General features: G+C 39.1%; 60 protein-coding genes, 1 other RNA gene, 1 pseudogene and 1 riboswitch (2 of these 63 only partly in view). Of the genes and pseudogenes, 47 read left to right on the top strand and 15 right to left on the bottom strand.

The window, feature by feature from the left end:
- From rnr to ssrA, 3 genes are all read left to right on the top strand, one after another.
- A protein-coding gene (rnr, locus tag AC0C45_RS22690) for a ribonuclease R (RefSeq protein ID WP_237893111.1) crosses the window boundary here: on the top strand, nt 1–2,160 show its 3' portion. Its footprint begins 183 nt before the window's first position; 2,160 of the gene's 2,343 nt are visible here — the last part of the coding sequence; its start codon lies beyond the left edge, outside the window; the stop codon is at nt 2,158–2,160.
- A gap of 151 nt (nt 2,161–2,311) precedes the next feature.
- Nucleotides 2,312–2,779 (top strand): SsrA-binding protein SmpB, encoded by a 468-nt coding sequence (gene smpB, locus AC0C45_RS22685; protein ID WP_034648422.1) that lies wholly within the window; start codon nt 2,312–2,314, stop codon nt 2,777–2,779.
- A 137-nt stretch (nt 2,780–2,916) separates the two neighbouring features.
- Nucleotides 2,917–3,278, top strand: a transfer-messenger RNA (tmRNA) gene (gene ssrA / locus AC0C45_RS22680).
- A gap of 155 nt (nt 3,279–3,433) precedes the next feature.
- Here the strand turns inward: ssrA and modB are convergent.
- The 4 genes from modB to fdhF form a co-directional block, all read right to left on the bottom strand.
- Nucleotides 3,434–4,090: a molybdate ABC transporter permease subunit gene (gene modB, locus AC0C45_RS22675; protein ID WP_013059693.1), complete on the bottom strand. Its 657-nt coding sequence runs from the start codon at nt 4,088–4,090 to the stop codon at nt 3,434–3,436.
- A gap of 7 nt (nt 4,091–4,097) precedes the next feature.
- Entirely contained in the window at nt 4,098–4,895 is a 798-nt protein-coding gene (gene modA, locus AC0C45_RS22670) for a molybdate ABC transporter substrate-binding protein (protein ID WP_237893109.1), read from the bottom strand.
- A gap of 125 nt (nt 4,896–5,020) precedes the next feature.
- Nucleotides 5,021–5,500 carry a helical membrane plugin domain-containing protein gene (locus AC0C45_RS22665; protein ID WP_237893108.1) on the bottom strand — a complete coding sequence of 160 codons (480 nt, stop codon included), beginning with the start codon at nt 5,498–5,500 and terminating at the stop codon, nt 5,021–5,023.
- An 11-nt stretch (nt 5,501–5,511) separates the two neighbouring features.
- The gene (gene fdhF, locus AC0C45_RS22660) at nt 5,512–8,451 is read right to left on the bottom strand and encodes a formate dehydrogenase subunit alpha (RefSeq protein WP_472928851.1); all 2,940 of its coding nucleotides are present in this window, start codon (nt 8,449–8,451) and stop codon (nt 5,512–5,514) included.
- 364 nt (nt 8,452–8,815) lie between these two features.
- Between fdhF and AC0C45_RS22655 the strand changes: the two genes are divergently transcribed.
- The 3 genes from AC0C45_RS22655 to moaA all read left to right on the top strand — a co-directional run bounded on the left by AC0C45_RS22655 (nt 8,816) and on the right by moaA (nt 11,036).
- Nucleotides 8,816–9,160: a Na-translocating system protein MpsC family protein gene (locus AC0C45_RS22655; protein WP_013085380.1), complete on the top strand. Its 345-nt coding sequence runs from the start codon at nt 8,816–8,818 to the stop codon at nt 9,158–9,160.
- Nucleotides 9,161–9,226: 66 nt separating this feature from the next.
- Nucleotides 9,227–9,973 carry a formate dehydrogenase accessory sulfurtransferase FdhD gene (fdhD, locus tag AC0C45_RS22650; protein ID WP_370506938.1) on the top strand — a complete coding sequence of 249 codons (747 nt, stop codon included), beginning with the start codon at nt 9,227–9,229 and terminating at the stop codon, nt 9,971–9,973.
- Nucleotides 9,974–10,019: 46 nt separating this feature from the next.
- Nucleotides 10,020–11,036 (top strand): GTP 3',8-cyclase MoaA, encoded by a 1,017-nt coding sequence (gene moaA / locus AC0C45_RS22645; protein WP_472928849.1) that lies wholly within the window; start codon nt 10,020–10,022, stop codon nt 11,034–11,036.
- A gap of 12 nt (nt 11,037–11,048) precedes the next feature.
- Here the strand turns inward: moaA and mobA are convergent, their stop codons facing one another.
- Nucleotides 11,049–11,618: a molybdenum cofactor guanylyltransferase gene (gene mobA, locus AC0C45_RS22640; protein WP_047931124.1), complete on the bottom strand. Its 570-nt coding sequence runs from the start codon at nt 11,616–11,618 to the stop codon at nt 11,049–11,051.
- A 161-nt stretch (nt 11,619–11,779) separates the two neighbouring features.
- Here mobA and AC0C45_RS22635 point away from each other — a divergent pair, with 161 nt between their 5' ends.
- Genes AC0C45_RS22635 through moaD form a run of 5 tightly spaced genes read left to right on the top strand, consistent with a single transcriptional unit; the run spans nt 11,780 to nt 15,291 of the window.
- On the top strand, nt 11,780–12,796 hold the full coding sequence (locus AC0C45_RS22635; protein ID WP_472928847.1) for a molybdopterin-synthase adenylyltransferase MoeB: 1,017 nt from the start codon (nt 11,780–11,782) through the stop codon (nt 12,794–12,796).
- Between the two features lie 17 nt (nt 12,797–12,813).
- Nucleotides 12,814–14,079, top strand: coding sequence for a molybdopterin molybdotransferase MoeA (locus tag AC0C45_RS22630; RefSeq protein WP_237893103.1), 1,266 nt, complete (start codon nt 12,814–12,816; stop codon nt 14,077–14,079).
- Complete coding sequence (gene mobB / locus AC0C45_RS22625) at nt 14,067–14,594, top strand: molybdopterin-guanine dinucleotide biosynthesis protein B (protein ID WP_128821382.1); 528 nt, start codon at nt 14,067–14,069, stop codon at nt 14,592–14,594. Before AC0C45_RS22630 ends, mobB begins: the two co-directional genes overlap by 13 nt.
- A complete protein-coding gene (locus tag AC0C45_RS22620; protein WP_472928845.1) occupies nt 14,591–15,055 on the top strand; it encodes a molybdenum cofactor biosynthesis protein MoaE in 465 nt (154 codons plus the stop codon). The genes mobB and AC0C45_RS22620 overlap by 4 nt, the downstream gene beginning before the upstream one ends.
- 2 nt (nt 15,056–15,057) lie before the next feature.
- The gene (gene moaD, locus AC0C45_RS22615) at nt 15,058–15,291 is read left to right on the top strand and encodes a molybdopterin converting factor subunit 1 (protein WP_472928843.1); all 234 of its coding nucleotides are present in this window, start codon (nt 15,058–15,060) and stop codon (nt 15,289–15,291) included.
- 33 nt (nt 15,292–15,324) lie between these two features.
- Here moaD and AC0C45_RS22610 read toward each other — a convergent pair whose 3' ends face one another.
- From AC0C45_RS22610 to AC0C45_RS22595, 4 genes are all read right to left on the bottom strand, one after another.
- Nucleotides 15,325–15,966: a nitroreductase family protein gene (locus tag AC0C45_RS22610; RefSeq protein WP_034648443.1), complete on the bottom strand. Its 642-nt coding sequence runs from the start codon at nt 15,964–15,966 to the stop codon at nt 15,325–15,327.
- A gap of 27 nt (nt 15,967–15,993) precedes the next feature.
- A complete protein-coding gene (locus AC0C45_RS22605) occupies nt 15,994–16,431 on the bottom strand; it encodes a MarR family winged helix-turn-helix transcriptional regulator (protein WP_237893100.1) in 438 nt (145 codons plus the stop codon).
- A gap of 67 nt (nt 16,432–16,498) precedes the next feature.
- A complete protein-coding gene (locus tag AC0C45_RS22600) occupies nt 16,499–16,738 on the bottom strand; it encodes a hypothetical protein (RefSeq protein WP_372588402.1) in 240 nt (79 codons plus the stop codon).
- Between the two features lie 162 nt (nt 16,739–16,900).
- Nucleotides 16,901–17,527 carry an undecaprenyl-diphosphatase gene (locus AC0C45_RS22595; protein ID WP_237893098.1) on the bottom strand — a complete coding sequence of 209 codons (627 nt, stop codon included), beginning with the start codon at nt 17,525–17,527 and terminating at the stop codon, nt 16,901–16,903.
- Nucleotides 17,528–17,689: 162 nt separating this feature from the next.
- On the opposite strand from AC0C45_RS22595, the gene AC0C45_RS22590 reads away from it, so the two are divergent.
- The 6 genes from AC0C45_RS22590 to AC0C45_RS22565 all read left to right on the top strand — a co-directional run bounded on the left by AC0C45_RS22590 (nt 17,690) and on the right by AC0C45_RS22565 (nt 23,694).
- A complete protein-coding gene (locus tag AC0C45_RS22590) occupies nt 17,690–18,817 on the top strand; it encodes an MGDG synthase family glycosyltransferase (protein ID WP_237893097.1) in 1,128 nt (375 codons plus the stop codon).
- A 158-nt stretch (nt 18,818–18,975) separates the two neighbouring features.
- Entirely contained in the window at nt 18,976–19,701 is a 726-nt protein-coding gene (locus AC0C45_RS22585) for a response regulator transcription factor (protein WP_013059676.1), read from the top strand.
- Nucleotides 19,679–21,028 (top strand): sensor histidine kinase, encoded by a 1,350-nt coding sequence (locus tag AC0C45_RS22580; RefSeq protein WP_257063909.1) that lies wholly within the window; start codon nt 19,679–19,681, stop codon nt 21,026–21,028. The genes AC0C45_RS22585 and AC0C45_RS22580 overlap by 23 nt, the downstream gene beginning before the upstream one ends.
- Nucleotides 21,029–21,198: 170 nt before the next feature.
- Complete coding sequence (locus AC0C45_RS22575; protein WP_034648450.1) at nt 21,199–21,825, top strand: FMN-dependent NADH-azoreductase; 627 nt, start codon at nt 21,199–21,201, stop codon at nt 21,823–21,825.
- A 407-nt stretch (nt 21,826–22,232) separates the two neighbouring features.
- Nucleotides 22,233–23,126, top strand: a complete 894-nt coding sequence (locus AC0C45_RS22570) for a LysR family transcriptional regulator (protein ID WP_472928839.1) — start codon at nt 22,233–22,235, stop codon at nt 23,124–23,126.
- A 136-nt stretch (nt 23,127–23,262) separates the two neighbouring features.
- Entirely contained in the window at nt 23,263–23,694 is a 432-nt protein-coding gene (locus AC0C45_RS22565) for a carboxymuconolactone decarboxylase family protein (protein ID WP_472928837.1), read from the top strand.
- 37 nt (nt 23,695–23,731) lie between these two features.
- Here AC0C45_RS22565 and AC0C45_RS22560 read toward each other — a convergent pair whose 3' ends face one another.
- Together AC0C45_RS22560 and AC0C45_RS22555 are read right to left on the bottom strand one after the other, a co-directional pair.
- Nucleotides 23,732–24,934 (bottom strand): MFS transporter, encoded by a 1,203-nt coding sequence (locus AC0C45_RS22560; RefSeq protein ID WP_025752638.1) that lies wholly within the window; start codon nt 24,932–24,934, stop codon nt 23,732–23,734.
- 126 nt (nt 24,935–25,060) lie between these two features.
- A pseudogene (locus AC0C45_RS22555) lies at nt 25,061–25,174 on the bottom strand (SDR family oxidoreductase); the annotation flags it as partial.
- Between the two features lie 268 nt (nt 25,175–25,442).
- On the opposite strand from AC0C45_RS22555, the gene AC0C45_RS22550 reads away from it, so the two are divergent.
- Nucleotides 25,443–26,027: a DUF502 domain-containing protein gene (locus AC0C45_RS22550; protein ID WP_013085360.1), complete on the top strand. Its 585-nt coding sequence runs from the start codon at nt 25,443–25,445 to the stop codon at nt 26,025–26,027.
- Between the two features lie 24 nt (nt 26,028–26,051).
- Here AC0C45_RS22550 and AC0C45_RS22545 read toward each other — a convergent pair whose 3' ends face one another.
- Nucleotides 26,052–26,924 carry a TetR/AcrR family transcriptional regulator gene (locus tag AC0C45_RS22545; protein ID WP_034648460.1) on the bottom strand — a complete coding sequence of 291 codons (873 nt, stop codon included), beginning with the start codon at nt 26,922–26,924 and terminating at the stop codon, nt 26,052–26,054.
- Nucleotides 26,925–27,193: 269 nt separating this feature from the next.
- Here AC0C45_RS22545 and AC0C45_RS22540 point away from each other — a divergent pair, with 269 nt between their 5' ends.
- Nucleotides 27,194–30,304, top strand: a complete 3,111-nt coding sequence (locus tag AC0C45_RS22540) for an efflux RND transporter permease subunit (protein ID WP_034648463.1) — start codon at nt 27,194–27,196, stop codon at nt 30,302–30,304.
- Nucleotides 30,305–30,340: 36 nt separating this feature from the next.
- Nucleotides 30,341–30,478 (top strand): hypothetical protein, encoded by a 138-nt coding sequence (locus tag AC0C45_RS22535; protein ID WP_237893094.1) that lies wholly within the window; start codon nt 30,341–30,343, stop codon nt 30,476–30,478.
- A 34-nt stretch (nt 30,479–30,512) separates the two neighbouring features.
- Here AC0C45_RS22535 and AC0C45_RS22530 read toward each other — a convergent pair whose 3' ends face one another.
- Both AC0C45_RS22530 and AC0C45_RS22525 read right to left on the bottom strand, forming a co-directional pair.
- Nucleotides 30,513–30,686, bottom strand: a complete 174-nt coding sequence (locus tag AC0C45_RS22530; protein WP_013085357.1) for a YozQ family protein — start codon at nt 30,684–30,686, stop codon at nt 30,513–30,515.
- Between the two features lie 111 nt (nt 30,687–30,797).
- Nucleotides 30,798–31,784 carry an ABC transporter substrate-binding protein gene (locus tag AC0C45_RS22525; protein ID WP_034648466.1) on the bottom strand — a complete coding sequence of 329 codons (987 nt, stop codon included), beginning with the start codon at nt 31,782–31,784 and terminating at the stop codon, nt 30,798–30,800.
- Between the two features lie 179 nt (nt 31,785–31,963).
- Here AC0C45_RS22525 and AC0C45_RS22520 point away from each other — a divergent pair, with 179 nt between their 5' ends.
- From AC0C45_RS22520 to AC0C45_RS22495, 6 genes are all read left to right on the top strand, one after another.
- Nucleotides 31,964–32,968, top strand: coding sequence for a FecCD family ABC transporter permease (locus AC0C45_RS22520; RefSeq protein ID WP_237893093.1), 1,005 nt, complete (start codon nt 31,964–31,966; stop codon nt 32,966–32,968).
- Nucleotides 32,965–34,014, top strand: a complete 1,050-nt coding sequence (locus tag AC0C45_RS22515) for a FecCD family ABC transporter permease (RefSeq protein WP_029319259.1) — start codon at nt 32,965–32,967, stop codon at nt 34,012–34,014. Before AC0C45_RS22520 ends, AC0C45_RS22515 begins: the two co-directional genes overlap by 4 nt.
- Nucleotides 34,015–34,040: 26 nt before the next feature.
- Nucleotides 34,041–34,868 (top strand): ABC transporter ATP-binding protein, encoded by an 828-nt coding sequence (locus AC0C45_RS22510; RefSeq protein ID WP_013059664.1) that lies wholly within the window; start codon nt 34,041–34,043, stop codon nt 34,866–34,868.
- On the top strand, nt 34,858–35,625 hold the full coding sequence (locus tag AC0C45_RS22505) for an IucA/IucC family C-terminal-domain containing protein (protein WP_047931113.1): 768 nt from the start codon (nt 34,858–34,860) through the stop codon (nt 35,623–35,625). Before AC0C45_RS22510 ends, AC0C45_RS22505 begins: the two co-directional genes overlap by 11 nt.
- Entirely contained in the window at nt 35,618–35,875 is a 258-nt protein-coding gene (locus AC0C45_RS22500; protein ID WP_013059662.1) for a YusU family protein, read from the top strand. The genes AC0C45_RS22505 and AC0C45_RS22500 overlap by 8 nt, the downstream gene beginning before the upstream one ends.
- Before the next feature lie 177 nt (nt 35,876–36,052).
- Complete coding sequence (locus AC0C45_RS22495; RefSeq protein WP_016765834.1) at nt 36,053–36,970, top strand: proline dehydrogenase family protein; 918 nt, start codon at nt 36,053–36,055, stop codon at nt 36,968–36,970.
- 79 nt (nt 36,971–37,049) lie between these two features.
- Here AC0C45_RS22495 and AC0C45_RS22490 read toward each other — a convergent pair whose 3' ends face one another.
- Entirely contained in the window at nt 37,050–37,199 is a 150-nt protein-coding gene (locus AC0C45_RS22490) for a YuzL family protein (protein WP_013059660.1), read from the bottom strand.
- A 184-nt stretch (nt 37,200–37,383) separates the two neighbouring features.
- On the opposite strand from AC0C45_RS22490, the gene AC0C45_RS22485 reads away from it, so the two are divergent.
- The 21 genes from AC0C45_RS22485 to AC0C45_RS22385 all read left to right on the top strand — a co-directional run.
- The gene (locus tag AC0C45_RS22485; protein ID WP_171777804.1) at nt 37,384–39,765 is read left to right on the top strand and encodes a 3-hydroxyacyl-CoA dehydrogenase/enoyl-CoA hydratase family protein; all 2,382 of its coding nucleotides are present in this window, start codon (nt 37,384–37,386) and stop codon (nt 39,763–39,765) included.
- 12 nt (nt 39,766–39,777) lie between these two features.
- Complete coding sequence (locus AC0C45_RS22480; protein WP_013085348.1) at nt 39,778–40,956, top strand: acetyl-CoA C-acetyltransferase; 1,179 nt, start codon at nt 39,778–39,780, stop codon at nt 40,954–40,956.
- A gap of 23 nt (nt 40,957–40,979) precedes the next feature.
- On the top strand, nt 40,980–42,764 hold the full coding sequence (locus tag AC0C45_RS22475; protein ID WP_237893091.1) for an acyl-CoA dehydrogenase family protein: 1,785 nt from the start codon (nt 40,980–40,982) through the stop codon (nt 42,762–42,764).
- Nucleotides 42,765–42,879: 115 nt separating this feature from the next.
- Nucleotides 42,880–43,236, top strand: coding sequence for an arsenate reductase family protein (locus AC0C45_RS22470; RefSeq protein WP_013059656.1), 357 nt, complete (start codon nt 42,880–42,882; stop codon nt 43,234–43,236).
- Nucleotides 43,237–43,371: 135 nt separating this feature from the next.
- Complete coding sequence (gcvH, locus tag AC0C45_RS22465; RefSeq protein ID WP_034648479.1) at nt 43,372–43,755, top strand: glycine cleavage system protein GcvH; 384 nt, start codon at nt 43,372–43,374, stop codon at nt 43,753–43,755.
- Between the two features lie 79 nt (nt 43,756–43,834).
- A complete protein-coding gene (locus AC0C45_RS22460; protein WP_013059654.1) occupies nt 43,835–44,080 on the top strand; it encodes a YusG family protein in 246 nt (81 codons plus the stop codon).
- A gap of 181 nt (nt 44,081–44,261) precedes the next feature.
- Complete coding sequence (locus AC0C45_RS22455; RefSeq protein WP_034648482.1) at nt 44,262–44,612, top strand: toprim domain-containing protein; 351 nt, start codon at nt 44,262–44,264, stop codon at nt 44,610–44,612.
- Between the two features lie 14 nt (nt 44,613–44,626).
- Nucleotides 44,627–44,926 carry a thioredoxin family protein gene (locus AC0C45_RS22450; RefSeq protein WP_013059652.1) on the top strand — a complete coding sequence of 100 codons (300 nt, stop codon included), beginning with the start codon at nt 44,627–44,629 and terminating at the stop codon, nt 44,924–44,926.
- Nucleotides 44,927–45,106: 180 nt separating this feature from the next.
- Nucleotides 45,107–45,214: riboswitch (SAM riboswitch) on the top strand.
- A 131-nt stretch (nt 45,215–45,345) separates the two neighbouring features.
- Nucleotides 45,346–46,371 (top strand): methionine ABC transporter ATP-binding protein, encoded by a 1,026-nt coding sequence (locus tag AC0C45_RS22445; protein ID WP_016765830.1) that lies wholly within the window; start codon nt 45,346–45,348, stop codon nt 46,369–46,371.
- Entirely contained in the window at nt 46,364–47,032 is a 669-nt protein-coding gene (locus AC0C45_RS22440) for a methionine ABC transporter permease (RefSeq protein WP_016765829.1), read from the top strand. Before AC0C45_RS22445 ends, AC0C45_RS22440 begins: the two co-directional genes overlap by 8 nt.
- A gap of 17 nt (nt 47,033–47,049) precedes the next feature.
- A complete protein-coding gene (locus tag AC0C45_RS22435; RefSeq protein WP_047931109.1) occupies nt 47,050–47,886 on the top strand; it encodes a MetQ/NlpA family ABC transporter substrate-binding protein in 837 nt (278 codons plus the stop codon).
- Nucleotides 47,887–48,008: 122 nt separating this feature from the next.
- Nucleotides 48,009–48,374, top strand: a complete 366-nt coding sequence (locus AC0C45_RS22430; RefSeq protein ID WP_013059648.1) for a carboxymuconolactone decarboxylase family protein — start codon at nt 48,009–48,011, stop codon at nt 48,372–48,374.
- A 239-nt stretch (nt 48,375–48,613) separates the two neighbouring features.
- Entirely contained in the window at nt 48,614–49,399 is a 786-nt protein-coding gene (sufC, locus tag AC0C45_RS22425) for a Fe-S cluster assembly ATPase SufC (RefSeq protein WP_013059647.1), read from the top strand.
- Nucleotides 49,400–49,416: 17 nt separating this feature from the next.
- Complete coding sequence (gene sufD, locus AC0C45_RS22420; protein ID WP_047931107.1) at nt 49,417–50,724, top strand: Fe-S cluster assembly protein SufD; 1,308 nt, start codon at nt 49,417–49,419, stop codon at nt 50,722–50,724.
- Entirely contained in the window at nt 50,724–51,944 is a 1,221-nt protein-coding gene (locus AC0C45_RS22415; RefSeq protein ID WP_047931106.1) for a cysteine desulfurase, read from the top strand. The genes sufD and AC0C45_RS22415 overlap by 1 nt, the downstream gene beginning before the upstream one ends.
- A complete protein-coding gene (gene sufU, locus AC0C45_RS22410) occupies nt 51,934–52,368 on the top strand; it encodes a Fe-S cluster assembly sulfur transfer protein SufU (RefSeq protein WP_013085338.1) in 435 nt (144 codons plus the stop codon). Before AC0C45_RS22415 ends, sufU begins: the two co-directional genes overlap by 11 nt.
- A 45-nt stretch (nt 52,369–52,413) precedes the next feature.
- Nucleotides 52,414–53,811: a Fe-S cluster assembly protein SufB gene (sufB, locus tag AC0C45_RS22405; protein ID WP_016765826.1), complete on the top strand. Its 1,398-nt coding sequence runs from the start codon at nt 52,414–52,416 to the stop codon at nt 53,809–53,811.
- Nucleotides 53,812–53,913: 102 nt separating this feature from the next.
- Nucleotides 53,914–54,768, top strand: coding sequence for a DUF72 domain-containing protein (locus AC0C45_RS22400; protein ID WP_013059642.1), 855 nt, complete (start codon nt 53,914–53,916; stop codon nt 54,766–54,768).
- A 131-nt stretch (nt 54,769–54,899) separates the two neighbouring features.
- On the top strand, nt 54,900–55,202 hold the full coding sequence (locus AC0C45_RS22395; protein ID WP_047931105.1) for a YunC family protein: 303 nt from the start codon (nt 54,900–54,902) through the stop codon (nt 55,200–55,202).
- Nucleotides 55,203–55,291: 89 nt separating this feature from the next.
- Nucleotides 55,292–56,044: a sporulation protein YunB gene (gene yunB / locus AC0C45_RS22390; protein WP_013085335.1), complete on the top strand. Its 753-nt coding sequence runs from the start codon at nt 55,292–55,294 to the stop codon at nt 56,042–56,044.
- Nucleotides 56,045–56,292: 248 nt separating this feature from the next.
- Nucleotides 56,293–57,517 carry the 5' portion of a sodium-dependent transporter gene (locus AC0C45_RS22385; RefSeq protein ID WP_047931103.1) on the top strand. It continues 290 nt past the right edge of the window, so 1,225 of the gene's 1,515 nt are visible here — the first part of the coding sequence; the start codon lies at nt 56,293–56,295; its stop codon lies off the right edge, out of view.

Genomic DNA, 57,517 nt, shown 5'->3' with positions numbered 1-57,517 from the left:
AACGATCGCTACGGGCTGCCGGAACAAATGAATTTTGTCAAAGGCAAAGTAAGCGGACATGCAAAAGGGTTTGCGTTCGTAGTTCCTGAAGAAAAAGATGCGGGTGATGTATTTATTCCCCCTACTGAAACAAACAATGCTATGCACGGAGATATTGTGCTTGCAAGAGTTTCATCAGAATCATCAGGTGCTCGTCGTGAAGGAACCATTGTAAAAATCTTAGAACGAGGTACTCAGCAAATTGTAGGTACGTATACGCAAAGCAAAAATTTTGGCTTTGTGATTGCGGATGACAAAAAAGTTGCAGGTGATATTTTTATTCCCAAATCAGCAAGAAACGGTGCAGTTGAAGGGCATAAAGTAGTAGTAGAACTGACGACCTATCCGGAAGGCCGCATGAATGCAGAAGGAAAAGTGGTTCAAATTCTTGGACATAAAAACGACCCGGGGATTGATATCATTTCTGTTATCCATAAGCACGGTCTTCCTCAAGAATTTCCTGCTGATGCTTTAACACAAGCAATTGATACACCTGAAACGATTGACGAAAAAGATATCGGCAACCGCCGCGATCTTCGTGATCAAGTTATTGTAACCATTGACGGAGCAGATGCAAAAGATTTGGATGACGCCGTAACGGTTACAGAGCTTGAAAATGGAAACTACAAATTAGGCGTCCATATTGCAGATGTAAGTCACTACGTTAAAGAAGGTTCTCCGATTGATGTAGAAGCAGCAGAGCGCGGAACAAGCGTCTATTTAGTAGACCGAGTTATTCCGATGATTCCTCACCGTTTATCTAATGGAATTTGCTCATTAAATCCAAAAGTTAACCGTTTTACGCTTTCGTGTGAGATGGAAATCGATCCACAGGGTGAAGTAGTGAAACATGAGATTTTTGAAAGTGTCATCAAAACGACAGAACGAATGACGTATTCAGACGTTAACAAAATCTTAGTGGATAAAGATGAAGAAGTGTTAGAACGCTACGAGCCAATTGTTCCGATGTTTGAGCGTATGGAAAAGCTGGCAGCTATTCTTCGTAAAAAGAGAATGGATCGCGGGGCCATTGATTTTGATTTCAAAGAAGCAAAAGTATTAGTAGACGATGATGGCCATCCTCACGATGTTATTTTGCGTGAACGTTCGGTTGCTGAAAAGCTAATCGAAGAATTTATGCTAGCGGCGAATGAAACAGTAGCAGAACATTTTCACTGGATGAACGTACCGTTCATTTATCGTATTCATGAAGATCCAGATGCAGAGAAGCTTACTCGTTTCTTAGAGTTCATTACAAACTTTGGTTACACGGTGAAAGGAACAGGAAACGATATTCATCCGCGTGCGCTACAGGATATTTTAGAAGAAGTAAAAGGCACGCCTGAAGAGATGGTTATTTCAACTGTTATGCTTCGTTCGATGAAACAAGCGAAATATGAAGCAGAAAGTTTAGGCCACTTTGGTTTATCTGCTGAGTTCTATACGCATTTTACGTCTCCAATCCGTCGTTATCCGGATTTAATCGTTCATCGTCTCATTCGCACGTATTTAATTGAAGGAAAAACAGATCAGCAAACGCAAGAAAAATGGCGCGAGCTTCTGCCTGATGTTGCTGAGCATTCTTCTAATATGGAACGTCGTTCAGTTGACGCTGAGCGGGAAACGGACGATATGAAAAAAGCTGAGTTTATGGCTGATAAAGTTGGGGAAGTATTTAATGGTATTATTAGCTCTGTTACTAACTTTGGAATGTTCGTGGAGCTAGAAAATACGATTGAAGGTTTAGTTCACGTCAGTGACTTAACAGATGACTATTATCGTTACGACGAACGTCACTATGCGATGATTGGAGAAAAAACGGGCAATGTCTTCCGAATTGGAGACGAAATTGAAGTGAAAGTCGCCGATGTGAATAAAGACGAGCGTTCGGTTGACTTTATTATTGTAGGAATGAAAGAAAGTCGCAAACGCTTATCTAAAGACCGTCCTAAAGTGATTAAAGCAAAACAAAAGTCACGCAAAGATGATAAAGGAAAAGTTCGCGAGGGCAGCCGAAGCAAAAATGAAGAGTGGTCTACTCAAAAGCCAAAGAAGAAAAAGAAAAAGAGATTCTTCGAGGGTGCCCCAAACGTTAAGCGCAAAAAGAAAAAGCGTAAATAATCGAAATCGACAGCAGTGAAGCAGAAGGGTATTCCTTCTGCTTCAAAACAGCTCCATTAAACGTTTTAGTTGTTGTTTAGATTTCCATACAGTAAAATGATACATAATATCATACATATACGTAAGTACGGCAGAAGGGAAGGAACGTTTTATGCCAAAAGGTGAAGGGAAATTAATTGCACAAAACAAAAAAGCCCGCCACGACTTTTTTATTGAAGAAACATATGAGACGGGTATTGTTCTACAAGGAACGGAAATTAAATCAATTCGTAATGGGCGTGTAAATTTAAAGGACTCTTTTGCTCGTGTGCAAAACGGAGAAGTATTTCTACACAATATGCACGTTAGTCCTTACGAACAAGGAAATCGATACAATCATGAGCCGTTGCGTACACGAAAGCTATTGCTGCATAAGCGTGAAATCAGCAAGCTAATTGGCTATTCAAAAGAAACGGGTTATTCATTAGTTCCTTTAAAAGTGTATTTAAAAAATGGATACGCAAAGGTTTTACTAGGGCTTGGTAAGGGTAAAAAGAAATATGACAAGCGTGAAGACTTAAAGCAAAAAGAAGCGAAGCGCGATATCGAACGAGCATTTCGTGATCGTCAAAAGATGTAACATTACAAAATCTTACAATTGCAAAATGCTCATTTTGTGATATAATAAGTATTGTTATCAGTTAGATTTCATTTTGCACACTGAAGTCGCTATCTGATGTAAGATTTTTTCTTACACATTCCGGCTCCCTTTTATATGGGGACGTTACGGATTCGACAGGGGTAGTTCGAGCTTAGGTTGCGAGTCGAGGAGATGGCCTCGTTAAAACATCAACGCCAATAATAACTGGCAAATCTAACAATAACTTCGCTTTAGCTGCATAATAGTAGCTTAGCGGTTCCTCCCTCCATCGCCCATGTGGTAGGGTAAGGGACTCACTTTAAGTGGGCTACGCCGGAGTTCGCCGTCTGAGGACGAAGGAAGAGAATAATCAGACTAGCGACTGGGACGCCTGTTGGTAGGCAGAACAGCTCGCGAATGATCAATATGCCAACTACACTCGTAGACGCTTAAGTGGCGATATTTCTGGACGTGGGTTCGACTCCCACCGTCTCCACCAATACATATTGTATGGTGGCTTACCTTACTTATAACAGGAGTTAATCAAATGTATGCTCTTCATTTGATTAGCTCCTTTTTAATTTATGATTTATGTAAAATTGAAAAAAGCAGGAAAGAAATAAAAGGATGCCTCTTACATAAAGAGGCATCCTTTTATTTTTGTTTAAGCTGAACAAAAAGCAGCATAAGAAAGGAAAGAAAGACGATTGAAATAACCCATAGCCAAGCGAGATTCATGTTTCCAGAGTCAATCGCTACGTAGATAGCAGTAGGCACAGTTTGAGTTTCACCTGGAATATTGCCGGCAAACATCAAAGTGGCTCCAAACTCTCCGAGTGCTCTTGCCAGACTTAGCACTCCTCCTGTTACGATGGCTTTAGAAGCTAAAGGGATAGAAATAAAGAAAAAGACTTTCCATTCGCTTGCACCATCTACTCGAGCTGCGTCTTCAATTTCGTAATCAACGCCTTGAAAGCCTGTTTTGGCAGATTGATACATAAGCGGAAACGCAACGACAACGGAGGCAATAACAGCTGCCCACCATGTGAAAATAACGGGTTGTTGAAAGACCCATTCAATTGCCCGGCCGAGCAGGCTGTGTTTCCCGAATATGACAATCAATAAAAATCCAACAACGGACGGAGGGAGCACCAACGGGAGCATTAACGCCGTTTCAATCATCACTTTTCCCTTAAAGTGTTTCCTAGATAACAGTTTTCCTATAACAGTGCCTAAAATAATAACGACAAATCCTGCTACTAATGCAATTTTAAGCGATAGCTGAAGAGGAGATAAAAATTCTTGAATCATAGCGGCCTCAATTTGCAGTGAAACCGTATTTCTTTAAAGTGTCAAGAGCCGTCTTACTTTGTAAAAATTGATAAAAAGCTTTTGCTTCTTGTGGATGTTTCGAATCCTTAATAACGCCTACAGGATATACAATTGGTTTGTGAGTGCTATTATCTGCAGTAGCGACAATCTTCACCTTTTTTGAAATCAAGGCATCGGTTTTATAAACCACCCCAGCTTCAACGTTTCCTGTCTCTACATAGGAAAGCACCTGGCGTACGTCTTTCGCATAGACGGTTTTTGGCTCAATGTTTTTCCAGAGGTTCATGTGTTCAAAAGTCTCCTTCGCATACTGTCCGGCAGGAACGGATTCTGGTATTCCAAGTGCAATTTTTTGAACAGTCGGCTTTGATAGATCTTCAAAATTTGTGATAGCAGACGTATTATTCTTTGGCACGATAAGCACAAGGCCATTGCCAACCAAGTCAGCACCATTCTCTTTGGAGATAGCTCCTGCTTTTACTAGTGCATCAAACTTGTCTTCCGCTGCTGAAAAAAATAAATCAACAGGTGCGCCGTTTGTAACTTGCTGTTGCAGCGAGCCTGAAGCTCCAAAATTAAATTTCAAGTCTATATTTGGATGCTTTTTTTCATATTGCTTTTGAATATCAGTGAGCGCATCTTTTAAGCTGGCCGCAGCGGATATCGTTAAGCTGATGTTTTTGTGCTGAGCTGCGGATTGATCGGTATTTGTTTCGTTCGAACAAGCAGCAGTAAACATAATTAAAAATAATAGTGCGAATAAGGGTTTAAAGTATTGTTGCATCGTGTCACCTCAGTTAGTTGTAGTAAAGCAATTTAGTATAACTATATCACGTTCATTTTAAATTTGACTTCCTAAAAAGAAAACAGCGACTTGAAAGGGGGAAAACTTTCAAGTCGCTGCTTCATTTATTCTTCCAACGCTTTGCCCATTCCTTTTAAAAAGTGAAGCCCAAATCCAATTGCACGATTGACGTCTGGATCGTTTAGCGCTTTTATAAGAGCTAATGCACTTACTTTTTTTCCGGTTTTTACATATTCATTCGCTTCGTTCATACCAGCTGTTGCGCTATTTACAAGTTTAGCAGTTACCTCTGGATCTGCCTTCATCAAACCGCTGCTTGCACTCATAAGAGTATTAATTAAATTGGTTACCGGTTCTCTGGAAATTTGATGAAGCGCAATTTTTGAGATTTTTTCTTTCGCTTGAATCATTGAATCAGCAGCTTCAAGAACACCCATGTCGTTAAGTTCGCCAACAATACCGATAATACGGTTCAACGCTTCTTCATTATCTGCCAGCAGAGAAGTTAAATCTTCTAATTTTTGTTGTTTTTCTTCTTCCTCGCTTAGAAGAGGTTTCTTAATTTCTGTAATAGGTTGTGCCATCTTTTCTCCTCCTATTTACTTGTTAAATGGACGTAGCCAGGACGGTTCCATTTACGCTGAACCTCGACCCCATTTTGAGGATGACGTTTTTTGTTACGCGGATTTGTAGACGGTAAAGGCGTTGCTCCACCTTTACTTAATACTTCCATCCGTACTTTTGTTTGTTTGTAAGCCGGCGTATTTGTTCGTTGGTCGACTGCAGGTCCGGTCAAGAAGTTAATAGCCGAATCTTTATGAACAGAGTGCATTGGAAGATACAGCTCATTTGCTTTTACTCGCTCTGTAATTAATGCCTGTACTTTTACTGCTCCAAACGGTGAGATTAATCTGACAAGCGAACCTTCTTCAATTTCACGCTCCTTGGCAAGCTGAGGTGAAATTTCTACAAATACTTCCGGTACTTTTGATTGGATGCCGCTCGATTTATTGGTCATATTCCCTTCATGAAAATGTTCTAACATTCTTCCATTATTAATGTGTAGATCATATTCTTCTGGGAATTCGGCAGGAAGTACCCAATGTGATAAAGCAAAGCGCGCTTTTTTATCTGGGAAATTAAACCCATCGACGTAAAGTAACGGCGTGCTTTTTCCCTCTAAGCTCCCCCATAAGAAGCTATTCCAGCCTTCAAGGTTTTCGTAACTGGCTTGGCTGAATAGAGGTGATAGACTAGCCATTTCTGCAAAGACATCACCAGGATGTGTATACGTCCAGTTCGCACCTAAGCGGTTGGCAATCTCTTGAACAATCCACCAATCCGGCTTTGAATCACCGAGCGTTGGTAATGCTTGATACAATCTTTGGACACGTCGCTCCGTATTGGTAAATGTTCCGTCTTTTTCAAGAGAAGGAACAGCAGGAAGTACAACATCAGCATATTGAGCCGTTCTCGAAAGGAAAATGTCTTGGACGACAAAAAAATCTAAATTTGATAATATTTCGTGTACATGGTTAGCATTTGAATCAACAAGAGCCATATCTTCACCGACAAGGTACATGGCCTTCATTTTTCCTTCACCAATTGAATGCAGCATTTGAATATTATCAAGCCCTGGCTTATCTTTAATTTTTACACCGTATGCTTTTTCAAATTTCGCTCGGGCGACTGAGTCTGTGACGTGCTGATAGCCTGGAAGCCAAGCAGGAAGAGTTCCCATATCACATGCTCCTTGGACGTTATTGTGGCCTCGGAGCGGATAAGCGCCTGCTCCAGGGCGTCGATAGTTTCCAGTAGCAAGCAACAGGTTTGAGATAGCCGCTGATGTATCAGAGCCTCCCGTATTTTGCGTTACGCCCATGCCCCACAGCACACAGGTTCCATCGGCGTCTCGAATCATTTCAGCTATTTGAATGAGCGTTGCTGCTGGAATACCCGTAATTTGTTCAGCATATTCAAGCGTGTACTTTTCAAGCAAAGAGTGAAAGTCTTCAAAATAGTTGACGTTTTCTTGGATGAATTTTTCATTGTGCCATCCTTGGTCAATCATGTATTTTGTTACAGCCATTAGCCATACTTGGTCCGTACCTTGTTTTGGACTGATGAAAATGTCAGAGCGTTCAGCCATTTCGTTTTTGCGCAAATCTGCGACGATTAGTTTTTGGTCATGAAGCTTGTGCGCGCGTTTGATGCGAGTTGCTAATACAGGATGACCTTCAGCAGGGTTAGCTCCAACGATGATAACCAGTCCAGCTTTTGCGATGTCTTTTATCGTGCCAGCATCGCCTCCCATTCCCACTGTTCGAAATAATCCATCAGTTGCAGGAGACTGACAGTAGCGAGAGCAGTTGTCTACGTCATTTGTTTCAAACATTTGGCGAGCCAGCTTTTGAATAACATAGTTTTCTTCGTTTGTAATCTTAGAAGAAGAAATAAAACCAACTGATCCATGTCCATACTGCTGATTAATAGAGCTTAACCTGCTTGCTACTAAGTCGAGGGCTTCTTCCCATGACGACTCTACAAATGCACCATTTTTTCGGATTAAAGGCTTAGTAATACGTTTTTCAGAGTTGACAAAATCCCAGCCGAATTTTCCTTTCACACAGGTTGAAATGGCATTTGCGGGAGCATCAGAGCTAGGCTGAACTTTAAGGATTTCACGGCCTTTTGTCCATACTTCAAATGAACATCCAACTCCGCAAAATGTACAGACAGTTTTTGTTTTTTTCGTGCGTGTTTCGCGCATAGCGGCTTCCACTTCTGAAACAGCAAAAATTCCGCTGTATCCAGGTTCTACTTCTTTAACTAAATCAATCATTGGATTTAAAACGTCTTTTGGAAGCCCAGTCATAAATCCAGCTTCTCCAAGCATGGATTTTTCCATCAAGGCATTACAAGGGCATACGGTTACACATTGACCGCAGCTCACACAAGAAGATTCATTGATTGCTACACCGTCATCCCAGAGAACGCGGGGACGTTTTGCTTCCCAGTCGATAGAGAGTGTTTCATTAACTTGAAGATTTTGACAAACCTCTACGCATTGGCCACAAGCGATGCATTGATTAGGGTCATAACGGTAGAACGGATGAGACATATCGACTTCATTCTCTGAGGCCTTTGGCGTATAGGGGTATTTTTGATGTTCAATCTCCATCATTTCGGCTGTGTTATGTAATTTACAATTTCCGTTGTTATTGTCGCAAACGGTGCAGTATAGCAAATGATTCTCTAATAAACGATCCATTGCTTCCGTCTGTGCCGCTTTTGCGGGTGCTGATTGTAATTCTATCTTCATGCCGTTTTCAGCTTTTGTAGAACAAGAACGAACTAACTCGCCATTCATTTCAACAATACATGTGTCACAAGTTTGAATAGGATCCACTTCAGGAACATAACAAATCTGAGGGTGCTCAATGCTTTGCTGATTAATAATTTCAAGTATGGTAGAGCCTGAAGCTGCTTTGTATTCGTTGCCATTTATATGAACAGTGATAATTTCACGACTCATTTGTTTTCCTCCTTTATATAAAAACAAAAAACCACCATGAATACACACGCCTAATTAAATAAGGGAAGTGCAATCATGGTGGAATAGTTTACTAGCAGGTCTTACTAATATGCCAATCCGGCCCATTTATATCGTTAAGAAAAAGTGATAGAGTAATAACAATTCATTATTATTATTCCATCTCGATTATTTATAATTATATCGCTACGTTTTTAAATGCACAACTTTTTTAAATACCCAACTCTCTTCAAAAGTTTTGCTGCAAAGATTTTAGGCTTTTATTTTTTGAAGTGTTGATTTATGATAAAAAAACTGTAGGAATAAAATGCACAATTTAATTTTAATCGGTGGGAGAGCGTTGATTATGTCAAAAACTATTCATGAATTTAATGATATTATTCGGAAGCTTCGAAAAGATTTATTTGGAAAAGGACCGGAAAGAATACATACGGTTTTTGTTGAAAATATGGCTGTCTCAACACTGTATGGAAATTTAACTCCGACAGAAACATTTATTGCAAGCACTGCTGAAGGATGTGACATGGTTCATCTAGCTCGAACAAAAATGATCCAAGATGTATATGCATCGAATCCGCCGGAAGGGTTAGAAGAATTGGTAGGAGCAAAGTTGGTTAATTTATTTTCAGATATGAAAATAAAAGAAAATATAGCGGTTTCCGTATTCGTTTTTGATAAAAACATTATTTAAAAAAGGAGACATCACATGAACTCGACCGTTAAGAAGCGTACAGTTCTTAGATTTAAAAATGGTCAAATGGAAAGCGTGGAAGATAAAATTGTAACGGAGTTTCCTGTGACTGTGAAAATTAATGAAGAAGAGTTTGTCACGATGGTATGTAGCCCACAATACATTGAAGATATGGTAATTGGCTATTTAGCATCTGAAGGGGTTATCCGAGCATACACAGACATTAAAAACATATGGGTTCAAGAAAAAGAAGGGTATGTTCATGTTACAATAGATAAATTAAACCCGTATTTTCAAAACCTTCAAAATAAACGATATATCACGTCTTGCTGCGGGGCGAGCAGACAAGGGTTTGTCTTTATAAATGATGCACTGACTGCTAAAAAAATGAACGATATATCGGTAGAACTTTCAATTAAGGATTGTTTTCAATTGATGAATAAGCTGCAGCAATCTGCTGCTACGTTTCAAGAAACGGGTGGCGTTCATAACGCTGCTATTTGTGATAAAAATGGCTTTATGCTTAGCAGAATGGACATTGGTAGGCATAATGCTCTAGATAAACTATACGGGTATTGCTTAAAACACCATATTTCAATTAGAGATAAAGTAGTCGTTTTCAGCGGCCGTATTTCTTCAGAAATTTTGTTGAAAGTAGCGAAGATCGGGTGTGAAGTGGTTCTTTCAAAATCCGCCCCGACTGAACTTGCTTTAAATCTAGCAGAAGAATTGGGAATTACAACGGTAGGGTTTATTCGAAATGATTCGTTGAATATTTATACATGCCCGGAAAGAATTTTAAGAGAGAGTTAATCTGCTGTGGAGAAGCTGACAGCTAGAGAGAGGAGAGATGAGGCAGATGTCATACGCTATAGTTGATACTTTAAAGCGTCCTTTACGAGACTTGCGTTTGTCAGTAACAGATCGCTGTAACTTTCGCTGTCGATATTGTATGCCTGAAGAAATTTTTGGGGCAGACTATCCATTTTTACCTGCCGAAAACATTCTTTCGTTTGATGAATTAGAGAGACTCACTAGATTATTCGCATCGCTAGGAGTAAAAAAAGTGCGTATAACGGGAGGAGAGCCGCTGCTAAGAAAAGGCTTGCCAGATCTAATCAATCGTCTGAAGCAAATTAAGGGTATAGATGATATTGCCATAACAACAAACGGCTCACTGTTAAAGAAGCATGCAGAAGCCTTATCAAAAGCGGGATTATCAAGAGTAACCGTTAGCTTAGACTCGCTTGATGAAGTGAGATTTCAAGAGTTGAATGGAAACCGAGGAAGCGTAAAACGAGTATTAGAAGGAATAGAAGCAGCAGCTCTTGCGGGGATTTCAGTCAAAATAAACATGGTTGTCCAAAAAGGCAAGAATGAGCAGGATATTCTTCCGATGGCCCACTATTTTAAAGACAAAAAACATACGCTGCGTTTTATTGAATATATGGATGTTGGAAATTCAAACGGCTGGAAAATGGATGAGGTTATAACAAAGAAACAAATTCTTGATATAGTTGGACAAGAAATGCCTCTTGAAGAAATTACACCTCATTATACGGGAGAAGTAGCCACCAGGTATCGATACGTCGGAACAGAAGAGGAAATTGGTATCATTTCATCTGTCACAGATTCATTCTGTTCCACTTGTTCACGCGCAAGAGTATCGGCTGAAGGAAAGCTCTATACCTGTTTGTTCGCGTCAAAAGGATATGACCTCCGCACACTGATACGGTCAGAAGCCTCTGATCATACTGTTTGTGACACCATTTCTGATATCTGGAGTCATCGGAAAGATCGTTACTCAGACGAACGAGCTAATGGAAGACAGGTCCAAGGCGCTGAAAAAGTGGAAATGTCTCATATTGGTGGATAATTCAAAGAAGCTTTATACATGCCAATCACTGCGGTGATTCACATTTATAAAAGTGGGATCTTCTGCTGAAAAAGGCACGCGAAGGACGTTTGTCTGATTCAACAATTGCGTAAGCCTTCTTTCACCCTGTGTAACGAGTTGTTCAATAAGAGGAAGCGTTCTACGGTGATAGAGTGCTAGAAGCGGGTGAATGTGATCAGGCTGAACAGGAAGAACAATGTCAGGTGAGTCCGTTTGGGTCAGTGTGATCATGTGATGAACAAACTCAGCATTAATAAAAGGAATATCGCAAGAAAGAATAAAGAACCATTCAGCGCAGCAATCGATCGCAGTTAAAGCGTGATGAATTGCATACAAAGGACCTTGATACGGGCATTTTTCAACTGCAAATGCAACATCCTTTCTTTGAAAATAAGGGAGTAAATCTTGGTTGGTAGACACAAGTATAGGTGTGACGTGATTTTCTTTTAATGCATCTATACTATATTCGTAAAATGATTTCTTCTTATAGGTTTCAAACATTTTGGGTTGACCGTAGCGAGAAGATTTTCCTCCTGCTAATACAATGCCTGCAATGGACATTTATTAAATACCTCCATCAAAATATATTTGTATATTTATGCAAAAAAGCCTCCGTAAAGCAGCGTAGCTTTATGTGTATAATAGCATGTTTTTAAAGAAATATCTTTGACAAAGGAATAGACAGTGAAGTCAGAGATTGAATGAGAAAGGGAGAGAAAAGAGTGACAGAACGTTATTCACGTCAGCAGCTTTTCCAGCCTGTTGGAAACAAAGGGCAGCAGCAAATTAGAAGTAAGCATGTTTTAGTTGTAGGTGCAGGGGCTCTAGGCAGCGCTAGCGCAGAAGCCCTCGTGCGTGCTGGAATTGGAAAATTGACTCTTGTAGATCGTGATTATGTAGAATGGAGTAATCTACAGCGTCAGCAGCTTTATACAGAACAAGATGCGCAAAACAAACTACCTAAAGCTGTAGCAGCAAAAAATCGTTTGCGTCAAATAAACACGGAAGTGAAGATTGAAGCGCTGGTGATGGATGCTCAGCCTGCTAATTTAGAAAGTATCGTCCAAACAGCCGATGTGATCATCGATGCGACAGACAACTTCGACATCCGTTTTATTTTAAATGATTTGTCACATAAGTATGAAGTTCCTTGGATATACGGCTCATGTGTAGGGAGTTATGGCGCCACTTATACTGTTATCCCAAATGTAACCCCTTGTCTGCACTGCATATTGAAAAAAGTGCCTGTCGGAGGAGCAACCTGTGAGACAGCAGGAATTATTAGTCCCGCTGTTCAAATTGTGGCAGCCTATCAAATAACCGAAGCATTAAAAATTTTAGTCGAAGATGTTGAAGCTTTGCGCCACACATTTCTAACCTTTGACGTCTGGAATAATCAGCATGCTGAATTTAAGACGGGCAAAATGAAAAGTGATAAATGTTCTTCTTGCGGATCAACCCAAACATATCCGTACTTAGCGTATGAAAATCAGCTTAAAACAGAAGTTCTGTGCGGCAGAGAGACGGTTCAAATCAGACCCTCGCCGCGCCATTTGTACAACTTCGATGAATTGGAAAAACGGTTAAAAAAACAGGGGAAAGTGGACCGCAATCCATATCTTCTGTCATGTCAGCTTCCAGAGCAGCGCTTTGTAATTTTTCAAGATGGCCGTGTATTTATTCATGGAACGAATGATATTCAATTTGCGAGAAGCTTATATTATCGTTTACTAGGATGAGTAAAGGAGTGAAAAGAATGAGAGAAAAGCGAACTCCTATCCCTGTTGGAGAATGCGTTGGACGAGTGATGCAGTATGCAAAAAACAGAAAGCAAGAAATCATTGCGCTTGAAGAAGCTCACGGCAGATTTTTAGCTGAAGATTTAATAGCAGATCAGGATATTCCTGCTTTTGATCGTTCTCCATATGATGGTTTTGCCGTTCGGTCGCAAGATACGAAAGAAGCATCATCACTTCATCCAGTAGAACTGGCTGTTCGAGGAGAAATAGGAGCGGGTTCTGTTTTTGAACATACAGTCAACGCGATGCAGGCTGTGCGTATTATGACAGGAGCTCCTATTCCTAAAGGCTGCGATGCGGTTGCGATGCTTGAAGTAACAAAAGAATATACGAAAGACAATCAGCCGATCGTTCAAATCAAGCGTTCGTTTAACAGCGGAGATAACATTTCTTTTCAAGGAGAAGAAACAACAAAAGACACTGTGTTAGCTTCAAAAGGAACGTATATTACTCCCGGAGTAGCAGCTCTTTTAGCCACATTTGGCTATAGTAATGTAGCTGTCTTCAAAAAACCTGTAGTTGGATTACTTGCAACTGGAAGTGAACTAGTGGAAGTGAATGATCCTGTTGAACGGGGCAAAATTCGTAATAGCAATGCTCATATGCTGCGTGCGCAAATTGAAAAAGCTGGAGGCGAAGTGAACTATTTTGGTATTATGCCTGATGATTTAAGTCAGTGCTACAATGCGGTAAAAGCTGCACTATCAGAAGTGGACATGCTGATTACAACGGGCGGCGTTTCAGTAGGAGACTATGATTATCTACCAGATGTGTATAAACAATTACAAGCCGAAGTTCTTTTTAATAAAATAGCAATGAGACCAGGCAGTGTAACAACGGTTGCTCGTATGGAAGAAAAGCTTTTATTTGGCCTCTCGGGAAATCCTACAGCGTGCTATGTCGGTTTTGAACTTCTGGCTCGTCCGGTAATCAGTACATATGCGGGTAAAAGAACCCCTCATCTTCGGAAAGAAAAAGCTTTGTTAGGAAAGGACTTCTTAAAGCCAAATCCTTTTATGCGATTTGTATCTGGCAGGCTTTCATACAGGGAAGGACAGCTGATTGCTTCTCCATTAAGCTTTACAAAATCTAGTGCTGTTTCTTCTTTAGCTCATGCGGATACATTAATTATATTTCCTGGAGGGACGAGAGGATACAAAGAAGGAATGCTGGTTGACGTCTTATTGCTAGATGATGTGCGGGGAAGTGAATGGCCTTGGTAGCTTGTTGTACCGTTTTACAAGTAGTTGGATTTCAAAACAGCGGAAAAACTACTTTAGTGGAAAAGCTCATTAAAAGAGCGAAACAATTCAATCTATGTGTAGGTTCTATTAAGCACCATGGACACGGCGGACCTCCAGATAGCAGCAGTGAGCTAAAAGACAGTCATCGCCACCAGCAAGCAGGTGCCGATGTGGCAGGTGTAGAGGGAGGTGGAATCCTTCAGCTTACGGCAGATAGTAAAGACTGGACCCTAAAAAAGCTGATTGATTTTTATCAATTTTTCTCGCCAGATGTCATTTTTGTTGAAGGATATAAAAAAGAATCCTATCCAAAAGCAGTCTTGATTCGAAGTGAAGAAGATCTTGTTCTGCTTTCCTCTCTAACTAATATTATATGCGTGATCAGTCACGTTCCGCTTAAAAAAGAATTGCAGCGAGCATATCCAATATTTCACTTACAAGAAGACGAGCTTTATCTTAATTTTTTATTGAAAGAAGTGGGGGAAAGAAGATGAACCAGCACTTATTTGAAGTAGTAAATCAGCCAATTGCCGTAGATGAAATAATTAAAAAAGTTTCTAGAAGAGACGCGGGAGCTATTACGACATTTATTGGAACGGTAAGAGAATTTACAAAAGGCAAGCAGACGCTCTCTCTTGAATATCAAGCCTATGTGCCAATGGCCGTGAAAATGCTTAGCCAAATTGGTGACGAAATTCAGGAAAAGTGGCCCGATGCTTTGACAGCTATTACTCATCGAATCGGGATGCTTGATATAACAGAAGTCGCAGTAGTTATTGCCGTTTCTTCTCCGCATCGCAAAACAGCTTATGAAGCAAACGAGTATGCTATTGAACGTATTAAGCAAATTGTGCCAATTTGGAAAAAGGAATTTTGGGAAGACGGAACAAAATGGATTGGAGATCAGTTAGAAACAAAAGAATATCCTGAAGGAAAGCCAATGAAGGAGATGTAAAAATGATTAACGTCTTATTTTTCGCTGCTATACGTGAAGAGGCTGGAGTGGAACAAGTAACAGTTGATAAGCAAGATATAACAGTGAAGGAATTAAAGGAATATGTGCAAAAAACGTATAAGCTGTCCTCTCTGAAGCAAACGATGACCGCAGTCAACGAAGAGTTTGTAACAGATGAAGAAACCATTAGAACGGGAGATACCGTCGCATTTATTCCGCCCGTTAGTGGAGGATAAAAAAAGGTGCTGAATATACAGCACCTTTTTTTATTATCTAAATTGAGCTACTTTTTCGATTGGTAAACGTACAGACGGGTAACCGCTATTTGCTGCTTTGCCGATTGAAAGTAACATAACCGGCGCATAGCGCTCTTTGTCTAAACCGAATGCTTCGGCAATTTGATCTTTTTCATAACCGCCAATAGCGTTTGTATCATAACCGTGAGCACGTGCAGCAAGCATTAACTGCATAGATACTAAACCGCTGTCAATTAATACTGTTTCTTTATTTAATTCTTCAGAAGCAGCTGCGTAGTGCGCTTTGATTTTAGGAATTTGCATATCTCTAATTTCTTGTGGCATATAGCCTAGTTCAACAGCTTTATCGTAAATTTCATCTAAATTTTCTTCACTTTTTAAATCGCCGAAAATCGCAATAACAGCTGCTGATGTTTCTACTTGTGATTGATTAAATTTAGCAAGCGGAGCTAATGTTGCCTTTCCTTCAGGGCTATCAATTACTAGAAAGCGCCAAGGCTGTGCATTAACAGAAGATGGAGCTAGCGTCGCTTCGGTTAAAATTTCTTTCATTTCTTCACGGCTGATTTTGACAGATGGGTCGTAATAACGAATAGATCTGCGCCCTGTAATAATATCTTGGAAATCATTGTTTAGTGTTTTTGTTTGCGTCATGATGAACTCTCCTTTATGTTAAAAATGTTATGACCGTTCAATGGCCGAAATGTTTACTTTTAAACGCTCAAGCATTTTGGAAAGCAGCAGCTGTTCTTCTTCGCTGAAATCTTTAAATGCTTCATCAATAAAGCGAGCTTTTTCGTTTCGAAATGCACCGATTTTTTCATGTCCGCTTTTCGTAAGCTTTACAAATGTTACGCGGTTGTCATCAGGGTTTTTACGGCGTGATACAACATCTCTTTCTTCGAGCTGCTTTAAATGCCTTGTAATTGCAGCATTGTCAATGTTTACTTGCTGTTGAAGCGCCTTTTGACTCATTTCACCTGTTTCATAAAGCTGATGTAAAATATCAAGACGTGATTGGCTAACACCGGTACAATGCTCAAACTTTTGATTAATTTGTTTATTAACTTCTTGCAGAGTATACAGAACATTTGCTTTTTCAGAACATGAATGTGACAAGAAAGTCGCTCCTTTTTCTATGATATTTATTGATGGATTAATATTTGATACATCAATGTTTGATACATCAAATAATATAAAATAAATAAAAGTGAAAGTCAAGAAAGTGAACGTTGTTTTTTAAAAATAATAAAGAAAGAGGCTGAGACGTAACGAAATGAATCCCATTCAAAGGTGAACAATCTGGATATGTAATCTGGACTGCTTGCTCAACCGCAGTTGATTTCCGTGCAAGGCTTCGCTTTCCGCGAGCGGCCGCTGAGCCTCCTCGTCGCTTGAGCTCCTGCGGGGTTCTCACCTGTTCCACTGTTCCCGCAGGAGTCTTCGCCTTGCCCTCCAATCAACTGCTGGAAGGAACGAAACGGATAAAATCTACGTTCACCATAACAAAAAAAACGAACCGCTAATCAAACTGTTTGATTAGTGGTTCGTTTTTCATTTCAGCTAAACTATTTTTGCCTCAGCCTCTTTAAGCTGAATGATTTTTTTTGCTAATTTGTTCATGCGTATAGGGAGATAGAAACGGAATACGCTTGATAATCAAATCGTGAATCCAGAATAATCGCTGAATAAGAGGAGTTGTTTTAGCTGAAACGTATATAATAAAGCATCCGATAGCTCCCGCAATCACCATCCCTCCAAGTACATCTGCTGGATAGTGAACGCCTACGTAAATACGTGAAAGGCCCGAAATGACAGCCCATATAAAAATGATGCTTCTCCATTTGTTTTTTCGTAACCACATAATCCAAGCAGCAGAAAAGACTAAAATCGAATGATCACTCACAAAAGATGAATTAGCCGGGTGCGGAATCAGCTTATGAACGTGATGAGTTACAAACGGACGCGGGTGGTAATACACCAGGTGAATGACTTCGTTGATACATAGAGAAAGTACAATTGTAAACAACATGTATAAAGCTGTATAACGGTGATAAATTGTTCTTTCTGTTTTTCCGCTAAACCACAGCAAAAGCAAACAAGCCATTATAAAATAAGGAACGCTATTCGTGATGATAATCATTACAGAATCCATTGCGCTGGATTTACCAGCAAACGAGTTAATACATTGAAATACTTCGTAATTGAGGTTCATTTGTTTTCTCCTTATGCAGTACTTTTCACTCTTAGTTTAGATTGACACTCTAAAAAAACGATGAATTTCACATTAAAAATCAATTAAAATCTGAAATTTAAGGGCATTTAATGATATAAAAAGGAGAGGAAGAAACTGCTTTTAGAATAGGAGATGAAACAGTTGAAAAAGGTTTTATTTTTACCTCTTCTAAAAATGCCTTCTGGCCATCATCAAGTGGCAGAGGCGTTAATGGATATATTGGAAAGAAGAACAACAAATATTTGTTATAAAAAAATAGATTTATTAAGCTATACAAACGAACTATTAGAAAAAGTGGTCACAGGCGCATATTTGAAATGGATTCGTTATGCTCCAGAAACGTACAATATGGCATACAAACATCTCTTTTATGAACCGCCTGTTCATTCATTCAAATGGTATCATCACGTATTCGCAAAAAAAATGGAGCACTTAGTTAAAGAAGAAAATCCGGATTTAATTATATGCACACATGGGTTTCCTTCTTATTTGCTCAGTCAATTAAAAGCAAAAGGCAAGTGCGATGTACCTATTATAAATGTCTACACAGATTTCTTTATTAATAATTTATGGGGAAAAGAAGAGATTGATTTTCACTTTCTCCCTAGTGAAGAAGTAAAAAAAGGACTTCGTGCTCAAAGTGAAATTCCACTTCAAAATATGATGGTCACAGGAATACCGGTACATGAAGAAATAACAAAAACAAGAACATTTAAGCATCCTGGTAATCGAAATATTTTAATTGCTGGAGGCAGCAGCGGTTTAGGCAATATTATGGATTTCTACAATGATTTAAAAGATGCGAGCCATTTTCATTACTTTGTCTTATGCGGCAAAAATCAAAAGCTATATGAAGAAATCAAGGGATGGGAATTACAGCACGTTACACCGATTCCGTACATTTCATCACGCACAGAAATGAATGAACTGTATGAACAAGTGGATGCTATTGTAACAAAGCCAGGTGGTATCACGGTCAGTGAAGCTCTTCGCAAGAATTTACCGATTTTTGTTCATTCTGCTTTACCAGGTCAAGAAGAAGTGAATTTACGCTATTTAACAGAACGAAACTTAGTTCAAGAACTAAAGGCGGATCAATCGTTAGAAAGTCAGCTGCAGGCAGTGCTGCAGGATGCTGATAAAATGAGCACATTATATAACGCGATTGCTGCTTACCATAAAGAAATCGAAGCACAAACGCCTGAAGAACTTTTAGCAGTAGTCAATTGGATTTTAGGCGAAAAGCAAACGATTGGTCTTCATGCGTAAAACATTCATGTTTACAAACAATAAGGATAAGCTAAAAGACAAGTATGTTGAAAAAGTAGGGTTTAGATAAAAAAACAAACATCTTTTGAAAAAGATGTTGTTTTTTTATCTAAAGAAGCTATTCTTTCACTTAAGACATGTGGTGAGAGGTGTATAACATGAAAGAGAAAATTTTAATTGTGGAAGATGAAGCGCAAATTGCGAAAGTGTTAAAGATTGAATTGGAATTTGAAGATTATGAAGTAGATGTTGAGTACGACGGGAAAGCGGGGTTAGAGACGGCAACATCCGCTCAATATGACCTCATTTTGCTAGACGTGATGCTTCCAAGTCTGAGTGGTATTGAGGTGTTAAGAAGACTTCGGAAAGCGGAAGTATTTACGCCAGTTATTTTATTAACTGCCAGAAATACGACGCTGGATAAGGTAATGGGCTTAGACCAAGGGGCTAATGATTATGTTACAAAACCGTTTGAAATTGAAGAACTGTTAGCACGGGTTCGCTCTTGTATTCGCTATCGTTCGCTCGTAGAAGCATCAGGAACGAAAGAAGCTGAAGCGGAGCTCTTAACGATCAGTGATTTGACCATTAATCTTGAAACAAGGGAAGTCCTAAGAAACAATGAATCCATTACGTTGACACCGAAAGAGTATGATTTAGTCGTGTATTTGCTTACCAATAAAAATAAAATTGTCACGAGAGAAGGAATTCTCACAAACGTTTGGGGCTATGAATATGAAGGAGAAACGAACGTAATTGATGTGTATATTCGCCACTTAAGAAAAAAAGTAGATGAAGGTTTTTCTACTTCTCTCATTCATACGGTGCGGGGCGTAGGATATATGATGAAAGAGGAGAAACATGAAGATCACGACGAAGATTAATTTACTGACAACAGCATGGCTAGTGGTTATTTTATTAATCATGAACATCGTTGTTTTTTTCTCCTTTACTAAATCTACCGTGAATATGGAACAGGACATTTTATTCGAAAAAGCACGCGAGATTATTCAAAAAGGTCAGCAAGATCATTCCGTGGAGCTCTCGCCGGAGTTACTAAAATTTTATTTGACCAACCATTCATTTATCCGAACAGTCTCAGAAAATTCTACGGTCATTAACCAGGTATCAAATGACCCTCATCTGGTGAAAATTAAGCCCGAATTTTCAAAGAAAAAAAAGGTGAAACTTCGCAAAATCAGAGAAAAGCAAGTATTGGTTATTCGCATGCCTGTCAAAGTCAATAATCAAGTCGTTGAAACGCTTGAGATTGGTGAGCTCCTGACTGGTTTTGAAACCCGTAAAGATATTTTGCTATCAATTTTGATTTTTTGTTCGCTTGTGTCCATTTTACTGTCTCTTTTAGGAGGAAGATGGTTATCACGCGTCATTATGCATCCTATTAAAAATATGGTCACAACGATGAAAGAGATCGAAGAGAGCGGTGTTCCTAAAAAAGTCCTTATTCAAACCGAAACGAGAGATGAACTGCAGGGGATGACCGTTACCTTTAATCATATGATTGACCGCTTGCGAGAAAATATTGAAAAGCAAAATCAGTTTGTTTCCGATGCTTCTCATGAATTAAAAACCCCTCTAACCGTTATTCGCAGTTATTCTAATTTATTAAGAAGAAGAGGGATTAAAAATGAAGAAATTACGCTCGATGCGATCAACACTATCTATGCCGAAGCAACCAAAATGCAAAAAATGATTGAAACGCTGCTTGATCTGGCAAGTGTGGAAAAAGAACAAACGCTTGATCTGAAGCAAACAGATCTTGTTCTTATTTTTGAACAAATCGTTAAGCAGCTGCAGCAGGTATACAAAAGAGAATTAGTTCTTCATTATGATCAAACGCCCATTATGATTGAAGTGGATGAACTAAAAATGAAGCAAGTATTGATTATTTTGCTTGATAATGCAATTAAATACAGTACGGATAAAATTGAAGTGACCGTTGAAAAAAAGCAGGAAGATGTCATTATCAAAGTAAAAGACTATGGAATTGGCATTCCAAAAGAAGATCTTGCACATATTTTTGAACGTTTCTATCGAGTCGATAAAGCCAGAAGCAGAGCTACGGGAGGAACGGGGCTTGGACTGTCGATTGCACAAACTATTGTCCGTCAGCATAAAGGCGAGATTTTTATTAAAAGTGAAGAAGAAAAAGGAACTGAAGTTGTGATTCACCTTCCCGTTGAAAAATGAGGAGATTGGGGGAAAAGTGGTCTAGTGGAAGGAAGATCTGAACGATAAATCGTTCGGATCTTTTTATTTTTCTCAGACTAAAGTATGAAGGTATTTCATTATAAAGTCGTTCGAAACGCATGAAAAAAGCGAATAAAATAAGAGTATCAACAATCAGTGGAGGTTTTAGTATGAGTTATACTCTTTTTATAAAAGCAAATGACAGATCGGCAAGTGAAGCGGTTAGCGTGAAATTATATGATGCATTTTTAGAAAGCTATCAACAATCGCACCAAGATGAAGAAATAATAGAGCTAAATTTGTTTCAAGAAGAACTTCCTTATTTAGGTGCCGACATGATAAACGGTCGGTTTAAATTAGCAAGAGGGCTAGAAGTGACGGCAGCGGAAAACAAAGCAGCAGAAACTGCTAATTACTACTTAGAACAATTTGTGAGAGCAGATAAAATTGTTATTGCCTTTCCGCTTTGGAATTTTACTGTGCCGGCCGTGCTTCATACGTACTTTGATTATTTAAATCAAGCAGGCAAAACGTTTAAGTATACGCCAGAAGGTCCGGTGGGATTACTAGGCGATAAAAAAGTGATGTTATTAAATGCACGAGGCGGAGTGTATTCAGAAGGTCCAGCAGCTGAGGTCGAAATGGCCGTTAAATATGTAGGCAGCGTACTTCAATTCTTTGGAATCACAGATGTGAACTCTGTTATTATTGAGGGACATAATCAGTTTCCAGATCGTGGGCAAGAAATTATTGAAAGTGGCCTAGAACAAGCAGCACAATCAGCCAAAACATTTTAAATCATATTCGTAAAAGAGGACGGGACAACAGTATTTTAGGTGAAGGTATATCCGAACGATGAATCGTTCGGATTTTTTGATGTTATAGTAAGCGTAGGTTTCATGCATGTAGTAGCTTCTAGGTGTTGATTGGAGGGCAAGGCGAAGACTCCTACGGGAAAATCGGAACAGGTGAGGCCCTGCAGGAGCGCAAGTGAAGAGGAGGCTCGGCGACCGCCCACGGAAAGCAACAGTGGTGTCACAAGCGGTCATACTAGCGCCTTTATCCCATTTGTCCTTCTTTAGATTGAATTGATTTATTATGTCTCCATCTCTTCTTTATATTTTTGCTGTATATCTTAAAACTTAATAGGTAAAATGAATAAATAATATAAAAAATATTCGCTTTATCTATAGGAGGAGCAGAGATGGATATTCGTCAGCTTAATTATTTTTTAGAAGTTGCTAAATTAAGGAGCTTTACTAAAGCATCTCAAAGTCTCCATATTTCACAGCCGACCTTGAGCAAAATGGTGAAAAACTTAGAAGAAGAATTGGAAGTAGAATTAATTGATCGGTCCGCAAGACAGATTGATTTAACGGACGCCGGGGAAGTGGTGTATAAGCAAGGACAAAAAGTCATGGCATCCATTGATGAGCTATCGACTTATTTATATGATGTGATGAATCTGAAGAGAGGGATGATTAAAATTGGAATTCCTCCATTGATTGGAGTTCTGTTCTTTCCAAAGATTATCAAAGGGTTTCAGCAGCTCTATCCAGATATTACGATTAAACTTATTGAATACGGAGCCAATCGTGTTCAAAAAGCAGTAGAAAAAGGAGAGTTAGACTTAGGTGTAGCGGTGCTTCCGGTAAATGAACATCTTTTTGATAGTAATCCTTTTATCTCTGAAAAAATGCTTTTATATGTTCACAATTCCCATCCTTTAGCCTCTAAAACTCATGTGGAAATTAATGAATTGGCCCAAGAGAAATTTATTTTATTTAATGAAGATTTTACGCTTCACGACCGGCTTATTCATGCATGTCAACAAGCAGGATTTGAACCTAACGTAGCTTACGAGAGCTCTCAATGGGATTTTATTGGTGAAATGATTGCCGAAAACTTAGGAGTATCTATCTTTCCACAGTCCATTGCGGCAAAAGTAGATTCCTCTATTGTAAAAGCAGTTCCTATTACTAACCCTTCAATTTCATGGGATTTAGGATTGATTTTAAAAAAAGATAAATATATTTCATATGCCTCTAAGCAATTTCTTCACTATATGAATGAACAGCATTCTGCTTTATATAGATAAAATGCATATGTTGTATTGAAGATATGTATTTTACGAAAGAGAGAATGTGCGTTAAAGTAGATAGTGTAGAAAACATACAAGAAAACAAACATTGATTCCGCGCGGTGTCAGTAAAAAATACGGAGGTTGATTTTACATGGCACAAGATAGTTATCTAAAAGGTTTAGATAAATTAATGGAATATACATTAACGAGTAACGATGATATTTCAACTCATTTAAAAATTACAGAAGACTTAAAAGACCTAGCTCCTGACGTTGGGAAATATATTATTGAATTTGCCTATGGAGACATTTATTCACGACCGGGTCTAACCAATAAGCAACGAGCATTAGTTACCATTTCATCATTGGTCACTCAGGGTACAGAGCCTCAGCTTGAGCTGCATTTAAATACAGGTTTAACAGCTGGACTAGAGCCGAAGGAGATTGTGGAGAGCATTATTCAGTTAATCCCATACACAGGCTTTCCTCGCGTGTTAAATGCTTTAAGCGTAGCCAAGAAAGTATTCGCTCAGCGTGACGTGGAAGTAGAGGCAGATGAAAAAGAGCTGGTAGAAAATAAATAATAAGCACAACAAAGACGCTCTAAAAGAGCGTCTTTGTTTATGCGAGCTGCTTTTGTTTGGTTTCTTTTCCTAGAAAAACAACCGAACCAACACCGATTAAAATAGCTCCACAAAAGATTGAGAACGTAACGGTTAAAGACGTACCTTGCGTTGACATATATCCAACTAACAGAGGCCCTAAAATTCCTCCAATTCGTCCAAAAGAAGCAGCCATTCCAGCTCCTGTGCCTCGGATAGATGTCGGATATTGCTCAGGTGTATACGCGTATAAAGCACCCCAAGCACCTAAGTTGAAGAAAGACAACAGCATACCTGCTGTTAGCAGCAGCCAAAGTGACTCGGCATTTCCAAAGATATATGCGCTAGCAGCCGTACCTAACAAATATGTGACCAATACGAATTTTCGGCCCATGCGTTCAATAAACCAAGCAGCCGTATAATAGCCAGGCAGTTGAGCTAATGTCATAATCAATACGTATTCAAAGCTTTTGATCAAGCTAAATCCTTTAATGACCATGACGCTAGGTAGCCATAAAAACATGCCGTAATATGAAAATACAACGCAAAACCACAGAACCCAGAGCATAATGGTAGATTGACGATAAGGCTTAGACCACACGCTTCTTACATTGTCCGCAATCGACGGTTTCTTTTCCTTTGTCGCCTCTACAAACTGAGGAGAATCGGGCAGTTTAATGCGCAAATAAATGGCATAAAACGCTGGAATAGCCGTTAGGATAAGCGCTAGCTGCCACCCGTAAGCTGGGATTACAAAATAAGAAATAAGCGCTGCCAGCAGCCAGCCGAAGGCCCAAAAACTTTCTAATAATACTACCACTTTACCGCGTTTTTCCGGCGCCACCGTCTCAGAAACAAGTGTAGAAGCAACCGGAAGCTCTCCTCCTAAACCCATTCCAATTAAAAATCGAAATACTAAAAAAGCAGCAAGGGTAGTAGTAAGAGCTGAAAGGCCGCTTGCCACTGAAAAAAGAACAAGAGTTACAATAAAAACGGTTTTTCGCCCAATTCGATCAGCCAGTAACCCAAACACCAAAGCTCCAACCGCCATTCCGATCGAGTTAACGCTGCCTATCCAACTCATTTCAGTAGGGGAAAGTCCCCATTCAGCGTGAAGAGCTGCAATGATAAAAGACAAAATGCCAACATCCATTGCATCGAAGAGCCACCCGAGCCCTGCGATGCCAAGCAGCTGACGTTCTGATAATTGTTTTGTTTTCATGTCTTCCTCCTAGAAGCAAAGAATTTTGCTTTAAGTTTACACCTGTCTTGACATAATGTCACGTCTATTTTAAAGAAAAAATTCAAACGGAAAAGCTCTATACCTAGTGGTATAGAGCTGGTTTTATTACCACATTTTACTGTAAAGCATTTTTTTAGACCATGTATAAGTCCTATGACCGCCGTCTATCGCAATGCAATGACCTGCTACATATGAGCTGTCATCGGATGCTAAAAATAATACCGCACCTTCTTTCGCGGAGCGTTCAGCGGTTGCTTTTCCTATGCCAGAGCTTGACCCTGTAATAACAGAAACTTTTGATTTTAGACGTTCCAATTGTATCCCTCCGCAAAAATAAGTGTAATAGGTATGTATGTTCATGTCCTCCTCTATTATTTTGATAAAACGTTGCCAGGTTATACATATGTGAATAAAAATAAAGAGACGCAGATAAGGCAAATCCATTGTATAATGAACAGCAGTATGTCAGAAAAAATGAGGTGTTTACATGAAAGCAATCATAAAAAGCTTTATTAATGGACTCTTAACGATTGTCCCTATTATCCTTGTTATTTATATTTTGGTAAGAGTGTTTAATTTTTTAGACAGCATTTTAGGAAACGTATTGAAGCCCTATATGAAGCAGGATTATATACCGGGGGTTGGGATCTTAGCGACTCTTCTTTTAATTACGTTCTTAGGATGGTTATCCACTCGTTTTTTTGCAGGGAAAATCATTAACTTAATTGACCGGTTGTTAGAAAGAATACCGCTTGTTAAAACGCTATATACCGTTATTAAAGATACGTTTCAATCTTTTCTTGGAGAGAAAAAGTCCTTTTCAAAAGTCGCTTTAGTGACGATGCCCGGCACGTCAATGAAAGTTATAGGGTTTGTGACCTCTGAAGAAGTAGAAGAGGTGATTCACTCGTTAAAAGACCACGTAGCCGTCTATGTTCCACAAACTTTTCAAGTAGCTGGTTTTACTTTTTTGATTCCAAAAGAAGAAATTGAATGGTTAGATATTAAGCCGGAAGAAGCCATGAAGTTCGTGTTATCTGGGGGAGTATCTAGTTCAAAAACAGAAAAATAACAGAAGGCTTGTTGAAGCCTTCTGTTATTTTTGTTGGAGTAAGGCTGTTAAAAGATTAAGCGGTTCTTCCAACGGTTTAAGTTCCGTTAAATTTCCAACCATGCCTTTTACAATAGCAGCGGTAGGCTTATCTTTTTTTAGCTCCGTTTGTAAAATGTGAAAGCTGTCTGCGTGCTCATCAGAAATATGATCGCTGGTGTCTAGCAGATGTTTAATTTCCTCAAGAACTTGTTTTACCTGCTCATTTTTACTTAGAAAAGTCGTTCGTTCCTTTCCGTATATATCTTCACCAAAAGAAGCGGGAATAAGGGGACGAGGTTTTCTAGCCAATAAATCTTCTACTAATACATCAACTCGGTCCATTATGTACTGTGCTACTTCTTTAAAGGTAAGCTCGTATTGATTGAAGATAATAATTTCTAAAAAGGAATGATGAATACCTTCAATCATTTTCGTTAAATCCGAGATATAAGGAGTTACGTCTTCTCCGTATACGCTAACGAGGCTTTTGCGATGAAAGTAAAACGTTTCTCGCTGCATTTTATGAACAAAGGTCTCCACTTCTTTGTTAAATGGAATAGATTTTTCACGAATTTGCATGATAATAAAATCTCTATGCTCCGTAATAAATTCATAGAAATAGATAAGCTGATTCATATAGCGGCTGCGGGCATCGTTTACTTCCTCGTCGAGAGCATAAACAGAGCTAAAGAGCTTTTCATAGTAAAAGTTTAGAATTGATAATAAAAGTGCATCCTTAGATTTGAAGTGCAGGTAAAATGCACCTTTTGAAATGTTGCATTCATCTACAATTTCTTGCACAGAGGTAGCATTAAATCCTTTTTTGGCAAAAAGCTTAATCGAAGCTTCAATTATTCTCTTTTCTTTTTCTTTCATGTATTCTACCTCCTTTATTGAACAATTTAGCCATTCATTTCGTTAGATAATAGTATCATACACTAAAAAAGATAAAGGTATATATCAAAGTTAAAACCGGGAGTCAGTTCCTTTAAAAAACGATTTATCGTAAATATGTCTTTATTATGAACATGTTAGGAGAGAGCCTGCTTAGGGTTGACACTGACCAGTTAGTCATTTATATTTTAAGTTGTTGTGACCGATCAGTCAATTTTATTAGTATACATATATTTGAAGGAGGATATGCATTGGGGAAGTTTATTAAATTTTCATTGAAAAATAAATTTGCAGTATGGCTGTTAACGCTCTTTGTCATTATTGCAGGGCTGTATTCAGGGTTTAATATGAAACTAGAGACCATTCCTGATATTTCAACGCCTGTTGTAACAGTCAGTGCAACTTATCCGGGAGCCACTCCGGAACAAGTGGCAGATAAGGTGAGTAAGCCGATTGAACAAAAGCTTCAGGGACTGAGCGGTGTTGACACAGTTAGCTCGTCTTCTTATGAAAATATGGCTACTATTCAAGTTGAATATAGCTTTAGTAAAAATATGGAGAAGGCAGAAGACGAAGTTAGGCGAGCTCTTTCAAACGTGGATCTGCCAGATGATGTAGAGGAACCAAATGTTTCAAGGCAAAGCATCAGTGATTTTCCGATTATTTCATTAAGTGTTTCAGATGATAAAAAATCATTAGAAGGCTTAACGAAGTATGTAAAAAATACCGTTGTTCCCCAAGTTGAAAAAGTGCAGGGAATTTCTTCGGTCAGCGTGTCAGGAGAACAAGTTGAAGAAGCAGAACTTGTATTCAAACAAGACAAGCTCAAGCAGCTGGGACTCGATGAAGATACGGTGAAAAAGCTGATCCAAGCATCCGATGCAAAAGTGCCGGCTGGTACGTATACGATGGATGGATCTCAAAAATCTGTTGTGGTAGACGGAAAGATGACAACAGAAAAAGATTTGGAAAACTTAGAGATCCCAGCTGTGCCTAGTCAAGGAGCTGCTCAAGGTCAGCAACAAGAAATGAGCCAGCAGCAGACACAAGGAGCCGTACAGCAGGTGCCGTCCGCAGCTTCGATTCCAACTGTGAAATTAAAAGAAATTGCGGATGTTAAAGTGATGGGGAAAGCAGAATCCATTTCTCGCACGAACGGAAAACCTTCAATTGCTGTACAAGTTGTCAAAGCGAAGGATGCGAACACAGTAAATGTTGTAAATGATATTAAAGAAAAAATGAATAGCCTAGAAAAGAAAAATAAAGACCTTCACGTTGACAATATTTTTGATCAAGGTAAACCGATTGAAGATTCTGTTCATACGATGCTAAATAAAGCTATTATCGGTGCGGTCTTTGCGGTTATTATTATTCTTTTATTTTTACGTGATATTCGTTCAACGATTATTGCCGTTATTTCAATTCCGCTTTCGCTATTAATCGCCATTTTGGCGCTCAAATCAATGGATATCTCTTTAAATATTATGACGCTTGGAGCGATGACTGTAGCCATCGGAAGGGTTGTAGATGATTCCATTGTCGTTATTGAAAATATTTACCGCCGCATGGCTTATCAGGAAGAAAAGCTTAAAGGAAAAGATTTAATTGTTGCGGCGACGAAAGAAATGTTTGTTCCAATTTTCTCTTCTACAGTCGTAACCGTGGCCGTATTCTTACCGTTAGGTCTCGTAGAAGGACCGGTAGGAGAGCTATTCTTACCGTTTGCGTTAACGGTTGTTTTTGCACTGTTAGCATCACTGCTAGTAGCGGTAACACTCGTGCCAATGCTTGCTCATTCGTTATTTAAAACAAATGTAAAAGTAAAAGAAGAAAAGCCAAGCAAACTAGCGCATGGATATAAGCGAATTTTGAACTGGACGCTAAACCATAAGCTTATTTCCTTTGGATTAGCCGTCCTACTGTTAGTAGGAAGTTTATTCTTAGTTCCTTCTATTGGCGTGAGCTTCTTGTCATCCGATCAAGAAAAAACGCTGACGCTTACGTATACACCGAAAGCAGGACAGTCTCAAAGCGACGTAGAAAAAGCAGCAAATCGTGCAGAAGCGTACTTGATGAAGCGAGATGGTGTCAAAACGGTTCAGTATTCGTTCGGTGAAGGCAACTCGTTTAATCCGGGAAGCAAAAATAACGTTTTAACATTTGTGCAATATGACGAGGATACACAAAACTTTGATAAAGAGCAGGATAAAGTATTAAAAGCTCTTAATAAACAAGCGAATCAAGGTGAATGGGGCTCAATGAATACAGCGTCTAGCGGCAGCAATAATTCATTAAACGTCCTTATTTACGGAGATAGCTTAGATGAAATCAAACCTTATGCTGATAAAGTTCAGCATGTTCTAGAAAAGCATAAAGAACTGAAAAATGTCGATTCTACGCTTTCAGATACGTTTGATGAATATACGCTAGTACCGAACCAAAAGAAAGCCGCTGAACTCGGCTTGTCTGCTAGTCAAATCGGCATGCAAATTTCGAACCTTGGACAGCGTGAAGTATTAACGACTATCCAAAAAGATGGAAACGAAATTAACGTATACCTTCCAAAAGAAAAAGAGGATTTCTCTACTTTTGCCGAACTTTCAAGCACAAAAGTGACCTCTCAAACTGGTCAGGAAGTTACATTAAATGAAGTTGTCGATATTAAAAAAGGTAAAACATCGAATACGGTAACTCGTCGTGATAATAAAATTTATGCAGAGGTAAGTGCCGATATTAAGAGTGACGATGTAGGCGGCGTTTCTTCTAACGTCCAAAAAGAAGTGAAGAAAATTGATTTGCCAAGTGATATGGATATTAACTTTGGCGGAGCATCAGAGCAAATTAATGACTCATTTAGTCAATTAGGAATTGCTATGCTCGCAGCCATCGGTATCGTGTACTTCGTACTAGTACTGACATTTGGTGGAGGGCTAGCACCGTTTGCTATCTTATTCTCACTTCCATTTACACTTATTGGTGCACTAGTGGCGCTGTTAATCTCTGGAGAAACAATCAGCATTTCTTCGATGATTGGAGCTCTTATGCTGATTGGAATTGTGGTAACAAATGCAATTGTGCTGATTGACCGCGTGATTCATAAAGAGCAAGAGGGTCTGTCGACGCGTGAAGCGTTACTAGAGGCTGGAATGACACGTCTTCGCCCGATCTTAATGACAGCTATTGCAACGATTGGTGCACTGCTTCCATTAGCGTTTGGATTTGAAGGTGGAGGCCTTATTTCAAAAGGGCTAGGGGTTACGGTAATCGGAGGACTAACAAGTTCTACGCTGCTTACGCTCATTATCGTTCCAATTGTCTATGAGTTTTTTATGAAGTTTAAGCGCAAAAAAGTAAAAAAGTAGAAGCAAAACAAATTTCCGCTTTTGAGGTGAATAGCGATGAAGTCAATTGATAAACTAATGAAACAGCTGATTCAACAAGGAATTAAAGCAAAGAAAGTAACGATTGATAAATCAAAGCGCCAGCAGTGGATGTCCATCTCATTGCCTAAAACGGCATGGCAGCATTCAAAATAAAAAAGAGCTGACTTAGAGTCAGCTCTTTTTTTTATTAACGATCTGTATCTTCAAATGATCCTTCTTGATAGGCGTCGCTTACTTGCTCATGTGTTTCTGCTAGGCCTTGTGAGAGTGCATCTTGTCGGTTATAATCTTCTGTTTCGAACTGACGGTCAGCCATTTCATTTGTATCAGGCTGCTTTTTAGGCTGTTTTTTTGAATTCATTTTCACCACTCCTATTTAATAAAGTGAGACCACGGTTAGTGTGCGATGAAAGGAAATACATTATACATGCAAAAAGAGCTTCGATTCGTCGAAGCTCTTTCTTTCATAGTATTATTGTTTTTTATCTAAGAAGATTTTTTCAATATCATCAAGTACGATATTAGCTGCTAACACACCGCCTGCTGTATTCCAAGTAGCATCATCTACTTTATGAACATGGTCTTCTTGAGCTACTTTTAACTTTTTGAAAAGCGGATCGTTTATCCATTCTTTTTCAAGCTTTGTTGCTTCGCCGTCTCCCGTTTCATAAGAGAAGTAGAATAGCTGATCGCCGTCCATTGCCGGAATGCGTTCTTTTGTTGCATTCATTTCAGCAAAATCATTTTTGTCTTGAGATTCAGGGCGAGCAAAGCCAAGCTGATCTAAAATAACGCCTGAGAACGAATCTTTATGATAGATACGAACGTCTCCAGCTGTAAAGCGTACAACTGAGATTTTTTGTTTTAACTGATCACCAAGACGTTTCTTTAAATCTGCTACGCGATTGTCATAGTCAGCTAATACTTCTTTACCTTTTTCCTCTTTATTCACAGCTTTTGCATATAGCTTAAAGTTTGATTTCCAGTCTCCGCGCAGCTCTTCAGAAAATACAGTCGGAGCAATTTGACTCAGCTGATCGTATACTTTTTCTTGGCGCATCTTATTTCCGATAATCAAGTCAGGTTTTAAAGCTGCGATTGCTTCTAAGCTTGGCTCGCTTTCTGTACCTACACTTTTAACGCCTTTCATCTGACCTTTAATATGGTCATACCACGGATTTCCTAACCATGATTGAACAGCACCCACAGGCTTTACACCCATTGCAAGAAGAGCTTCAGTACCTTCGTTTGTTAAAACGACTACTCGTTTAGGTGTTCCTTTAATCTCTGTTTTATCCATTGCGTGTTTTACTGTATAAGTTTCGCCAGAACCCTCAGTTTTTTCTTTTTTATTATCGTCAGCGCTGTTTGAATTACCGCAGGCTGCCAGCACAAGCAGTGTCATAATGGTAAGAATGGATAACAAATATGACAACTTGCCTTTAGAATATGTATTCACATCTCTTCCTCCTCTTAAGTGATAATGATTTTCATTAACAATTAAGATAATATTCTAACTTTTAAGCGGTGTCAATTAAAAATTGAAAATGATTCTCAAAATCATTGACACTTTTTTCAATGTTTCCTAAACTAAAGGTTAGATATATATAGGAATCATCTTAGAGGAGAGCAATGAAAATGATGCTACGCAGTGTTCAAATGAAAGTAATGGGGCTCATCATTGGAATCATGCTGCTTTTAATCTGTATTGGATTAAGTATCGTACTCGGATACACAGATACAAGTATCAAGACAGCATTTGAAGCTTTTCAAGCGTTTAACGGTTCGAATGAGCACATAGTTATTCAAAATATTCGATTGCCGCGCGCTATAATTGGTGCTGTGGTAGGTATTTGTTTAGGAATTGCAGGAGCAATGATGCAGGCGTTAACGAAAAACCCACTTGCTTCACCAGATATTATTGGTGTGAACGCTGGGGCCAGCTTTTTTATTGTTGTTGCAGTGATGATTTTTTCGGTCAATTCACTTCAAGCTTTTACATGGATTGCATTTGTAGGAGCGGCATTAACCGTAGTGGTTGTCTATTTTCTTGGGTCCATCGGAAAAGAAGGATTAACGCCCATTAAATTGACGCTCGCAGGAGCGGCTATTGCAGCCTTTTTCTCTTCTTTAACACAAGGGCTGCTGGCTGTCGATGAATCTTCACTTGATCAAGTTCTCTTTTGGCTGGCTGGGTCTGTTCAAGGGCGCAAGGTGGAAATGCTGTATGGCATACTGCCTTATGTAGTGCTAGCAATTATTGTCACGTTTTTTATTGCTTCAAAAATTAATATTTTAACGATTGGTGAAGATGTAGCTAAAGGATTAGGTCAAAGAACGGCTCTTGTGAAAATTATAAGCGGGATCATTATTGCCATTTTAGCTGGTGGAGCCGTTGCAGTAGCCGGTCCGATTAGCTTTGTTGGAATCATTGTTCCTCATGTTGTAAGAGCAATTGTAGGACAAGATTATCGCTGGGTATTTCCCTATAGTGGGGTTGCCGGCGGGATTTTAATTTTATTAGCTGATGTTGCGGCCAGGTATGTCATTATGCCTCAAGAAATCCCTGTTGGAGTCATGACTGCTGTTATTGGTACACCTTTCTTTATCTATATGGCAAGGAAAGGGGCCAAGGCGTCATGAAAACATACTTATCTCTTCGCTTAAAGCGGATTTCATTTTTAGTTAACATAAAAGCAGCTTTGATTATCACTGGTTTTTCAGCTGCACTTATTGCTCTTTTTTTATTAAGTGCAGGTACGGGTGACTTATTTATCAATCCCTTTCGTGTGATTAACATTTTAGCGGGTCATGGACTGGAGTTTGAACGGTTAGTTGTTACCTCCTTTAGACTTCCGCGCATTATCGTTGCCATTTGTGCCGGTATTTGTTTAGCCATTGCAGGTGCTATCTTGCAGGGGCTTGTGCGAAATCCGCTTGCTTCACCAGACTTGATTGGATTAACAGGGGGAGCGTCAGTCGGTGTAGTGTTATTTTTGACACTATTTAGTGATAAAAGCAACTCGTTAACCGTAAGTATTAATTGGATGCCTGTTAGCGCATTTTTAGGTGCATTGGCAGTGGCGCTTTTACTTTATGTGTTTGCCTGGAAAAATGGCGTCTCTCCTATTACACTAGTATTAATAGGAATTGGATTAACAGCGTTAACGAAAGCTATGACCACGCTGTTTATGATTATGGGTCCTATCTATCGCGCCAGCCAGGCAAATATTTGGATTACAGGAACGGTGTATGGCTCAAACTGGGCCAGTGTTTCCGTACTAGTTCCTGTTACAATAGGGCTGGTTATAATCACGATTTTAATGATTCGAAATTTAAATGTTCAAGAATTAGGTGAAGAAATTGCGACTAACGTTGGAAGTCGCGTTCAAAAAAATCGATTGGCACTATTACTGATGAGTACAGCTTTAACAGGAAGCGCCGTTGCATTTGCCGGCGGAATTAGCTTTGTAGGATTGCTTGCTCCACATATTGCCCGAAAGCTGGTAGGTTCTTCATTCGGAGCTTTAATACCGCTATCGGCACTAATCGGAGCGATTTTAATCACAGCAGCAGATTTAATTGGCCGAACATTTTTCTTGCCAATCGAAGTGCCAGCAGGTGTATTTACAGCTGCAATTGGCGCACCGTACTTCATTTATTTACTATACAAACAAAGAAACGTATAGCATTCTTTGTAGAAGGAGCGATTCGCATGCATTCGTTAGAAACAAAATCGCTAACATTATCATATGGAGAAGCGATGATTATAGATGAGCTTGACGTTACCATCCCAAAGGGTGAGATTACGGTTTTTATCGGCAGTAATGGATGCGGAAAATCTACGCTGCTGCGTTCACTAGCAAGATTATTAAAGCCACATGCCGGCTCTATTTTGCTAGAAGGCTCTAAAATTTCCTCTCTTCCTACCAAGGAAATTGCAAAGCAGCTAGCAATTCTTCCGCAAGGTCCTGTTGCACCTGAAGGGCTGACAGTGCTTCAGCTTGTTAAACAAGGGCGCTATCCGTATCAAAATTGGTTCCGTCAGTGGTCTCAAGAAGATGAAGAAAAAGTACAAAATGCACTCGAAGCAACAGGGTTAGCAGACTTGGCTGATCGTCAAGTTGATTCGCTTTCTGGAGGACAGCGTCAGCGCGCATGGATTGCTATGACATTAGCACAAGATACGGATATTATTTTACTTGATGAACCGACAACGTATTTAGATATGACGCATCAAATTGAGATCTTGGACTTGTTGTTTGAACTGAATGAAAAAGAAAATCGTACCATCGTAATGGTGCTGCATGATTTAAACTTAGCCTGCCGCTATGCTCATCATATTGTGGCGCTTCAAGATAAAAAAATCTATGCACAGGGAAGACCAGAAGAAGTCATTAACTGCGATTTAGTACAGCGAGTCTTTAATATGAACTGTGAAGTGACGGTGGATCCGTTATTTGGAACGCCTCTTTGTATTCCTCATGGGCGCGGACGATGTATTGTGAATAAGCTGCGCGTTGAAACGCAGCATGCTCAATAAGAAAGAGCAAAGCGAGTTAGCAGAAAAATTCCGCTGTACGTTTAAAGATAACTCGCTGTATAGGTTGTCTCCCTCCAGCTGCATGGACGAAAGCACGCTGAGGATTCAGCTGCTATGGATTCAACAGACGATGGAGGCTGATAACTTGAGAGCAGCTGCCTCTATGTTAGCGAAGCGGTATAGCTTTGTTGTGGTGGCGGCTTTGTATTCATTTATTGTGTTTCAAAAAAAGATAAACGCATCGACTAAAAATGTTTCGTTGCATACAGAAGACGCTGAAACGATCTGGCTCCCAAAAGTGTTCATCTCAGAAATTGAGACGAAAGAAGTAACAGAGGACAATCGGAAAATTCTTCTTGATGAACTTCTTGATGAATTGTTTGCTCATCACATTGAGCGGATATGGTCATCACTGCGTAAAGTGACAAAAATTTCAAAGCTGACGCTGTGGGAAAACGTAGCTGTTTATATCCACTGGCTTTATGATTTGCTTTTAGCAAATGAAGAAATAGAAAATGTACAAGTACAAAAGAATTTACGATATGTGTTGGAAGAAGCTGAGGGTCATCACTTTGGTTCATACCATCATAATCCGTTTGCTAGGTACAGTTCACCTCTTCAAGTAGAGAAGCAAATGCAGGAGATAAGGGTTCGGCAAACGTGCTGTTTATCTTACCAAACAGGAGCTAAGAAGACTTATTGTCAAACTTGTCCGGTTATTTGTAAACCAAAGAAAGGAGTGATTGTGCATGAGTAAAACCTTTCAAGAGCAATTCGACGGTTTAATTGAAAAGTATACGGAACTAATGGTTGGTCAAAGTGACGAACAGCTGCAGGAAAAAGTAAAAATGTGGGCACTTTACAACCATATCTCAAAATCCATGCCTCCTTTAACAAAGCATTGGAATCAATTATATCCGGAAGCAAAAGCGGAAATGGTGGAGATTGTAAAGGAAATCAAAGAGCTGAATGAAGCGCATCGAGCGTCACAGCGAAAACCAGAATAAAAACATTCATCACGAAGCTGATGGATGTTTTTTTATCCAAAAGCTCTCGGTCGCTTTTTGATTTTGTATGCATAGGTTAATAAAGGGTGCCTATCTATCTAGTTTGGAAAATGGTAAAATTAATGATAATTAAATAAATTTTGTGAGGCGTATGACAAGTGAAAGCGGGGGGTTGCTTTGGAACAAACGATAAGAAACTTTTTTTTATTGTTATCAAAAAGCAAAAAGTTAACAAAGCTGGCTAAACGCTATGGCTTACGTTTTGGAGCAGCACGTTTTGTTGCAGGGGAAACCATCGATGAAGCTGTTAGTGTGATAAAAAAGCTAAATGAACAGGGATTAAAAGTAACGATTGATTATCTTGGCGAGTTTGTGGAAAGTGAAGCTGAAGTTGATCATGCCGCAGCTCAATGCATAAAGGCCATTCACCTTATACACAAAGAAAGGTTAGATTCAGAAATTTCTTTGAAATTAACGTCTATGGGACTGGATATTTCAGAGGATTTGGCACTTCATCATATGCGGCGTATTCTTGAAGAAGCGGAAAAATATAGCGTATTTGTGACGATTGATATGGAGGACTATAAGCGATGCAGCAAGACGATTAAGCTATTTAAACAATTAAAAAATGAGTATGAACACGTAGGGACGGTGCTTCAAGCATACTTATATCGAACAGAAAGTGACATCCGTGAATTAGATGCTTATGCTCCTAAATTAAGGTTAGTGAAAGGGGCGTACAAAGAAGCAGCAGACGTGGCGTTTCCTGATAAAGAAGACGTAGACGAAAACTTCAAAAACATAATTGGGCTCCACTTATTAAACGGTCACTACACAGCAGTTGCTACTCACGATGAACGAATCATTCAGTATGCAAAAGAGTTTGTTAAAAAGCATGGAATTTCAATGAATCAGTTTGAATTTCAGATGCTATACGGCATTCGGTCAGAAAGGCAAGTTCAGCTCGTAGCAGAACAATATAAAATGAGAGTGTACGTTCCTTATGGAACGGACTGGTATGGGTACTTTATGAGGCGCCTTGCAGAAAGACCTGCAAATGTCGCATTTGTCTTAAAAGGAATTGTAAAAAAATAATAATGAAATGGTCGTGATGACAAAGTAAGAAATAATCAAAAATCGAACATGATTCGATTACTCATGTTCGATTTTGAGGTTAATGTCCTTGAGTGTTATGCTTTGTGTACTGTTGGTTTTGAGATGTCTTTTTGCCGCGTCCGTGCGGTTCATTGACCGGTCCAGCATTTCCTTTAACGCTTGCTGCGCTTACGCCTGCTGACGATGGATCCTTCTTTAATTTGCTCACAAAATCACCTCCTGTGTATTAAGATAACCAAACACCTCAAAAATAGTTAGAGATAATATTGTGAATATATTGCGAAAATTTAAAAAATGTTTTATAGTAAAAACAGAGATTAACAGTGACTCTCTTTTTTTACGCATAAAATGAATGATCATTCATTCAATATATTAAAGGGGATGTGGGGATAATTATGAACATAAAAAAAGCCGCCGTTTTAGGTTCAGGAGTTATGGGCTCTGGAATTGCAGCTCATTTAGCAAATGTAGGAATTCCAACGCTTTTGCTAGACGTGGTTCCAACTTCATTAACAGCAGACGAGGAAAAAAAACAGCTAACGCTTGAAGATAGGCAAGTGAGAAATCGGTTGAGTACAACTGCTCTAGCTAAATTAACGAAGCAAAAACCGGCACCTTTAACGTCGAAGTCATCACTATCGTTAATTACGCCAGGAAATCTTGAAGATCATTTACAGCAGTTAAGCGAGTGTGATTGGATTATTGAAGTAGTAGTGGAACGTCTTGATATTAAACAGCAGCTGTTTGAAAGAATTGACAGTGTACGAAAAAAAGGCAGTATCGTAAGTTCAAATACTTCAGGAATATCGATCCACGAAATGGCTAAAGGACGCTCAGAAGATTTTAAAGCGCATTTTTTAGGAACGCACTTTTTTAATCCACCACGTTATTTAAAGTTATTAGAAATCATTCCAACTCATGACACAAAATCAGAAATTGTTGAATATATGAAAACGTTTGGTGAAGATGTATTAGGTAAAGGAGTAGTTATTGCAAAAGATACGCCTAACTTTATCGCCAACCGTATCGGTACGTACGGTTTACTTGTGACTGTTCAAGAAATGTTAAAAGGCAATTACAGCGTGGGAGAGGTTGACTCTGTGACGGGTCCCTTAATTGGAAGACCAAAAAGTGCAACGTTTCGAACGTTAGACGTAGTGGGACTAGACACATTTATTCATGTGGCCAACAATGTGTTTGACAAAGTGGAAGGCAAAGAAAAAGAAGTATTCGATGTGCCTTTATTTATGAAACAAATGCAGGAAAATGGCTGGCTAGGAAGCAAGTCAGGGCAAGGCTTCTTTTTAAAGAAAGGAAAGGAAATTCTAGAACTTGATCCTAGTACACTTCAATACGTCGAGAGAAAGAAGTTAAAAACAGCTTCTACGGAATTAAGCAAGCAGGCAAAAGGGCTGCAAAACAAAATGAAAGCGCTTATATACTCCGGTGATCGTGCTGGTCAGCTTCTTTGGAACATCATCAGTCCCGTTCTTGTGTATGCAGCTCAGTTAAAAGATGAAATTGCCGACGATATCGTGGCCATTGATCAGGCTATGAAGTGGGGGTTTGGCTGGAAACTGGGTCCGTTTGAGACGTGGGATGCAATTGGTTTAGAAAAATCAATGGAGAAGATGGAGCAGGAGGGCTTAGCAATTCCGCAGTGGGTAAAACAAATGCAGGAAAACGGATTTACAAGCTTTTATAAAGAAATGGAAGGTCAAACGCTTTACTACGAAGATGAGGAGTATAAAGCGGTAAAAGAAAATAAAAAGGTGATTCACCTGTCGTCTTTACGCTCTCAAAATAATGTCATTTTAGAAAACAGCGGAGCGAGTTTAATTGATTTAGGAGATGATGTGGCGTGCCTGCAGTTCACTTCTCCTAACAATGCAATTGGGCTAGATATTATCAGCTTATTAAATCAGTCTCTTGAAGAAGTGAATAAGAACTATAAAGGGCTGGTCATAGGAAATCAAGGAAAAAATTTCTGCGTTGGCGCTAACTTAGCTATGATTTTAATGGAAGCACAAGATGACAATTATTTTGAAATTGAATTCGTTATTAAACAATTTCAACAGGCAATGATGAAGGTGAAATACAATGAGAAGCCGGTTGTTGCAGCTCCGTTTGCAATGGCTCTTGGAGGCGGAGCAGAAATTTGCTTGCCGTCAGCTAAAATTCAAGCTTCTGCTGAAACTTACATGGGCCTTGTAGAAGTAGGAGTCGGACTCATTCCTGGTGGAGGAGGTAACAAGGAGCTTTATATCAAACAGTTAAGTGGTTTACCTAACGGTGTAACGCTCGATCTTCAGCAGATTGCGAATAAAACATTTGAAACAATTGCTACTGCAAAAGTATCCACTTCTGCTGCAGAAGCTAAACAGCTAAATTTCTTAAATCGCCATGATGGCATCAGCGTAAACGGAGATCACCTGCTGAATGACGCGAAGAACTCAGTCCTTGCTTTACATGACACGGGCTATAAACCGCCTGTAAGAACTAAGATCCCTGTCGTTGGAGAAACAGGGTATGCAACGTTGCTGCTAGGAGCTCAATCCATGAAGTATTCAGGATATATATCAGAACATGATTATAAAATTGCTAGTAAGTTAGCATTTGTGTTAGCCGGAGGACGTGTAGCGTTTGGTTCGGAAGTTGATGAAGAGTATTTGCTGGACTTAGAGAGAGAAGCATTTTTAAGCCTTGTTGGAGAAGCGAAGTCTCAAGAACGTATGCAGCACATGTTAGTTAAAGGAAAACCACTGCGCAATTAAGGGGGAGAAAAAATGAGAGAAGCAGTTATTGTAGCAGGTGCTAGGACACCGGTTGGAAAAGCCAAAAAAGGTTCACTGGCAAGTGTTAGACCTGATGATTTGGGAGCCATTGCGGTTAAAGAAACTCTTCGCCGAGCAGGCGGATACGAAGGACCAATTGATGATTTAATTATTGGTTGTGCGATGCCTGAAGCGGAACAAGGTTTGAATATGGCTCGAAATATTGGCGCTCTTGCGGGTTTGCCTTATACGGTGCCAGCAATAACGATTAATCGTTATTGTTCATCAGGTTTGCAAAGTATTGCCTATGGTGCAGAACGAATTATGCTAGGGCAAGCCAAAGCAGTGTTAGCTGGAGGAGCAGAATCAATGAGTTTTGTTCCGATGTTTGGAAATGTAGCGCGTCCGAATGTTCAGCTGGTTGAAAATGCGCCGGAGTATTATATGGGCATGGGACATACAGCAGAACAAGTGGCGATGAAATATGGAATTTCACGTGAAGACCAGGATGCGTTTGCTGTACGCAGCCATCAAAAAGCAGCAAAAGCACTTCAAGAAGGGAAGTTTAACGACGAAATTGTTCCGGTGGAAGTGACGCTTCGAAAAGTGGATGAAAACAATAAGCTCCGTGAACAAAAGCTGATGTTCTCTCAAGATGAAGGAGTTCGTCCTGGCACAACTGCGGATGTATTAGGGAAACTTCGTCCAGCTTTTTCGGTTAAAGGATCGGTAACAGCTGGAAACTCTTCGCAGACAAGTGACGGAGCTGCATCCGTTTTTCTAATGGATAAAGAACAAGCTGAAGCAGAAGGGTTAAAGCCTTTGCTTAAGTTTCGCTCATTTGCAGTTGGAGGAGTTCCGCCTGAAGTAATGGGGATTGGCCCGGTAGCTGCCATCCCTAAAGCTCTTAAACTAGCAGGGCTGGAACTTTCTGATATCGGGTTGTTTGAATTGAATGAAGCATTTGCTTCTCAAGCACTCGGCGTTATTCGTGAATTAAATATTAATGAAGATAAAGTAAATGTAAACGGAGGCGCTATTGCCTTAGGTCATCCATTAGGCTGTACCGGAGCTAAGCTGACTCTTAGCTTAATGCACGAAATGCAGCGTCGGAATGAGCAGTTTGGAATTGTCACCATGTGTATTGGCGGAGGAATGGGAGCTGCTGGTGTATTTGAGTTGTTAGCATAATCATTTCAAAGGGGGATATAAACATGTCAAATAAAACAAAACAAATGATTAAAGGTGGAAGCTTTTTAATTGAAGAAGGCGATGCAAGCCGCGTCTACACGCCGGAGGATTATACATCTGAACAAAAGATGATTGCCAAGACGACAGATGAATTTGTAGAAAATGAAGTCCTTCCACAAGTGGAATATTTAGAAAAGCATGAGTTTGAACGCTCTGTAAAGTTATTAAAACAAGCTGGTGAATTAGGTTTACTTGGTGCAGATGTACCGGAAGAATACGGTGGCCTCGGTTTAGATAAGATTACCTCAGCTTTAATTGCTGAAAAAATGTCTCGAGCAGGCGGATTTTCCATCACTCATGGTGCTCACGTAGGAATTGGGTCATTGCCAATCGTCTTATTTGGAACAGAAGAGCAAAAGCAAGCATATTTACCTGCTTTAGCAGTTGGGGAAAAAATAGCAGCATATGCGTTAACAGAACCTGGTTCTGGTTCCGATGCCCTGGGTGCTCGAACAACAGCTCGCCTTAACGCAGAAGGTACACACTATGTGTTAAATGGAGAAAAGCAGTGGATTACGAATGCCGGATTTGCTGATGTGTTCGTGGTGTATGCGAAAATCGACGGCGATAAATTTTCTGCTTTTATCGTGGAGCGCGAATTCCCAGGCGTTTCGGTTGGACCGGAAGAGAAGAAAATGGGAATCAAAAGTTCATCAACAAGAACGTTGATTCTTGAAGATGCGCTTGTTCCAAAAGAAAACGTGTTGGGTGAAATTGGAAAAGGACATGTGATTGCGTTTAACATTTTAAATATTGGGCGCTATAAGCTTGGAGTTGGAGCAGTTGGAGCAGGAAAACGTGCATTAGAAATTACGTCTCAATATGTTAACCAGCGTCAGCAGTTTAAAACGCCAATTGCTAAATTTTCATTAACCCAAGAAAAGTTAGCAACAATGGCTTCTAAGTTGTACGCAACTGAAAGCTCCGTCTATCGTACGGTAGGACTTTTCGAAGACCATATGGGCCAGCTTTCAGAAGAACAGCAAAAAGACGGAAAACAAATTGCCGCTTCCATTGCTGAATATGCTATTGAATGCTCATTAAACAAAGTGTTTGCCACGGAATCTCTTGACTACATCGTAGATGAAGGGGTGCAGCTTCACGGAGGCTATGGTTTTATGAGTGAGTATGAAATCGAGCGCTTGTATCGCGATTCCCGCATTAACCGTATTTTTGAAGGAACAAATGAGATTAACCGTCTTTTAGTACCAGGCACATATTTACGCAAAGCGCTAAAAGGAGAGCTTCCGCTGCTTCAAAAAGCACAAACGCTTCAAGAAGAATTGATGATGCTTATGCCGCAGGAAGTAGGAAATGAGCCGTTAGATCAAGAAAAAATGCTTGTGCAAAACGGGAAGAAAATTGCGCTCTTGCTTTTGGGATTAGCTGCACAAAAGTATGGCAAAGAATTAGAGAAAGAACAAGAAATTCTCGTTAATATTTCCGATATGATCAGTAACGTATATGCAATGGAATCTACTGTTTTGCGTACTGAAAAAGCGATTTCCAAAATAGGAGCAGGTCAGAATAGCTTAAAATTAAAGTATACCCAAGTATTTTGCCAAGAAGCATTTAATCGAATCGAAGCAGATGCAAAAGAAACGTTAATTGGCGTTGAACAAGGTGATACGCTTAGAGTCATGCTTTCGTCTCTTCGCAAGTTAACGCGCTATACACCAATCAATGTGATTAGCGTAAAGCGTGAGATTGCGAAAACGCTTCTAGAAGTAGAGAAGTTCACGGTTTAAGAAAAAAGGAGCTCGTTTTGCGAGCTCCTTTTTGTTTAAGAAGCCTCTATCTAGGTAAATGATAAAGGATGTGTTAAAATACGAAAAAAGCTTAAAATAAAGGGTGGTCGACGAAATGTCATTATTTTTTTATTCATATCCAAAGTGTGGGACGTGCCGAAAAGCAAAGAAGTGGCTGGATGATAACGGAGTAGCGTATGAAGAAATTCATATTGTAGAAAACCCGCCAACAAAAGAGCAGCTGCAGTCTTATTATCAGAACAGCGGCTTAGAATTAAAAAAATTCTTTAATACAAGCGGTAAAAAATATCGCGAATTAGGGCTTAAAGATAAAGTAAGCAGTGCGAGTGAAGATGAACTTCTGTCTATTCTTGCGTCAGATGGCATGTTAATTAAGCGTCCGCTGCTAACAGATGGACAAAAAGTAACGCTTGGTTTCAAAGAAGAGCAGTTTGAAGACGTGTGGAAGTGAGTTTTCAAATAGAAAATTTTTACCTTTTACGTTACACTGTTAATAGGAAGTTATTTTAGGTTGTAGAAAGTGTTCTCCACGTTGAAGGCGCTTTTTATATAAACAAATTACGATACATATTTTGGAGGGATTAAGATGAGTACACCAAAAGATTTGCGTTATTCTGAAGAGCATGAATGGGTAAAAACAGAAGGAGACGTTGTCCGCGTAGGTATTACACATTTCGCTCAAGCTGAGCTTGGAGACATCGTATTCGTTGAACTGCCAGAAGTAGGAGCAACAGTAGAAGCTGACGAGCCGTTTGGCAGCGTTGAATCAGTAAAAACAGTTTCTGAGCTCTATGCACCAATTAGCGGTGAAGTTGTAGCAGTAAACGACAACTTAAGCGATAGCCCTGAACTTGTTAATGATTCTCCATACGAAGAAGCATGGATGATTACAATCAAACCATCTGATTCTTCTCAAGTAGACAAGCTAATGACAGCAGAGCAATACGAAGAAATGACAAACGAAGGATAATATTCCTCCATAAATTGTCTTTATGAAAAATTTTTGACTGGACACTCTATTAGTAAACAAGCTAAAGGAGTGTCTTTTTATGTTTGAAAAACAAAAAATGGACGTTACAGATCGCGTTACAGCTAAATTTCATGACGGCGGTATGAAATTATATGTTGATAAGCAGCCAATTGGTGAAGTTAGTTACGGAACAAGCGGCAATGAATACCGCTTTGAAGAAGGATATTCGCAAGAAAATAATAAGTTCTACCAATATACGGACGTACAAAAACAAGGTGAAACGCAAAAATATACAGACTGCGACGAAGAAGCAGGATGGTGCTAAACAGTGGCAACTGCCGCTGTTTTTCTTGTTTTATGGAAACAATATGGCTTAAGCTGCCTTTTAAAACAGTTCTTTCTTGCAAATTTCTTTTAAAAAACAGGTGAACTGTGATACATTAACGAATATTGTATAGCATAAAGAAATGATGTTACTATACAACTGACGATTATGGGTGATGAAAATGGGGCTAATTGAAATTGAAAAAGTAATTATTGTTGAAGGAAAATCAGATAAAAAACGTATCCAAGATATCATTCGAGAACCAATTGAAATTATTTGTACAAACGGTACGATTAGTTTATCAAAGCTGGATGAAATTATTGACTTTACGTTTAACAAAGAGGTATACATACTCGTTGACTCTGATGATTCAGGGAATAAGCTAAGAAAACAATTTAAACGAGAGCTTCCGGAAGCAGAGCATCTATATATTGATAAAATGTACCGAGAGGTTGCTGCCGCCCCTAGAAATCACATAGCAACAGTATTACTGAGTGCCAATATCGATGTTAATGCAGAATTTTTAACATAAAAGGAATGAGCAACATGCAAGAATGGAGCGAAAAACAGCTTGACGATCAGTTAAAAGAAGGACAAAGAGCGTTTATCTTTTTCCATACACCTTTTTGCGGGACATGTCAGCTGGCAAAAAAAATGTTAACCGTAGCAGAAGCGATGCTGCCCGGTGTGACCATCGGAATGAGCAATTTAAATTATATGCCCTCAAAAGCAGAAGTATTTTCAATTGAAAGTGTACCTTGTTTGATTGAAGTGAAAAATGGCGAAATGGTAAAAAAACTCTATGCGTTTCATTCCATCGAGCACGTACTTGAAGAGCTTCGATAATCAAACGTTTGTTTAAAATGAAGAAATTGAAAGAGAGCAAACCATTGGGATTGTTGAAATCTTGGGATATTATCCCAAGAACAAAATCTGTTGACAGCCTATCTGACACATGCTAAAATCACACTCATGAATGTTCATAAATGAATGAATATTTCCCAAAAACAAAATAATTGTTGCGAACTCTTATCAAGAGAGGTGGAGGGACTGAGCCCTGTGAAACCCGGCAACCGTCAGACTAACTGAAATGGTGCCAATTCCTGCAAAGCTATGCGCTTTGAAAGATGAGAGAAAGGATTAAATATCGAGCCTTTCTGTCATGCGCAGAGAGGCTTTTTTAATGGGGAAAATTGTTTTACGGCTTTTTTATCCTATAGGACAACCTAACATAATTAAGTTTTTATTAAAGAAGGTGAAGAAATATGATTACATTAACAGACGTTACAAAAATTTATCAGGCTAAAAGCGGTCAAGTAACAGCTGTTGATAATGTGAATCTAACCGTTAACCAAGGTGAAATTTACGGAATTATTGGTTATAGCGGAGCGGGGAAAAGTTCTTTGATTCGCTTGCTAAACGGATTAGAAACACCAACGACAGGAACGGTCGAGGTAGCAGGTAATGATATTGGAAAAATTAAAGGCGGAAAACTCAGAAAAGCGAGACAAGAAATTAGTATGGTATTTCAACACTTTAATATCTTATGGTCGCGTACGGTGAGAGAAAATATTGCTTTTCCGTTAGAAATAGCAGGGATTTCAAAAGAAAAAAGAATGAAACGAGTAGACGAACTCATTAAGCTAGTTGGACTTGAAGGTCGTGAAAATGCTTATCCATCGCAGCTTAGCGGTGGACAAAAGCAGCGTGTTGGTATTGCTCGAGCGCTAGCGAATAATCCAAAAGTATTGCTTTGTGATGAAGCAACATCAGCGCTTGATCCTCAAACGACAGATTCTATTTTAGATCTGTTAGTAGATATTAATGAGAAGCTAGGGTTAACCATTGTATTAATTACTCATGAAATGCACGTCATTCGTAAAATTTGTCATCGAGTAGCCGTTATGGAAAATGGGGCAGTAGTAGAAGAAGGACAAGTGCTAGAAGTATTCAGAAAACCTAAGCAGCCGATTACAAAACGATTTGTTCAACAGATTTCTGAACCAGAGGAAACGTTTGAAACGATTGAACAAGTGAAAGAGCTGTATCCAAGCGGGCAAATTATTCAGCTGACGTTTGTTGGCGGAAAAGCAGAGCAACCGCTCATTACAACGATTTTAAAACAGTTTGATGTAACGATTAATATTTTACAAGGAAAGATTTCTCATACGCAAACAGGTTCATACGGAACGTTGTTCGTTCATTTAGACGGAGAATTAACAGAAGTTGAAAAAGTCATTGCATACATTCATGAGCAGCAGGTAGAAGTGGAGGTAATGACAAATGCTTGAGAAACTATTTCCAAACGTTATTTTAGATGATTTTATTCAAGCGACAAATGAAACACTATATATGACGGCTATTTCAGTTGTAGCCACATTTGTTCTAGGTATTTTATTGGGCTTGCTTTTATTTTTAACGTCCAAAGGACAGCTTTGGCAAAACAAACCTTTATATGCCATTGTGTCAGCGGTTGTAAATATCTTTCGTTCCATTCCATTCATTATTTTAATTGTTTTACTGATTCCATTTACTAAAGCATTGGTAGGAAGTATTTTAGGTGCTAATGCAGCGTTACCTGCTTTAATTGTTGGAGCAGCACCATTTTATGCGCGTCTTGTAGAAATTGGTTTGCGCGAAATTGATAAAGGCGTGATTGAAGCTGCTAAATCAATGGGAGCAACAACAAGCACCATTATTTTTAAAGTGCTTTTACCTGAATCGCTGCCAGCTTTAATTTCCGGTTTGACGGTAACAACGATTGCATTAGTCGGCTATACGGCAATGGCGGGTGTGATTGGAGCCGGAGGTCTTGGAAACCTTGCATATTTAGAAGGGTTCCAGCGCAGTCATAATGACGTAACGCTAGCCGCTACAATCTTAATTTTGATTATTGTATTTATTATCCAACTTATTGGAGATGCGATTACTGCAAAAATTGATAAAAGATAAAGGGAGGATTATTTATTATGAAAAAATGGCTTTCGGCTTTAGCATTAACATCTGCACTAGTAGTAGGATTAGCTGCGTGTGGATCTAACAATGGATCAAAAGATGAAAAAAAAATTGTCGTGGGTGCATCTAATACGCCTCATGCTGAAATTTTAGAACAAGCAAAACCGATTTTAGAAAAACAAGGAATTGACTTAGAAATTAAAAAATTCCAAGATTACATCTTACCGAACACAGCTCTTGCAAACAATGAAATTGATGCAAACTACTTCCAGCATGTTCCTTATATGAATTCAGTATTAAAAGATCACAAGGGTGAAAAAGGGTATGATTTCGTAAGTGCCGGTGCCATTCATATTGAACCAATTGGTATCTACTCTAAAAAATACAAAAGCTTAAAAGATCTTCCGAAAAACGGTACAGTTATTATGCGTGATGCGGTAGCAGAGCAAGGACGTATATTATCGATTTTTGAAAAAGCTGGCGTGATCAAATTAAAGCCAGGCGTAAAGAAAATAGATGCACAAATTAAAGATATTGTAGAAAACCCTAAAAATTTAAAATTTAAAGCCGATGTTGAAGGCGGATTGTTACCTCAAATGTACAAAAACAATGAAGGTGACGCTGTTGTTATCAATGCTAACTATGCTATCGATGCTGGTTTAGATCCAGTAAAAGATCCAATCGCAGTTGAAAGCAAGGAAAATAACCCTTATGCAAACATTATTACGGTTCACAAAGGCGACGAAAATAAAGATACGGTGAAAGCTTTAGTAAAAGTTCTTCACTCTGAAGAAATTCAAGACTACATTAAAGAAAAATACAAAGGCGGAGTACTGCCGGTAAATAAATAATAGAAGAAAAGCGCTTGCCCACTCTGAGCAAGTGCTTTTTTTGTATGCGGGAAAACGAATAACTCTTATTTTTCTCACGCATACTAACCGTGAAAACTTTACTGATGATGGGAGCTGACGTTATGCAGCAAGAAGCACGTCATTCAACTGAGCAAGCACTTCATGATTATAAAATGGGTGTTGGGAAATTTAGCGAAAAATTGCCGGAAGTAACAAAAACGTTTAATGCGTTTACTGAAGCATGTTTTGGAGAAGGTTCTCTTTCTAAAAAAGAAAAGCAGTTAATCGCGTTAGGAATCAGCGTAGTAGCTCAAGACGAGTACTGTATGATTTATCATACAAAAGGCTGCATTGATCAAGGTGCAACTGAACAAGAAATTTTAGAAGCATGCGGAGTGTCAGCAGCATTTGGCGGAGGCGCAGCGATGAGTCAGTCCGTTACGCTTGTCCAAGAGTGTATTTCAGAACTGACTAGCCACACGCACTAAGTAAATAAAGAGGGTAAAAAAGCTTGTCTTAGAAGGCTCTATGGAGTCTTTTAAGGCAACTTTTTTATGAGTGGATTTAGTCTTGAAAAATGTACATAATGGTTTAAAACCTTTTGGGTCAAAAGGTTGCTATAAGTTTTCATTTGTTATAAGATTGTAATGAGAATAAAATGAGAATAATTAAAAAGATATAGGTATATCGTTTTTTACTATATACGTCTATAACTGGAGGTTTTAATATGGCAGGGTCAACTTTAACAATTAAAGATCTTCATGTTGCAATTGAAGGTAAAGAAATTTTAAAAGGTGTTAATTTAGAAGTTAAGGGCGGCGAAATCCATGCAATCATGGGACCAAACGGTACTGGTAAATCAACATTATCTTCAGCAATCATGGGACATCCTAAATACGAGGTTACACAAGGAAGCATCACGCTAGACGGCGAAGATGTACTTGAGATGGAAGTAGATGAGCGCGCTCGTGCAGGTCTATTCCTAGCGATGCAATATCCAAGTGAAATCAGCGGTGTAACAAATGCAGACTTCCTACGTTCAGCAATTAATGCTCGTCGTGAAGAAGGCGAAGAAATTTCACTAATGAAATTCATCCGTCAATTAGACAAAAACATGGATTTCTTAGAAATGGATCAAGACATGGCACAGCGTTACCTAAATGAAGGTTTCTCTGGCGGTGAGAAGAAGCGTAACGAAATTCTTCAATTAATGATGCTTCAACCAGGAATTGCAATTTTAGATGAAATCGACTCTGGTTTAGATATCGATGCGTTAAAAGTTGTATCAAAAGGTATTAATGAACTGCGCGGCAGCGAATTCGGTTGCTTAATGATTACTCACTATCAACGTTTATTAAACTACATTACACCAGATAAAGTTCACGTTATGATGCAAGGTCGCGTTGTAAAATCAGGCGGACCAGAATTAGCACAGCGTCTAGAGGCAGAAGGTTATGACTGGATCAAACAAGAATTAGGTATTGAAGACGAAACTGTAGAGCAAGAAGCTTAAGAGTTAGGAGGATCTCTATGACTATTGATACGAAATTACCATTTGATCAAGAGTACATCAGCAGCTTTTCAAAAGAAGCTAATGAACCAAGTTGGCTGCTAGATCTTCGCTTACAAGCTCTTGCGAAAGCAGAAGATCTTGCACTTCCAAAGCCAGATAAAACAAACATTTCGAAATGGAATTTTACTGCTTTTGACAAGCACACTTCACAGGCAAGCACAATCTCATCTGTAGACGAGCTTCCAGAAGTGGTTAAAGCATTGATTGATACAGAAGCTGTTAAAAATCTATATGTTCAGCGTGACCAAACAGCTGCATACTCAACGTTAACAGAAGAGCTAAAGTCTCAGGGTGTTATCTTCACAGATATTCAAACAGCTGCTAAAGAGCATAGCGAACTTGTTGAGAAGTACTTCATGAAAGACGGAGTTAAAGTAGATGAGCACCGTTTAACTGCATTAAACGCAGCGTTATTAAACGGCGGGGTATTTGTATACGTTCCTAAAAATGTAGAAATACAAGAGCCGCTTCAAGCTGTATTTGTCCGCGAAGATGAAGAAGCAGCTTTATTCAACCATGTGATTGTTGTAGCTGAAGACAACAGCTCAGTAACATATGTAGAAAACTACATTGCGACTGCTGAAGAGTCAAACGGTGTTGTCAATATCGTGACGGAAGTATTCGCTAACAGCAATGCAAAAGTAACGTTTGGAGCTGTTGACTACTTAGCTAAAGGCACAACTACTTATGTGAACCGCCGCGGCGTAGCGGGCAAAGATGGTCGCATTGAGTGGGCTTTAGGCTTAATGAGTGAAGGAAATACAGTTTCAGAAAATACAACGTATCTAATGGGCGACGGTTCATATGGAGATACAAAAACGGTAACAGTTGGACGTGGAGAGCAGTCTCAAAACTTAACAACAAGTATCGTACATTTTGGAAAACATTCTGAAGGCTACATTTTAAAACACGGCGTTATGAAAGAAAGCGCGTCTTCAATCTTTAACGGTATCGGTAAAATTGAACACGGTGCATCTAAATCAAACGCTGAGCAGGAATCTCGTGTGTTAATGTTAAGTGAAAAAGCGCGTGGAGACGCAAACCCAATTCTTCTAATTGATGAAGACGATGTAACAGCAGGACACGCTGCATCTGTTGGACGCGTAGATCCAATTCAGCTTTACTACTTAATGAGCCGCGGTATTCCACAAACAGAAGCAGAACGTCTAGTTATTCACGGGTTCTTAGCACCAGTTGTAAACGAGTTGCCAATCGAAACGGTTAAAAAACAATTAACGGATTTAATTGAAAGGAAAGTTCGATAATGAATATCTCTGATATTCGTAAAGAATTTCCTATTTTAGACCAAGAGGTAAATGGCAGCCCACTCGTTTATTTAGACAGTGCAGCAACTTCACAAAAGCCGCTTGCTGTAATTGAAGCGATTGAGAAGTATTACAAAGAATATAACTCAAACGTACACCGAGGTGTTCACACGCTTGGTACAAGAGCAACAGACGGATACGAAGGCGCTCGTGAAAAGGTTCGTAAGTTTATTAATGCAAAATCAACGGAAGAGATTATCTTTACGCGCGGTACAACGACAGCTCTTAATACAGTAGCTGCAAGCTATGGCCGTGCGAATCTTAAACCTGGTGATGAAATTGTGATTACTTATATGGAACATCACAGCAACATCATTCCTTGGCAGCAAGTTGCCAAGGAAACAGGTGCAACGTTAAAATATATTTCATTAACAGAAGATCATGCACTTTCACTAGAAGAGGTAAAAAGCACGATTACATCCAACACCAAAATTGTATCGATTATGCAAGTATCTAACGTATTGGGCACGATTAACCCAGTAAAAGAGATTGCAGAAATTGCACATGCTAACGGTGCAGTAATGGTTGTGGATGGTGCACAAAGTACACCTCACATGAAGGTGGATGTACAAGATTTAGACTGTGATTTCTTTGCTTTCTCTGGACATAAAATGGGCGGACCGACTGGAATCGGCGCTCTTTATGGAAAGAAAGAGCTTCTTGAAAAAATGGAACCAATCGAGTTTGGCGGCGAAATGATTGACTTCGTAAACCTATACGAATCAACGTGGAAAGAGCTTCCTTGGAAATTTGAAGGAGGTACGCCAATCATTGCAGGTGCAATTGGTTTAGGTGCAGCGATTGATTTCTTAGAAGAAGTTGGTTTAGATAATATTCAAGCACATGAGCACAAGTTAGCGCAATATGCACTGGATCGCTTATCGCAAGTAGATGGAATTACGATTTACGGACCGAAAGAGCGAGCAGGTGTTGTGACGTTTAATATTGAAGATGTGCATCCGCACGACGTTGCGACAGTAGTAGACGCTGATGGAATTGCGATTCGTGCAGGTCATCACTGTGCGCAGCCGCTGATGAAATATTTAAACGTATCTTCTACTGCACGTGCAAGCTTCTATCTGTATAACACGGAAGAAGAAGTAGATAAATTGGTGTCATCATTAATAAAAACGAAGGAGTATTTTACAAATGGCTTTTAATAATTTAGATACTCTCTATCGTCAAGTAATTATGGACCATTATAAAAACCCGCGTAATCGTGGAACGTTGAATGAAGATACTGTGAACATTCATATGAATAACCCGACGTGCGGAGACCGCATTGAACTTTCCTTAAAAGTAGAGGACGGCAAAGTGGTGGATGCAAAGTTCGAAGGTGAAGGATGTTCAATTTCAATGTCATCAGCTTCAATGATGACACAAGCAATTAAAGGTCAAGAAGTAGACAAAGCGTTTAAAATGGCCCATATCTTCTCTGACATGATGCAAGGTAAAGAGTATGATGATAGTATAGATTTAGGAGATATTGAAGCACTTCAAGGTGTAGCAAAATTTCCTGCGCGTATTAAATGTGCAACACTAGCGTGGAAAGCGATGGAAAAAGGTCTTAACGAACAAAAATAAGACCTTCATTCATTCCCAATCCTATCAAGTAGGGGGTAATAAAAGATGGCTAAAAAAATGCCAGAAATCGGCGATTATAAATATGGATTTTCCGATAAAGACGTATCAATTTTCCGCTCTAAACGCGGTTTAACAAAAGAAATCGTAGAAGAAATTTCTCGTATGAAAGAGGAACCACAATGGATGCTTGACTTCCGTTTGAAATCTCTAGAGCACTTCTACAACATGCCAATGCCACAGTGGGGCGGAGACATGGCAAGCTTAGACTTTGATGAAATTACGTACTACGTAAAACCATCTGAGAAGTCTGAACGCTCTTGGGATGAAGTTCCTGAAGAAATTAAACAAACGTTTGATAAACTTGGTATTCCTGAAGCAGAGCAAAAGTATCTTGCGGGTGTATCAGCTCAGTACGAATCTGAAGTTGTTTATCACAATATGAAAGAAGATCTTGAAGCGCAAGGTATCGTATTTAAAGATACGGATACGGCGCTAAAAGAAAACGAAGATATTTTCCGTGAGCATTTTGGAAAAGTTATCCCGCCAACGGATAACAAATTCTCTGCTCTTAACTCAGCGGTTTGGTCTGGTGGATCATTCATTTACGTACCGAAAGGCATAAAAGTAGACACGCCATTACAAGCTTATTTCCGTATTAACTCTGAAAATATGGGACAGTTTGAGCGTACGTTAATTATTGCTGATGAAGGCTCACACGTTCACTATGTAGAGGGCTGTACAGCACCTGTTTATACAACAAACTCTCTTCACAGTGCCGTTGTAGAGATCATCATCAAAAAAGATGCGTATTGCCGCTATACAACAATTCAAAACTGGGCGAACAACGTATACAACCTTGTAACAAAACGCGCGGTTTGTGAAGCAAACGCCACAATGGAATGGATTGATGGAAACATCGGTTCTAAGTTAACAATGAAATATCCAGCTGTTATCTTAAAAGGTGAAGGTGCACGTGGTATGACATTATCTATTGCCCTTGCTGGTAAAGGACAGCACCAAGATGCTGGTGCAAAAATGATTCACTTAGCACCGAACACATCTTCAACGATCGTATCAAAATCAATTTCAAAACAAGGCGGTAAAGTAACATACCGCGGTATCGTACACTTCGGCCGTAAAGCAGAAGGTGCACGTGCGAACATTGAGTGTGATACGCTGATTATGGATAATCAATCAACTTCTGATACAATTCCGTACAATGAGATTTTAAATGACAACATCTCACTTGAGCATGAAGCGAAGGTATCGAAAGTATCTGAAGAACAATTATTCTATCTAATGAGCCGCGGTATTTCTGAAGAAGAAGCAACAGAAATGATTGTAATGGGCTTTATTGAGCCATTTACAAAAGAGCTTCCAATGGAATATGCAGTAGAAATGAACCGTCTAATCAAATTTGAAATGGAAGGTTCAATCGGTTAATAATAGATCAAAACTCGTTTGCTGTTTATGCAAACGAGTTTTTTTGTATCGTTTGTATTAAAATAAAGAAAAGCGAAGCTAAGAACATAGAGGAGGAGTGGCATGATTTATATTGGAGTTACAGGCTGGGGAGATCATGATTCATTATATGAAGCGGGGGTTTCATCAAGAGACAAGCTTGCCGTATATGCAGGCCATTTTCCAATTGTTGAAGTCGATTCATCTTTTTATGCAATTCAACCAACATCAAATGTAGAAAAATGGGTGAACGATACACCGGAATCTTTTCGTTTTGTAGTAAAAGCCTATCAAGGTATGACAGGGCATATGAGAGAAGGAAATCCGTTTGATAGCAAAGAAGAAATGTTTCATGCGTTTTTAGAATCAGTGAAGCCTTACGTAACATCGAATAAACTTGGTATGATTTTATTTCAAATGCCGCCCTGGTTTGACTGTACAAAAGAAAATGTAGCCTATTTGAGATATAGCCGCGAGAAGTTTGGCGATTTGCCAGTAGCGCTTGAGTTTCGAAATCAATCTTGGTTTAAGCCATTTTTCTACGATAAAACGCTGACGTTTATGGAACAAGAGAAGTGGATTCACGGTATTTGTGATGAACCGCAGGCAGGAGAAGGCTCTATTCCTATTGTGATTCATGCTACAGATAAACAGAAAACACTTATCCGTTTTCACGGACGAAACGTACACGGTTGGAATAAGCCCGCAGAAGGCAATTGGCGAGCAGTAAGGTTTTTGTATCGTTACAATGAAAAAGAGCTCCTAGAGTGGAAAGAACGGCTTGAAAAGCTGCAAAAACAAACGAAGGACATTTACCTGTTATTTAATAATAACTCGGGCGGAGATGCTGTACATAATGCCAAACAGCTCATGAGTTTATTAAATATTGAATATGAGAATTTAGCTCCTAAACAATTAGATTTTTTTAATGAATTTTAGCACTGAGTCCTATAAAAGTTTATATAAATAAGGAAGAAGGAATATAAACGTCAAATAGGTAGAAAAGTATATGTAAAACCTCACTTTTTTCTTTCAAAATCATAAATTGATTAAGAAAGGAGTGAGTTACTATGATTACCTTAGCGCCTATCGTAATTGAAGGTCATACGTTTAATGCAGTTACCGTATTATTGCCAAAAACAACTCTGTTAACAATCTCATCAGATAAAGGTTACATTATGTGCGGAGCACTAGACGTAGGTCTATTAAATGATAAATTAGCTGATCGTCAAATAATAGCTGGAAGAGCTGTAGGTGTACGTACAATTGAGCAGCTTCTTGAAGCGCCTCTTGAATCTGTAACGCTTGAAGCTGAAAAAAAAGGGATTTTTAAAGGAACAATTGGCAAAGATGCTTTATTGAAAATGCTTTAATATAGTCGAGAATTTAAGATAAAACTTTTTAAAAGAAGCGTGAACCTCCTTATACATGCATACATATAGCTTGTAAGGAGGGATTTTTTTTGGTTAAACTTCGTCGGAAATTAACAAGAAAAGGCCCGCTTCCTTTTCGTTACGTTCTGTTGCTCACCTTTCTTTTTTTTATGCTTTCTACAGGGGTAGGATTATGGCTAATTAATAGAGGGATTGAACCGACGTTAATGAAATATGCTGAAGCACAAACAAAAGAGATTGCAACTTTAGTTATTAATAAAGCGGTGAATAAACAGGTACTTGATCAATTGGACGTAGATGTTATTAAAGTGGAATCTACACCTAACGGTCAAGTAGCTAAAATTGACACAGCGCTTGTAAATCGGGTTAGAGCTCAAACTACGTCATTTGTTCAGGCTAACTTAAAAGAAGCAGAGAAAGGGAATTTAGATGCACTTGAACTTCCAACAGATATTCGTATTGAAAAAAGTGAAAAGTTGCGGAATCAAGGAATTGTATACCAAGTTCCGCTTGGGCAAGCGACTAATAATGCGCTGCTTGGAAATCTAGGTCCGCTGATTCCGGTTAAATTTCATGCTATTGGTGACGTTCAAACAGACGTAGTGCGAAAAATCGAGGAGTATGGAATAAATAATGCGTTTCTTGAAGTATCTATCAAAGTAAAAGTAAACATGCAAATTATTATCCCATTTGCAACTAAAAAAACAACCGTTACGGCTACAATCCCGGTCGGAGGCACCGTTATTCCTGGAAACGTTCCTGACTATTTTAACGGTGGAAACTCGTCTTCTCCGGCGATTGAACTTCCGAAGAAAAATTAACAATATTATATTAACGTGATAAAGTATTACTAAAAAAGCAGGTGCGGAAGTTCAAAAAGACTTTCATACTTGCTTTTATTCCTTGGGTAATTTTTCTGAATTTTCTATAAAAAATATTTTGACATACTATCTTCTCCCTTCTATAATTTGAGATAGGAAGTTATAGAAAGAATAATCTAAAAATTATAAAAATTCTCGCTGATCTACGATAAAAAGAGAGTAGGGAGAGAACAAGAGGGGGAATTACAGTGGAAAATAGGCCGCAGTGGGGATCAAGAGCAGGGTTTATTTTAGCAGCAGCAGGTTCAGCAATTGGACTAGGTAATATATGGAGGTTTCCAGCTACTGCGTATGAAAACGGAGGAGGAGCATTTTTTCTTCCCTATTTATTTGCTTTGTTGACGGCGGGAATTCCTATTTTAATCATGGAGTTTGCTATAGGTCATAAATATAAAGGTTCTTCTCCTTTATCCTTAGCGAGACTAAGTCCAAAGGCTGAGTGGCTAGGCTGGTGGCAAGTAGCTATTTCCTTTTTTATTTCAATTTACTATTCCGTTATTATCGCGTGGGCGATGTCGTATTTTATCTTTTCATTTAAGTTAAGCTGGGGAAAGGATACGGAAGCGTTTTTATATGGAGATTACTTAAAATTAGCTGAAGCACCAGGACAAACAGGAAGCATTGTATTACATGTTTTAATCCCGCTTGTACTTGTATGGATTGTCACGTTGGGTGTGTTATTAAAGGGAATCAAAAAAGGAATTGAAGCGGCAAACAAAATCTTTTTACCAACACTAATTGTTCTATTTTTAATCATTGTCATTCGAGCAGTAACATTGGACGGAGCAATGGAAGGTCTGCACGCTTTCTTTAAACCAAACTGGAGCGCAATTGGAGATGGAAAGGTTTGGATTGCAGCATATGGTCAAATTTTCTTTAGTTTATCTGTTGGTTTTGCTATTATGATCACTTATTCCAGTTACCTTCCTAAAAAATCTGATTTAACTAATAATGCGTTTATTACTGGATTCGGTAATTCCGCTTTTGAATTACTAGCGGGAATCGGTGTGTTTAGCGCACTAGGTTTTATGGCTACTCAGCAAGGTATCCCAATCGATAAGGTGGTTCAGGGAGGAGTAGGACTAGCCTTTGTTGTTTTTCCGCAAATTATTAATGAATTTCCGGCCTTTAAACAGCTGTTTGGAATGTTATTTTTTGCTTCCTTAACATTAGCAGGATTAACGTCACTTATTTCAATCATTGAAACCTTTGTAGCGGGCATTCAAGATAAATTTACTATCTCACGTACAAAATCTGTATTAATAGGCGGAGGAATCGCTTCAATTTGTTCGCTGTTATTTGCAACACAAGGCGGACTTTATTTCTTAGATGTGGTCGACTATTTCATTAATAACTTTGGAGTTGCTTTAGCAGGCTTAGTAGAAGTTGTATTAGTTGCTTGGGTATTTAAAA

The organism is Priestia sp. VA7, assembly GCF_055710015.1.
This window is presented reverse-complemented; position numbering and strand designations above follow the sequence as displayed.

Coding starts and splice junctions, on each gene's coding strand:
- AC0C45_RS22450 (WP_013059652.1), top strand. CDS start 44,627: ATGCAAGAATGGAGCGAAAAACAGCTTGACGATCAGTTAAAAGAAGGA.
- AC0C45_RS22470 (WP_013059656.1), top strand. CDS start 42,880: ATGTCATTATTTTTTTATTCATATCCAAAGTGTGGGACGTGCCGAAAA.
- AC0C45_RS22515 (WP_029319259.1), top strand. CDS start 32,965: ATGAAAACATACTTATCTCTTCGCTTAAAGCGGATTTCATTTTTAGTT.
- AC0C45_RS22665 (WP_237893108.1), bottom strand. CDS start 5,500: ATGGCACAACCTATTACAGAAATTAAGAAACCTCTTCTAAGCGAGGAA.
- fdhF (WP_472928851.1), bottom strand. CDS start 8,451: ATGAGTCGTGAAATTATCACTGTTCATATAAATGGCAACGAATACAAA.
- mobB (WP_128821382.1), top strand. CDS start 14,067: ATGGCCTTGGTAGCTTGTTGTACCGTTTTACAAGTAGTTGGATTTCAA.
- moaD (WP_472928843.1), top strand. CDS start 15,058: ATGATTAACGTCTTATTTTTCGCTGCTATACGTGAAGAGGCTGGAGTG.
- sufB (WP_016765826.1), top strand. CDS start 52,414: ATGGCTAAAAAAATGCCAGAAATCGGCGATTATAAATATGGATTTTCC.
- AC0C45_RS22395 (WP_047931105.1), top strand. CDS start 54,900: ATGATTACCTTAGCGCCTATCGTAATTGAAGGTCATACGTTTAATGCA.
- modA (WP_237893109.1), bottom strand. CDS start 4,895: ATGCAACAATACTTTAAACCCTTATTCGCACTATTATTTTTAATTATG.
- moaA (WP_472928849.1), top strand. CDS start 10,020: ATGTCATACGCTATAGTTGATACTTTAAAGCGTCCTTTACGAGACTTG.
- AC0C45_RS22560 (WP_025752638.1), bottom strand. CDS start 24,934: ATGAAAACAAAACAATTATCAGAACGTCAGCTGCTTGGCATCGCAGGG.
- AC0C45_RS22520 (WP_237893093.1), top strand. CDS start 31,964: ATGATGCTACGCAGTGTTCAAATGAAAGTAATGGGGCTCATCATTGGA.
- AC0C45_RS22480 (WP_013085348.1), top strand. CDS start 39,778: ATGAGAGAAGCAGTTATTGTAGCAGGTGCTAGGACACCGGTTGGAAAA.
- AC0C45_RS22545 (WP_034648460.1), bottom strand. CDS start 26,924: ATGAAAGAAAAAGAAAAGAGAATAATTGAAGCTTCGATTAAGCTTTTT.
- AC0C45_RS22460 (WP_013059654.1), top strand. CDS start 43,835: ATGTTTGAAAAACAAAAAATGGACGTTACAGATCGCGTTACAGCTAAA.
- AC0C45_RS22435 (WP_047931109.1), top strand. CDS start 47,050: ATGAAAAAATGGCTTTCGGCTTTAGCATTAACATCTGCACTAGTAGTA.
- sufD (WP_047931107.1), top strand. CDS start 49,417: ATGACTATTGATACGAAATTACCATTTGATCAAGAGTACATCAGCAGC.
- AC0C45_RS22585 (WP_013059676.1), top strand. CDS start 18,976: ATGAAAGAGAAAATTTTAATTGTGGAAGATGAAGCGCAAATTGCGAAA.
- gcvH (WP_034648479.1), top strand. CDS start 43,372: ATGAGTACACCAAAAGATTTGCGTTATTCTGAAGAGCATGAATGGGTA.
- AC0C45_RS22570 (WP_472928839.1), top strand. CDS start 22,233: ATGGATATTCGTCAGCTTAATTATTTTTTAGAAGTTGCTAAATTAAGG.
- sufC (WP_013059647.1), top strand. CDS start 48,614: ATGGCAGGGTCAACTTTAACAATTAAAGATCTTCATGTTGCAATTGAA.
- sufU (WP_013085338.1), top strand. CDS start 51,934: ATGGCTTTTAATAATTTAGATACTCTCTATCGTCAAGTAATTATGGAC.
- AC0C45_RS22535 (WP_237893094.1), top strand. CDS start 30,341: ATGAAGTCAATTGATAAACTAATGAAACAGCTGATTCAACAAGGAATT.
- AC0C45_RS22415 (WP_047931106.1), top strand. CDS start 50,724: ATGAATATCTCTGATATTCGTAAAGAATTTCCTATTTTAGACCAAGAG.
- AC0C45_RS22500 (WP_013059662.1), top strand. CDS start 35,618: ATGAGTAAAACCTTTCAAGAGCAATTCGACGGTTTAATTGAAAAGTAT.
- AC0C45_RS22475 (WP_237893091.1), top strand. CDS start 40,980: ATGTCAAATAAAACAAAACAAATGATTAAAGGTGGAAGCTTTTTAATT.
- AC0C45_RS22430 (WP_013059648.1), top strand. CDS start 48,009: ATGCAGCAAGAAGCACGTCATTCAACTGAGCAAGCACTTCATGATTAT.
- AC0C45_RS22550 (WP_013085360.1), top strand. CDS start 25,443: ATGAAAGCAATCATAAAAAGCTTTATTAATGGACTCTTAACGATTGTC.
- smpB (WP_034648422.1), top strand. CDS start 2,312: ATGCCAAAAGGTGAAGGGAAATTAATTGCACAAAACAAAAAAGCCCGC.
- AC0C45_RS22620 (WP_472928845.1), top strand. CDS start 14,591: ATGAACCAGCACTTATTTGAAGTAGTAAATCAGCCAATTGCCGTAGAT.
- modB (WP_013059693.1), bottom strand. CDS start 4,090: ATGATTCAAGAATTTTTATCTCCTCTTCAGCTATCGCTTAAAATTGCA.
- AC0C45_RS22655 (WP_013085380.1), top strand. CDS start 8,816: ATGTCAAAAACTATTCATGAATTTAATGATATTATTCGGAAGCTTCGA.
- AC0C45_RS22630 (WP_237893103.1), top strand. CDS start 12,814: ATGAGAGAAAAGCGAACTCCTATCCCTGTTGGAGAATGCGTTGGACGA.
- AC0C45_RS22445 (WP_016765830.1), top strand. CDS start 45,346: ATGATTACATTAACAGACGTTACAAAAATTTATCAGGCTAAAAGCGGT.
- AC0C45_RS22530 (WP_013085357.1), bottom strand. CDS start 30,686: ATGAATTCAAAAAAACAGCCTAAAAAGCAGCCTGATACAAATGAAATG.
- AC0C45_RS22455 (WP_034648482.1), top strand. CDS start 44,262: ATGGGGCTAATTGAAATTGAAAAAGTAATTATTGTTGAAGGAAAATCA.
- AC0C45_RS22610 (WP_034648443.1), bottom strand. CDS start 15,966: ATGACGCAAACAAAAACACTAAACAATGATTTCCAAGATATTATTACA.
- AC0C45_RS22440 (WP_016765829.1), top strand. CDS start 46,364: ATGCTTGAGAAACTATTTCCAAACGTTATTTTAGATGATTTTATTCAA.
- AC0C45_RS22505 (WP_047931113.1), top strand. CDS start 34,858: ATGCTCAATAAGAAAGAGCAAAGCGAGTTAGCAGAAAAATTCCGCTGT.
- AC0C45_RS22575 (WP_034648450.1), top strand. CDS start 21,199: ATGAGTTATACTCTTTTTATAAAAGCAAATGACAGATCGGCAAGTGAA.
- AC0C45_RS22400 (WP_013059642.1), top strand. CDS start 53,914: ATGATTTATATTGGAGTTACAGGCTGGGGAGATCATGATTCATTATAT.
- fdhD (WP_370506938.1), top strand. CDS start 9,227: ATGGAAAGCGTGGAAGATAAAATTGTAACGGAGTTTCCTGTGACTGTG.
- AC0C45_RS22580 (WP_257063909.1), top strand. CDS start 19,679: ATGAAGATCACGACGAAGATTAATTTACTGACAACAGCATGGCTAGTG.
- AC0C45_RS22510 (WP_013059664.1), top strand. CDS start 34,041: ATGCATTCGTTAGAAACAAAATCGCTAACATTATCATATGGAGAAGCG.
- AC0C45_RS22565 (WP_472928837.1), top strand. CDS start 23,263: ATGGCACAAGATAGTTATCTAAAAGGTTTAGATAAATTAATGGAATAT.
- mobA (WP_047931124.1), bottom strand. CDS start 11,618: ATGTCCATTGCAGGCATTGTATTAGCAGGAGGAAAATCTTCTCGCTAC.
- AC0C45_RS22595 (WP_237893098.1), bottom strand. CDS start 17,527: ATGAACCTCAATTACGAAGTATTTCAATGTATTAACTCGTTTGCTGGT.